The 57099-nt window shown below is 55.4% G+C and carries 55 protein-coding genes and 7 pseudogenes (1 of these 62 only partly in view); 33 read left to right on the top strand and 29 right to left on the bottom strand.

Annotation, left to right across the window (positions count from 1 at the left end):
- Positions 1-278: 278 nt before the first annotated feature.
- Positions 279-641 (bottom strand): annotated as a pseudogene (locus tag SFA35_RS26860) (PAS domain-containing protein); the annotation flags it as partial.
- 364 nt (positions 642-1005) lie between these two features.
- Entirely contained in the window at positions 1006-1248 is a 243-nt protein-coding gene (locus SFA35_RS25030) for a response regulator (protein WP_320579624.1), read from the bottom strand.
- 385 nt (positions 1249-1633) lie between these two features.
- Here SFA35_RS25030 and SFA35_RS25035 point away from each other — a divergent pair, with 385 nt between their 5' ends.
- The 4 genes from SFA35_RS25035 to SFA35_RS25050 all read left to right on the top strand — a co-directional run bounded on the left by SFA35_RS25035 (position 1634) and on the right by SFA35_RS25050 (position 4784).
- On the top strand, positions 1634-2236 hold the full coding sequence (locus SFA35_RS25035; RefSeq protein WP_320579473.1) for a DNA-binding protein: 603 nt from the start codon (positions 1634-1636) through the stop codon (positions 2234-2236).
- Positions 2236-2496, top strand: a complete 261-nt coding sequence (locus SFA35_RS25040; RefSeq protein WP_320579475.1) for a hypothetical protein — start codon at positions 2236-2238, stop codon at positions 2494-2496. Before SFA35_RS25035 ends, SFA35_RS25040 begins: the two co-directional genes overlap by 1 nt.
- Positions 2497-2596: 100 nt before the next feature.
- A complete protein-coding gene (locus SFA35_RS25045) occupies positions 2597-2992 on the top strand; it encodes a hypothetical protein (RefSeq protein ID WP_320579477.1) in 396 nt (131 codons plus the stop codon).
- Between the two features lie 151 nt (positions 2993-3143).
- Positions 3144-4784, top strand: a complete 1641-nt coding sequence (locus SFA35_RS25050) for a methyl-accepting chemotaxis protein (RefSeq protein ID WP_320579479.1) — start codon at positions 3144-3146, stop codon at positions 4782-4784.
- Between the two features lie 268 nt (positions 4785-5052).
- Here SFA35_RS25050 and SFA35_RS25055 read toward each other — a convergent pair whose 3' ends face one another.
- Positions 5053-7176, bottom strand: a complete 2124-nt coding sequence (locus SFA35_RS25055) for a TonB-dependent siderophore receptor (protein WP_320579481.1) — start codon at positions 7174-7176, stop codon at positions 5053-5055.
- Between the two features lie 539 nt (positions 7177-7715).
- Here SFA35_RS25055 and SFA35_RS26865 point away from each other — a divergent pair.
- From SFA35_RS26865 to SFA35_RS25080, 6 genes and pseudogenes are all read left to right on the top strand, one after another.
- A pseudogene (locus SFA35_RS26865) lies at positions 7716-7871 on the top strand (hypothetical protein); the annotation flags it as partial.
- A 17-nt stretch (positions 7872-7888) separates the two neighbouring features.
- Positions 7889-8479: a hypothetical protein gene (locus SFA35_RS25060; RefSeq protein ID WP_320579482.1), complete on the top strand. Its 591-nt coding sequence runs from the start codon at positions 7889-7891 to the stop codon at positions 8477-8479.
- A gap of 293 nt (positions 8480-8772) precedes the next feature.
- Positions 8773-9117: a hypothetical protein gene (locus tag SFA35_RS25065; protein WP_320579484.1), complete on the top strand. Its 345-nt coding sequence runs from the start codon at positions 8773-8775 to the stop codon at positions 9115-9117.
- Positions 9118-9602: 485 nt separating this feature from the next.
- Positions 9603-10064 carry a PA2169 family four-helix-bundle protein gene (locus SFA35_RS25070; protein WP_320579487.1) on the top strand — a complete coding sequence of 154 codons (462 nt, stop codon included), beginning with the start codon at positions 9603-9605 and terminating at the stop codon, positions 10062-10064.
- A 175-nt stretch (positions 10065-10239) separates the two neighbouring features.
- Positions 10240-10476 (top strand): hypothetical protein, encoded by a 237-nt coding sequence (locus SFA35_RS25075; RefSeq protein WP_320579489.1) that lies wholly within the window; start codon positions 10240-10242, stop codon positions 10474-10476.
- Between the two features lie 99 nt (positions 10477-10575).
- Positions 10576-10821 (top strand): hypothetical protein, encoded by a 246-nt coding sequence (locus SFA35_RS25080; RefSeq protein ID WP_320579490.1) that lies wholly within the window; start codon positions 10576-10578, stop codon positions 10819-10821.
- A gap of 185 nt (positions 10822-11006) precedes the next feature.
- Here the strand turns inward: SFA35_RS25080 and SFA35_RS26870 are convergent, their stop codons facing one another.
- The 7 genes and pseudogenes from SFA35_RS26870 to SFA35_RS25110 form a co-directional block, all read right to left on the bottom strand.
- Positions 11007-11201 carry a hypothetical protein gene (locus tag SFA35_RS26870; RefSeq protein ID WP_414058572.1) on the bottom strand — a complete coding sequence of 65 codons (195 nt, stop codon included), beginning with the start codon at positions 11199-11201 and terminating at the stop codon, positions 11007-11009.
- Positions 11202-11599: 398 nt separating this feature from the next.
- Positions 11600-11773, bottom strand: a pseudogene (locus tag SFA35_RS25085) (ATPase domain-containing protein); the annotation flags it as partial.
- 221 nt (positions 11774-11994) lie between these two features.
- A complete protein-coding gene (locus SFA35_RS25090) occupies positions 11995-12342 on the bottom strand; it encodes a type II toxin-antitoxin system ChpB family toxin (protein WP_320579492.1) in 348 nt (115 codons plus the stop codon).
- Entirely contained in the window at positions 12339-12593 is a 255-nt protein-coding gene (locus tag SFA35_RS25095) for an AbrB/MazE/SpoVT family DNA-binding domain-containing protein (protein WP_110946373.1), read from the bottom strand. Before SFA35_RS25095 ends, SFA35_RS25090 begins: the two co-directional genes overlap by 4 nt.
- A gap of 75 nt (positions 12594-12668) precedes the next feature.
- Positions 12669-13345 (bottom strand): annotated as a pseudogene (locus SFA35_RS25100) (tyrosine-type recombinase/integrase).
- A gap of 346 nt (positions 13346-13691) precedes the next feature.
- The gene (locus tag SFA35_RS25105) at positions 13692-14054 is read right to left on the bottom strand and encodes a histone-like nucleoid-structuring protein, MvaT/MvaU family (RefSeq protein ID WP_320579497.1); all 363 of its coding nucleotides are present in this window, start codon (positions 14052-14054) and stop codon (positions 13692-13694) included.
- Between the two features lie 243 nt (positions 14055-14297).
- Positions 14298-14510, bottom strand: coding sequence for a hypothetical protein (locus tag SFA35_RS25110; protein WP_320579499.1), 213 nt, complete (start codon positions 14508-14510; stop codon positions 14298-14300).
- A 135-nt stretch (positions 14511-14645) separates the two neighbouring features.
- On the opposite strand from SFA35_RS25110, the gene SFA35_RS25115 reads away from it, so the two are divergent.
- Positions 14646-14786 carry a hypothetical protein gene (locus tag SFA35_RS25115; RefSeq protein WP_320579500.1) on the top strand — a complete coding sequence of 47 codons (141 nt, stop codon included), beginning with the start codon at positions 14646-14648 and terminating at the stop codon, positions 14784-14786.
- A 573-nt stretch (positions 14787-15359) separates the two neighbouring features.
- Here SFA35_RS25115 and SFA35_RS25120 read toward each other — a convergent pair.
- From SFA35_RS25120 to SFA35_RS26880, 4 genes and pseudogenes are all read right to left on the bottom strand, one after another.
- On the bottom strand, positions 15360-15722 hold the full coding sequence (locus SFA35_RS25120; RefSeq protein WP_320579503.1) for a response regulator: 363 nt from the start codon (positions 15720-15722) through the stop codon (positions 15360-15362).
- Between the two features lie 1335 nt (positions 15723-17057).
- A complete protein-coding gene (locus SFA35_RS25125; RefSeq protein WP_320579505.1) occupies positions 17058-19232 on the bottom strand; it encodes an EAL domain-containing protein in 2175 nt (724 codons plus the stop codon).
- A 21-nt stretch (positions 19233-19253) separates the two neighbouring features.
- Positions 19254-19631, bottom strand: a pseudogene (locus tag SFA35_RS26875) (methyl-accepting chemotaxis protein); the annotation flags it as partial.
- 204 nt (positions 19632-19835) lie between these two features.
- Positions 19836-20564, bottom strand: a pseudogene (locus tag SFA35_RS26880) (PAS domain-containing protein); the annotation flags it as partial.
- 288 nt (positions 20565-20852) lie between these two features.
- Here SFA35_RS26880 and SFA35_RS25135 point away from each other — a divergent pair.
- A complete protein-coding gene (locus SFA35_RS25135; RefSeq protein WP_320579510.1) occupies positions 20853-22424 on the top strand; it encodes a sensor domain-containing diguanylate cyclase in 1572 nt (523 codons plus the stop codon).
- 353 nt (positions 22425-22777) lie between these two features.
- Here SFA35_RS25135 and SFA35_RS25140 read toward each other — a convergent pair whose 3' ends face one another.
- The 4 genes from SFA35_RS25140 to SFA35_RS25155 form a co-directional block, all read right to left on the bottom strand.
- The gene (locus SFA35_RS25140) at positions 22778-25552 is read right to left on the bottom strand and encodes a PAS domain-containing protein (protein ID WP_320579512.1); all 2775 of its coding nucleotides are present in this window, start codon (positions 25550-25552) and stop codon (positions 22778-22780) included.
- 315 nt (positions 25553-25867) lie between these two features.
- Entirely contained in the window at positions 25868-26176 is a 309-nt protein-coding gene (locus tag SFA35_RS25145; RefSeq protein WP_320579514.1) for a hypothetical protein, read from the bottom strand.
- Positions 26177-26210: 34 nt separating this feature from the next.
- Positions 26211-26477: a hypothetical protein gene (locus tag SFA35_RS25150; RefSeq protein ID WP_320579516.1), complete on the bottom strand. Its 267-nt coding sequence runs from the start codon at positions 26475-26477 to the stop codon at positions 26211-26213.
- A gap of 138 nt (positions 26478-26615) precedes the next feature.
- Entirely contained in the window at positions 26616-26984 is a 369-nt protein-coding gene (locus tag SFA35_RS25155) for a response regulator (protein WP_320579518.1), read from the bottom strand.
- A gap of 310 nt (positions 26985-27294) precedes the next feature.
- Here SFA35_RS25155 and SFA35_RS25160 point away from each other — a divergent pair, with 310 nt between their 5' ends.
- The gene (locus SFA35_RS25160; protein WP_320579520.1) at positions 27295-27660 is read left to right on the top strand and encodes a PAS domain S-box protein; all 366 of its coding nucleotides are present in this window, start codon (positions 27295-27297) and stop codon (positions 27658-27660) included.
- Positions 27660-29393, top strand: a complete 1734-nt coding sequence (locus SFA35_RS25165; RefSeq protein ID WP_320579522.1) for a PAS domain-containing protein — start codon at positions 27660-27662, stop codon at positions 29391-29393. The genes SFA35_RS25160 and SFA35_RS25165 overlap by 1 nt, the downstream gene beginning before the upstream one ends.
- A gap of 46 nt (positions 29394-29439) precedes the next feature.
- Here SFA35_RS25165 and SFA35_RS25170 read toward each other — a convergent pair whose 3' ends face one another.
- Entirely contained in the window at positions 29440-29667 is a 228-nt protein-coding gene (locus SFA35_RS25170) for a hypothetical protein (RefSeq protein ID WP_320579524.1), read from the bottom strand.
- A gap of 268 nt (positions 29668-29935) precedes the next feature.
- The gene (locus SFA35_RS25175) at positions 29936-30157 is read right to left on the bottom strand and encodes a hypothetical protein (RefSeq protein WP_320579526.1); all 222 of its coding nucleotides are present in this window, start codon (positions 30155-30157) and stop codon (positions 29936-29938) included.
- A 297-nt stretch (positions 30158-30454) separates the two neighbouring features.
- Here SFA35_RS25175 and SFA35_RS25180 point away from each other — a divergent pair, with 297 nt between their 5' ends.
- The 3 genes from SFA35_RS25180 to SFA35_RS25190 all read left to right on the top strand — a co-directional run bounded on the left by SFA35_RS25180 (position 30455) and on the right by SFA35_RS25190 (position 31585).
- On the top strand, positions 30455-30640 hold the full coding sequence (locus SFA35_RS25180) for a carbon storage regulator (protein ID WP_320579527.1): 186 nt from the start codon (positions 30455-30457) through the stop codon (positions 30638-30640).
- Positions 30641-30782: 142 nt separating this feature from the next.
- Complete coding sequence (locus SFA35_RS25185) at positions 30783-31058, top strand: hypothetical protein (RefSeq protein ID WP_320579529.1); 276 nt, start codon at positions 30783-30785, stop codon at positions 31056-31058.
- A 107-nt stretch (positions 31059-31165) separates the two neighbouring features.
- Positions 31166-31585: a hypothetical protein gene (locus tag SFA35_RS25190; protein WP_320579531.1), complete on the top strand. Its 420-nt coding sequence runs from the start codon at positions 31166-31168 to the stop codon at positions 31583-31585.
- Positions 31586-32155: 570 nt separating this feature from the next.
- Here the strand turns inward: SFA35_RS25190 and SFA35_RS25195 are convergent.
- The 4 genes from SFA35_RS25195 to SFA35_RS25210 form a co-directional block, all read right to left on the bottom strand.
- Positions 32156-32308 (bottom strand): hypothetical protein, encoded by a 153-nt coding sequence (locus SFA35_RS25195; RefSeq protein WP_320579533.1) that lies wholly within the window; start codon positions 32306-32308, stop codon positions 32156-32158.
- 683 nt (positions 32309-32991) lie between these two features.
- Positions 32992-35370: a response regulator gene (locus SFA35_RS25200; protein ID WP_320579534.1), complete on the bottom strand. Its 2379-nt coding sequence runs from the start codon at positions 35368-35370 to the stop codon at positions 32992-32994.
- Positions 35371-35398: 28 nt separating this feature from the next.
- Positions 35399-35860, bottom strand: coding sequence for a response regulator (locus SFA35_RS25205; RefSeq protein ID WP_320579336.1), 462 nt, complete (start codon positions 35858-35860; stop codon positions 35399-35401).
- A complete protein-coding gene (locus SFA35_RS25210; protein WP_320579537.1) occupies positions 35854-38145 on the bottom strand; it encodes an ATP-binding protein in 2292 nt (763 codons plus the stop codon). The genes SFA35_RS25205 and SFA35_RS25210 overlap by 7 nt, the downstream gene beginning before the upstream one ends.
- Positions 38146-38320: 175 nt before the next feature.
- Here SFA35_RS25210 and SFA35_RS25215 point away from each other — a divergent pair, with 175 nt between their 5' ends.
- The 12 genes from SFA35_RS25215 to SFA35_RS25270 all read left to right on the top strand — a co-directional run bounded on the left by SFA35_RS25215 (position 38321) and on the right by SFA35_RS25270 (position 49437).
- Positions 38321-38671 (top strand): hypothetical protein, encoded by a 351-nt coding sequence (locus tag SFA35_RS25215; protein WP_320579333.1) that lies wholly within the window; start codon positions 38321-38323, stop codon positions 38669-38671.
- Between the two features lie 28 nt (positions 38672-38699).
- A complete protein-coding gene (locus SFA35_RS25220; RefSeq protein ID WP_320579331.1) occupies positions 38700-38873 on the top strand; it encodes a hypothetical protein in 174 nt (57 codons plus the stop codon).
- A gap of 353 nt (positions 38874-39226) precedes the next feature.
- Positions 39227-39457 (top strand): two-component system response regulator, encoded by a 231-nt coding sequence (locus tag SFA35_RS25225; RefSeq protein ID WP_320579539.1) that lies wholly within the window; start codon positions 39227-39229, stop codon positions 39455-39457.
- 1729 nt (positions 39458-41186) lie between these two features.
- Positions 41187-41864 carry a methyl-accepting chemotaxis protein gene (locus SFA35_RS26885; RefSeq protein WP_414058573.1) on the top strand — a complete coding sequence of 226 codons (678 nt, stop codon included), beginning with the start codon at positions 41187-41189 and terminating at the stop codon, positions 41862-41864.
- Positions 41865-41874: 10 nt separating this feature from the next.
- On the top strand, positions 41875-42243 hold the full coding sequence (locus SFA35_RS25235) for a response regulator (protein ID WP_320579543.1): 369 nt from the start codon (positions 41875-41877) through the stop codon (positions 42241-42243).
- A gap of 32 nt (positions 42244-42275) precedes the next feature.
- Positions 42276-42581, top strand: coding sequence for an STAS domain-containing protein (locus SFA35_RS25240; protein ID WP_320579544.1), 306 nt, complete (start codon positions 42276-42278; stop codon positions 42579-42581).
- A 33-nt stretch (positions 42582-42614) separates the two neighbouring features.
- Positions 42615-44798 carry a chemotaxis protein CheA gene (locus SFA35_RS25245; protein WP_320579546.1) on the top strand — a complete coding sequence of 728 codons (2184 nt, stop codon included), beginning with the start codon at positions 42615-42617 and terminating at the stop codon, positions 44796-44798.
- A gap of 46 nt (positions 44799-44844) precedes the next feature.
- Positions 44845-46503, top strand: coding sequence for a methyl-accepting chemotaxis protein (locus tag SFA35_RS25250; protein WP_320579548.1), 1659 nt, complete (start codon positions 44845-44847; stop codon positions 46501-46503).
- Positions 46504-46531: 28 nt separating this feature from the next.
- Complete coding sequence (locus SFA35_RS25255; RefSeq protein WP_320579550.1) at positions 46532-47056, top strand: chemotaxis protein CheW; 525 nt, start codon at positions 46532-46534, stop codon at positions 47054-47056.
- A 2-nt stretch (positions 47057-47058) separates the two neighbouring features.
- Positions 47059-47868, top strand: coding sequence for a protein-glutamate O-methyltransferase CheR (locus SFA35_RS25260; protein ID WP_320579552.1), 810 nt, complete (start codon positions 47059-47061; stop codon positions 47866-47868).
- Positions 47869-47891: 23 nt separating this feature from the next.
- Positions 47892-48452 carry a chemotaxis protein CheD gene (locus SFA35_RS25265; protein ID WP_320579554.1) on the top strand — a complete coding sequence of 187 codons (561 nt, stop codon included), beginning with the start codon at positions 47892-47894 and terminating at the stop codon, positions 48450-48452.
- Entirely contained in the window at positions 48364-49437 is a 1074-nt protein-coding gene (locus tag SFA35_RS25270) for a chemotaxis response regulator protein-glutamate methylesterase (RefSeq protein ID WP_320579556.1), read from the top strand. The genes SFA35_RS25265 and SFA35_RS25270 overlap by 89 nt, the downstream gene beginning before the upstream one ends.
- 336 nt (positions 49438-49773) lie before the next feature.
- Here SFA35_RS25270 and SFA35_RS25275 read toward each other — a convergent pair whose 3' ends face one another.
- The 3 genes from SFA35_RS25275 to SFA35_RS25285 are packed head-to-tail and all read right to left on the bottom strand — an operon-like array spanning position 49774 to position 50750.
- Positions 49774-50121, bottom strand: coding sequence for a type II toxin-antitoxin system VapC family toxin (locus tag SFA35_RS25275; RefSeq protein WP_320579558.1), 348 nt, complete (start codon positions 50119-50121; stop codon positions 49774-49776).
- Between the two features lie 23 nt (positions 50122-50144).
- On the bottom strand, positions 50145-50402 hold the full coding sequence (locus SFA35_RS25280; protein ID WP_320579561.1) for a type II toxin-antitoxin system Phd/YefM family antitoxin: 258 nt from the start codon (positions 50400-50402) through the stop codon (positions 50145-50147).
- 42 nt (positions 50403-50444) lie between these two features.
- Complete coding sequence (locus SFA35_RS25285) at positions 50445-50750, bottom strand: hypothetical protein (RefSeq protein WP_320579563.1); 306 nt, start codon at positions 50748-50750, stop codon at positions 50445-50447.
- 573 nt (positions 50751-51323) lie between these two features.
- Here SFA35_RS25285 and SFA35_RS25290 point away from each other — a divergent pair.
- Positions 51324-52964: a methyl-accepting chemotaxis protein gene (locus SFA35_RS25290; protein WP_320579565.1), complete on the top strand. Its 1641-nt coding sequence runs from the start codon at positions 51324-51326 to the stop codon at positions 52962-52964.
- Positions 52965-53160: 196 nt separating this feature from the next.
- Complete coding sequence (locus SFA35_RS25295) at positions 53161-53301, top strand: hypothetical protein (RefSeq protein ID WP_320579567.1); 141 nt, start codon at positions 53161-53163, stop codon at positions 53299-53301.
- Positions 53302-53998: 697 nt separating this feature from the next.
- Here SFA35_RS25295 and SFA35_RS25300 read toward each other — a convergent pair.
- Positions 53999-54289, bottom strand: a complete 291-nt coding sequence (locus tag SFA35_RS25300; RefSeq protein WP_320579569.1) for a hypothetical protein — start codon at positions 54287-54289, stop codon at positions 53999-54001.
- Positions 54290-54732: 443 nt separating this feature from the next.
- Between SFA35_RS25300 and SFA35_RS25305 the strand changes: the two genes are divergently transcribed.
- Both SFA35_RS25305 and SFA35_RS25310 read left to right on the top strand, forming a co-directional pair.
- On the top strand, positions 54733-55005 hold the full coding sequence (locus SFA35_RS25305) for a hypothetical protein (protein WP_320579571.1): 273 nt from the start codon (positions 54733-54735) through the stop codon (positions 55003-55005).
- Entirely contained in the window at positions 54998-55327 is a 330-nt protein-coding gene (locus SFA35_RS25310; protein WP_320579573.1) for an Arc family DNA-binding protein, read from the top strand. Before SFA35_RS25305 ends, SFA35_RS25310 begins: the two co-directional genes overlap by 8 nt.
- A gap of 1483 nt (positions 55328-56810) precedes the next feature.
- On the opposite strand, the pseudogene SFA35_RS25315 reads toward SFA35_RS25310, so the two are convergent.
- Positions 56811-57099, bottom strand: a pseudogene (locus SFA35_RS25315) (histone-like nucleoid-structuring protein, MvaT/MvaU family) (it continues 78 nt past the right edge of the window).

Consider the following 57099-nt stretch of genomic DNA (forward strand, 5'->3'; position numbering starts at 1 on the left):
GTCTGCCAGAACGCCTCGTATCCGGCAGACTGCGCATCAGAGGGCAGGCAGAACATTCGATGATGCTGACCTTCGATCTGAGCCAGGGTGTAACCCATGCCATCCAGAAAGTTCTTGTTGGCTGTTAGCACCACCCCATCAAGGGTGAACTCGATCACGGCGGTGGATCGCATCAGCGCCCCCACGAGCGCCTCGTTCTCGCGGGAGGCTTCAATGGTTCGCGTCAGAACGCTTGAATACAGCACCACGCGCTCGAGAATCCCGCCATCGCCGTTGAACGGGATCACCATGACTCGCAGCCAGACGTGAGAACCCTGGCGACTGGTCAAGCGCAGCGTGCCGCTGTAGTGCGAGCCTTTGGCTATGGCATCCAGGGCGCGACGCTGATGGACGTCGCTGCTCAATTCATGAGGGCTCAGCTCGCGCAGTGGGCGACCCACCAGTTCCACCTGAGTGAACCCCAGCTCCTTTTCGAACAATGCGTTGGCTTGCACAATGACGCCGGCGGCATCGAGCGTCACAGCGACGGTTTGCTGGTCGAGCGTGGTCTTGACGTGTTCCAACGCCGCAAGCCGCTGCTCGAGTTGCTGGATTTTTTTCTTGAGACGGGAATTGAACATGGCGGGCGCTCGCATTGACATGACAAGTCATCGGCTGAAAAAGGATATTCATAAGGCCTAATCTGTAGATATCTACTAACCCAAAAAAGCTTCTAGGCGAAAATGATCGCTAGATAGAGTAGGATTGCCGCTGATGCCGAATTGACCCAGTGGCCAGTGCCAAGCTGACCCAGCATTAATCGGTAAATATCCAGCCATTGACAATGGCGTGCAGCATGGAGCCTGGGTCAGCAAAATTTCGAAAACTGGATCAATTCTGCAATGGCGTTGACACTATTGTGCACAACCGCATGCTGGATCGCGGCGTTGCGTTACTACCCAAGCCGTTTACTCTGCACGAATTAGCATTGAAAATCCGTCAGATCTTGGATCGGTAACGTGTCATTCAGGTGTGCGGGACGAGCAACTGGTACGTCTCGTTCAGCTGCGCGAGCGTGAAAGGTTTGGGCAACCAATACACCCGATCAATATGCAGCACGTCAGAATCGCTGTGATACCCCGAGGCCACGACGATCGGAGCCTTGGGAATTTTTTGGTGAACGCGTGCGACCAGATCGACGCCATCGATTTGACCCGGCATCTTCAGGTCTGTGGTCAGAAGTGTGACGGACTGGGACTGCGTCTGGATGTATTACCAAGCAGCATCCGCGCTGGAAGAAGCCTTCACACGGTAGCCTAACTCCTCCAAGACCTCGACCATCAGGTCAAGAATCTGCAGTTGGGGAGCCCGCAGAAAGCGGACTAAATCGTACGTTAGGCTATTGTTTGCGATCAGTTTTTTAAGCAAACCCACCATATCTTTCAGATACCTACGGTTTTAGGTGTGCCCGTTTGAAGTACACCTAAGACGTGCGTCAGACAGGTTACTCATCCGCGTCAGTGTAGGGCCGCTTTGTCCATTGTCTGACGCTTTGGCACTAGGTTCTATGGCCTCAATCTGACGGGGCGAAGGCTTAGCGTACGATTTTTTTCCGTTTTCTCAATTGACCCCTATTCCCCGAACCCGCGACCTGGTGCGCCATTACGCCGCGCAGCTGCTCGAAGCGGGCGGGGAGGTGTCAATCAGCGCGATCCGCGGGCGGATCCTGGACGACCATGGGGTGAACGCCTCGCCCAATGTGGTGGGGGACGAGGTCAAGCAGTTCTGGGCGCGCACCGGGCCCTTGCTCAGTGCCCGGCTCAAGCGCCCCGGCATCCCGGAGGCGGTGTGCCAGGCCTTGGACAGCGTGTGGGAGGTGGCGCTGAACGAGGCCACCGCGGCGTACGCGATCGAGCGCGCGGGGCATGTGCAGCAGGCGGACCAGGCCACGGCGCGCGCTGCGGCCGCACTGGAACGGGCGGAGCACGCCGAGGGACGGTTCGCCGATCAGGAACGGCAGATCGGGCTGCTGAGCGAGCAGGTGCAGCGGTTGAGCGCGCAGCTGGACAAGGCCCAGGCGCAGCACGAAGAAGTCCGCAGCGAGCTGCGCGAGGTGATGACGCAGCATCAGCAGCAGGCGCAGCGGCAGGCCACCGAGCTTGCGCGTCTGCAGACATCGCACGGGGCCGAGCAGGCGCGCTGCGCGCCGAGGTCAGCCGCCAGGCGGACATCTTTGAAGGCACCACGAACCATCTGATGATGGAGACCAGCCGGGTACGCGATGCGGCGAAGCTCGAGACCGAACGGCTGACCCGGGAACTGGCGCACAGCCGCGAGCTCGTCGACCAGCTGCGCGTGCAGCGCTCGAACGCCCGCGAGGAAAGCGCCGGGCTGCGGGCCCAGGCCGAGAGTGCGGGGCTGCAGCTGCGGCAGCTGAAAACGGCCTATGACGGGCTGGTGGCTCAACAGGTCGCAAGGAAGGTGGCGCGTAAGGGGCTTTTTTGCGCGGCGGGATGAGGCATCATCACGTCTTACCCGCAAGGCGGCTGACCCGGCTGTATCGGCAGGTCGCTTGGCCTACGTATTCATGGCAGTACTGACATCCTCCGAGACACGCATGACCGTTGAACTGACTGAAGAAGACATGCGCCAGGCGTTGTTCGGCGCCGCGCAGGCACCTGCGCCGCAGGTGACGATCCACGATCCGATGGCGCACATCCCCGACGTGGTGATTGTGCCGCCGGCAGTGGCCACAGCAGGTCGGAAAAAGAAACGTGGCGGGGCTTTTACGCTGCGGATGCGGGTAACCCTGCAGGTGGGCAACGTGTTTGAAGGGGCGACGCAGGCCTATGTGCATGAGGCCGATACGATCAGCAGGCTGCTGGCCGAGCAGGAAGCGGTCAAAGTGGCCAGGAAGAAATATCGCTACGTCGAGGTGGTGTCGGTCATGGCCATCGGTGAAGGTCGCCCAGGCAAGATCACCGACGGCCGTGACGGTCCGGTGTACTTTTGAGCTGATGCCTTTAGGTCAGGCCGATGGCAGTTGATCCACTACACTCATACCTTTTAGCGAGTATCGACTATTGATCCTGTCGACTTAAAGTTAACTCCCGCCCAGCCGATGGTCTGGAAGCTCTTTCCCCAAAAACTGCCGAGTATCGCCAATGTCCTCGCTGACCCATTTCAAACTGAAGTCCAAACTGCTGCTTGCCTTCGGTTTGTGCGCACTGATCACCGTCGCCGTCGCGGCGCTTGGCCAGTCCGGCATTGCCAAACTGTACGGGCAAACGCAGGACATCGTTAGTAATAACCTCGTTTCCATTCAAAAAACTGATCAGCTCAAGGCAAACGCCATTGCCACCAACCGTGACTTTTTCAAGACCATAGTGCTGACTGCCGCCCATGCCGGCGCAGATGATATCAATGCGGCTATCCAGTCCTATCGCGATAATCAATCCGAAGCTCAAACTGTGTTCAAGGCCTATCGGACCACGCCACTGGAACCGGATGAGCGAGCTGCTGGCGATGATTTTGAGCGTGACTGGCCTGCGTACATTTCGGCGATGGACTCAGGCTTTGCGGTACTCAAAAATGGTGATGTCGGGCAGGCAAGAATGATCGCCACCGACAGCGTGACGCCGGCGTACAAGAAGGTGGTTGGCGAAATCAAAATCATGACCGAGTCAAATGCTCGCCAGGCTAATGAAACCACCCAAGCTGCGGCGAGCACAAACGTCCAGGTCAGGTGGGTACTGATTATCGGTTGCCTGATTGCCATCGTGTGCGCCGTCGCACTCGGCATGATTGTAACGGCTATGATCACGAGGCCCATTTATAGATCGGTTGAAGGAGCGGGTAGAATTGCGAAGGGCGACCTGACCGGGCATATTGAAGTTCGAGGCACTGATGAAACGGGGCAGCTCCTGAAGTCGCTCTCCGACATGCAAAGCAACCTAAAAGGCACGGTGCAGCAGATCGCCAATGCGTCCGATCAATTGGCATCTGCAGCAGAAGAACTGACCGCCGTCACTGAAAACAGCACGCGTGGTCTGGTGACGCAAAACGATGAAATCCAGCAAGCGGCCACGGCAGTCAATGAGATGACGGCTGCTGTTGAAGAAGTGGCGCGCAATGCAGCCAGCACTTCGCAGATATCCAGCCAGACCGCTGAAGACGCTGCAAAAGGTCAGATACAGGTGAAACAGGCCGTGACCGCCATCAATACTGTGACCGTGGAAATCAATGACTCTACCCAGCGTGTGGAAGCTTTAGCTGGACAGATACATGACATTACTCAGGTTCTGGAGGTCATCCGCGGCATTGCTGAACAGACCAACCTGCTGGCCCTGAATGCTGCGATTGAGGCCGCAAGGGCCGGTGAGCAGGGCCGAGGTTTTGCTGTTGTGGCCGACGAAGTCCGAGCTCTGGCTCATCGCACCCAATCCTCAACGGGCGAAATAGAAGCCATGATCGCTCGAGTGCGTAACGGAGCCGACGAAGCGGTTCAGGCCATGGGTAAAAGCAGAACCCTCGTACAAAGCACCCAGTCGCTGGCTACTGAAGCTGGCCTGGCGCTGGAGCGAATCAGCGAAGGCGTCAACCAGATCAACGAGCGCAACCTGGTGATTGCCAGCGCGGCAGAGGAACAGGCTCAGGTAGCCCGTGAGGTAGACCGTAACCTGGTGAACATTCAGGACCTGTCTACACAGACGGCTGCAGGAGCCAACCAAACCAACGCCTCGAGTCACGAGTTATCGCGACTGGCTATCTCGTTCAATACGCTGGTTGGTCAATTCAAGCTTTAAAATCCAGGAATATCCGGCAAAACGTTTGTAAGTGTTGGCGCTGATGCCGAATTGACCTAATGACCAGTGCCGAGCTGACCCAGCAATAATCGGTAAATATCCAGCATCGATAATAGTGCGCAGGATGGAAGCCTGGGTCAGCAAGATTTTGGAAACTGGGTCCATTCTGCGGTGGCGTTAACAGCCCCGGAGCAGCTGGTGCAAAGCGGTGCGGCGGGACGCAGCCTTGCGACAGCTACTACAGGCCCAGGGCTACTCCGCTACCCCATCAATACTTCCAGGTAACCGAAGCCATCACATTGCGCGGGTCACCGTAGTTGCTCTGCGCATACCGCACGCTTTGCAGGTACTTGCGGTCGGTGACGTTGTTGAGGTTGACCTGGGCGCTCCAGTGGCTGTCGATGTCGTATTTGCCCATCAACCCCAGCAATGCGTAAGCGCCCTGGTTCGACGCTGGCAGATCGTCGGTTGCAATCTTGCTCTGCCAGGTCAGGTTGGCACCCACTTTGACTTTCGGCGCCATGGGCAGCTGGTAGGTCATAGACCCGTTCAGCTGGTGGCGAGGAATGAAGCGGCGGGCGCGGCTGTCGTCGGCGTCGGTGATGTACACGTAGGTATAGCCGCCGCTGACTTGGAGGCTGGGGGCCAACTCGCCGGAGGTTTCCAGTTCCAGACCGTCGCTTTTGTACGATAGGCCGTTGTACAGGTAGCCGCCCAGGCTGGCGTCGTAGCCGGCGTAGGTGGCGACGTTGTCCTGCTTGGTGTGGAACACGGCAGCGGAAACGTCGAGCTTGTCGTCCAGCAGGTGACCTTTTATGCCGGCTTCATAGCTTTTTCCCTGCAGCGGGTCGAGCACTTTGCCCTGCGAGTTGAGCGAGTATTGTGGATTGAAGATTTCGGTGTAGCTGGCGTACAGCGCATATTGCGGGGTCAGGTCGTAGACCACGCCGGCGTACGGGGTGACCTTGCCGTGAATGCGTACATCCCGCGCGGTGTCGTAGTTTTCGCCGTCGCTGTCGGCGTTGAGCATGCGCGCACCGGTGATCAGGTGCAGGTCGTCGGCCAGGCTCCAGCGGGCACCGGCGTAGAGGCTCTTCTGGCGGTCGGTGTAGTTGGAGGTAGCGGCGGCGCTGGCGATATTCCAGTCGGTGGTGCGCGGAATGCTCCCGCTCAGGGCGTCGTCCAGGGACACGGCGGTGTAGTCCGAGGACGTGCCGTACAAGGAGGTTTCCTGGTTGCGCGAGCGCGCCACGTTCGCGCCGAAGGTCAGCTGGTGCTCGCGGCCGCCCAGGGTAATGGGGCCACTGAAGGAAACGTCGCCGTCCACCTCGCGGTTCTTGTCCTTGTACTTGGAGGCAAGGCCGGTGTAGCCGGTGGCCAAGGTGGCATCGCTGTAGATATAGAACATCTCGGTGTCTTCGCGGTGCTCCATGCCGGTCAGGGTGACGGTAGACTTCCAGTCGTTAGCGAATTGATGCTGCCACTCGGCGAACGCGCGGGTAGTGTGCACGTCCCAGTACACCCAGGGCTGTGAGATGTTGCTGGACCGGCCGCTGTAATGAATGGATTTGCCGTTGCCGTCCACCAACGGCAGCGCGCCCCAACTAGAGCCGTTGGCATCGGTCTTCTGGTCTTCGTAGCCCACGGTGAGGATGTCGTTTTCGGTGAGGTCGAAGGCCAGGGTGCCGCTGAAGATGTTCTTTTCCCGGGAATATCGATCCAGGTAAGAATTGCCGGTTTCGTTGGCGTACACCAGGCGGCCACGCACGTTGCCGCTGTCGGTGAGCGGGCCGGACACGTCGATGTCAACGCGGCGCTTGTCCCACGAACCGCCGCCCACGGTCACCGAGGCCTGCGGGTCATAGGTGGGGCGTTTGCGCACGAAGTTGACTGTGGCGGACGGGTTACCGTTGCCGGTCATCAGCCCGTTGGCGCCGTGCAGGATGTCCACCTGCTCGTACAGCGCCATGTCATAGTCACCGACCAGCAGGCCGTTGGTGAGGGGCATGCCCATGCCGTCGTACTGGAAGTTGGTGATGTCGAAACCGCGGGCGGTGAAGTAGGTACGATCGGTCTCAACCTTCTGCACGTTGACGCCCGGGGTATTTGTTAGCACGTCGCGAATGCTGTTGAGCTTGAAGTCGTCCAATTGCTCGCGCTTCACCTCGGTAACGCCCTGCGGGGTCTGCTGGGCGGTGAGGTTGAGGCGCGTAGTGGTGCTGCTGGGTTTGCCTTGGTAACCCGCTGCCGGTGCTTCGTCCTGATCTACGGCGGTGGTGTTGATGCTGGTAGCAGGTAGGCTCAGGGTGTTGTCCTCAGCGTGAGCCTGGTTGAGGATGCTGAGGGTGATCAGCGAAAGAGCTGGCACGGTCAGTGGGAAAGGTTTACGCATGGACGACGAAAGCTCCTACAAATTTACAAGTGATATTGTTTCGCAAGCATGTCACCTATCACGAATAGCAATCAATATCATTTCAGGCCTTTCTAACGAATTTTTCACATTTTTGGTTTGAGGAGCATCGGAACTCAAAACCAGCGTACGCCCGAACCGCGATTCGCTTTTTCCATCTAGAGGTGTGATATAGCTACCTTCGGCTTATGAAACGAGCTTTCGGGGTGTTATTGCCTTCCGTGGTACCCGCTATAGCGGTTCTTAAAACGGTAGTTTTATCGAACTGTCCATACAGTGCGCGGGTTTTTGAGGGCATCCGCAGGGCTTGAGTACATTTTCTGTTCCAAAACGGCCCTTTTGACAAAGCAGCCCTGTCAACACGGGGCCCCGCCGCCAAAAACCGACCCGGCGGACCCACTCTTCGTCACCAAAAAAGGAAAAAAGGCTTGTGACCTTGATCTATCCCACCATGGGCACCCCGAGAACCCGCGACCTGGGTGCGCCATTACGCCGCGCAGCTGCTTGAAGCCGGTGGGGAGGTGTCGATCAGTGCGATCCGCGTGCGGATCCTGGAAGACCGTGGCGTGACGGCGTCGCCGACCGTGATAGCGGACGAGGTCAAGCAGCTCTGGGCGCGAACGGGGCCCTTGCTCAGTGCGCGGCTCAAGCGCCCCGGGATCCCGGAGGCGGTGTGCCAGGCCCTGGACAGCGTGTGGGAGGTGGCCTTGAACGAGGCCACCGCGCGTACGAGATCGAGCGCGCGGGGCATGTGCAACAGGCGGATCAGGCCACGGCGCGCGCCGCCGCCGCGCTGGAGCGGGCGGAGCAAGCCGAGGGGTGTTTCGCCGACCAGGAACGGCAGATCGCGCTGCTGAGCGAGCAGGTGCAGCGGTTGAGCGCGCAGCTGGACAAGGCCCAGGCGGAGCAAGATGAAGTCCGCAGCGAGCTGCGCGAGGTGATGACGCAGCATCAGCAGCAGGCGCAGCGGCAGACGCAGCGGCAGGCCACGGAGCTTGCGCGTCTGCAGACTTCGCACCAGGAGGAGATGGGGCGCTTTGCGCAGACCCACGCGGCCGAGCTCGCCCGCCTGCAGGCGGTGCACCAGGAGGAGAACGGCGCGCTGCGCGCCGAGGTCAGCCGCCAGGCGGCCATCTTTGAGAGCACCACGAACCATCTGATGATGGAGACCAGCCGGGTGCTCGATGCGGCGAAGCTCGAGACCGAACGGCTGACCCGGGAACTGGCGCACAGCCGCGAGCTCGTCGATCAGCTGCGCGTGCAGCGCTCGAACGCCTGCGAGTAAAGCGCCGGGCTGCGGGCCCAAGCTGAGAGTGCGGGGCTGCAGCTGCGGCAGCTGCAAATCGCGTATGACAAGCTGCAGGCGCAGCCGGTGGCGATCCGGGGGCCGAGCGGGGAGGGCGGACACGGTGAGGAGGACGGGGAAGATGGAGAATAGGGGGCTGTTCGGCGGCGGGCCGGAGGATGATTGAGCCATCGCCCCGGCGCCGGTCGATCCCGGTGCCCCCTGCCCGCCGCCGAGCGGACGACCGACTTTTATTGAATCACTGACATAACTGACATCACCCGAGACATGGCATGACCGTTGAACTTACTGAAGAAGATGAAGAAGACATGCGCCAGGCGTTGTTTGGGGCGTCGCACGCGCCTGCGCCGCAGGTGACGATCCACGATCCGATGGCGCACATCCCCGACGTGGTGATCGTGGCGTCGGTGCCGGCCCGGAAAAAGAAACCGAGCAAGGCCTTCACGCCGCGGATGCGGGTGACCCTGCAGGTGGGCAATGTGTTTGAAGGCGCGACGCAGGCCTATGTGCACGAGGCCGATACGATCAGCAGGCTGCTGGCCGAGCAGGAATCGGTTAAAGCGGCCCGGAAGAAATATCGCTACGTCGAGGTGGTGTCGGTCAAGGCTATCGGTTGAGGCCGACGGGCATTTCACTGGAGCATGGTGCTTCAGGCTTCAGGCATTCCTCAATTTGAAAAACAGTCACCCCCGGTCAACAGACATTCGTTAAGCTCTGGGTCGAAGAAAAAAATCTTCTGAAGGGCCGTTTTTCAGTCAGATAACCGCCGCTATCGCGACTTGCATTCGCAGGCTTGCCCCCCGGCGGGCACGATGTGGTCTTCCCAATTGCCTGAGCCTCGTCGCGCGGATCATGAGCCTCTCACCCACCTCAAGCCCGCTGGCGAATTCGCTCAATAAATTCAGTGCCCAAGAGTACCTACTGGTGATCTCTTGGGCCACGGTCGCGAGTTTCCTACTGGAGGGACTGGAGCGATGAACGGTTTGAAAATTTCCTTATCGCCACCCTGCCGCTTGTCCAGCAAACATAAAAGGTGAACTGTGGATGGGTGCCAGCGCCTAACAGCTAGGCCGTAACTAAACTCTGCACAGGAACCTGCAAAATGACCGACGTAGCCGAAGACACCATCAAGGTCCTGAACGACCTGATCGAAACCTGCAAGGACGGCGAGGAGGGTTTCAAGACCTGCGCCGAAGACATCAAGGTTGCCGAACTGAAGGCGCTGTTCGTTAAACGCGCCGCCGGCTGCGCCACCTCCGCTGCCGAGCTGCAGGGCCTGGTCCGCAGCCTGGGAGGCGACCCTGAGACCTCTACCAGCGTCAGCGCCGACCTGCATCGCCGCTGGGTCGACCTCAAGTCGCTGATCACCGGCAAGGATGAAGAGGCGGTCCTCAACGAGGCCGAGCGTGGCGAGGACGTGGCCAAGAAAAGCTATAGCAAAGCGCTGGAAAAAGACTTTCTCCCCGCCAATATCCGCGCCGTGATCGAAGAGCAGTACCAGGGCGTTCTGCGCAATCATGATCAGGTCAAGGCGCTGCGCGACCAGGCTCGCGCTCAGTCCTGATCCATCAGTTGCTGAAAAGGCCCGGCTCCTGCCGGGCTTTTTCGTTGTGGCCCAAGCGTCGGCTTGTTAACCATTTGGTACACGCCTGTCAGAAGTGGTGGCTCAAGGCCTTACGGCGGCTCATCAGTAGCGTGTCCTTGCCCCTTTCCAGGCTTTTCGCACCCAGGTATCTGATTTGCACGCAGCCAACCCGCCATCCGAGCTCGACACGCTGTTCGAGGAGATCGTCCAGCTGAAGCACCAGCTCTATCAGACTCACGCCTATAACCGCGGGGTACTCGACAGCGCGATCGAGTCTGCGGTGATCACCGCAGAGACCTCAGGTCGTGTCACTGACTGGTGCCAGGGCTGGGAAAAGTTGAATGTGCATCGAATTCATTGCGCGACTGGGCTTCTCGAAATCCTTGGCTAAAATCCAAGGTGACGAGGACTGCTGCGAGAAACTGAAAGCGTCACTTCGTCAACAGGCGTGTAATCCATAAACCGCCGTTCACCGATGTGAGGATTTCACATGCCCGATGTGCTCCAGGTGCTGCACAGCCTGAATCCTTCGATCACCCACGAGATGACCAAGGATGGTGATAAAATGGTTTTACGATTGATCGATGTGAACCTGAAAATAGAAGCACGACGAAGTATCGCAGCTCACGAGCTGAATAATCCACAGGTATTCAGGCTGATCGTCATGTATGCGCTTAACGAGCTACGAGCGAAGGGGTCACAGGTGCAATTGTCCGTGCTTCCTCATTGGGACTAGGTTGCACATCTGTCGTAGCATTGGGGACAAGCCTTTATCGGCTTCCAGTGCGGTTTACACCTGTTTTTGCTGGCACTTGCTCGGAAGCGCAAGCTAAACCCGCTATTCGCGAGAACGCACCGAGGTGGTATCGGTGACCTTAGCAGTGTCTAATCGCCGGGCGGATATCACCAATACAGTCTGAGCTACCTCATCGGTGCCAGTTGCTGACACGCGTTATGTAACTGATCGAGCGTGAAGGGCTTGGGCAACCAGTATACCTGATCCACATACAAAGAATCGGACTCGCTGTGATAACCCGAGGCGACGACGATAGGAATCTTAGGAAATTTCTCATGCACTCGATGAACCAACCCGACCCCTTCAATCTCGCCCGGCATTTTTAAATCAGTGATAAGCAGCCTCAAGTCGTGATTGCCGCTCTCGATGTGGTTCCAGCCGCATCAGCGCTTGCAAATGCCCTCACGCGGTAGCCATGCATTTCAAGGATATCGACCATAAGGTCAAGAATTTGTGGTCGTCCTCAACAAAAATGATCGATTCCATCGATATTCCTTGAAATTTTGGACTGAATGGAGCGGCCAGCCGGCTCCGCGATGGATGCTATTGATTCGCCGCTCGTAAAACCTTGGTTTGGAGTCATGGACGGTTCATTGGCCAGAAGCCTCGGCTTCAAGCCGGAGGTTTCGACGACCTGGCAAGCGATTAGGGAGAATGCCATCTGACGCGCTTGTACAAGGACGGCCTACTGGTAACAACGGTTTGTCGCCAATAGGGACAAGACAGGTTCCCCGGCAGCGACACCGGCCAACAAAAACTGAAGGCCCAATGTGGTCTTACCAGCTCCCGGTGTACCTTCCAAAAGGTAGAGCCGACTGCTGGGCAGTCCGCCCTTGAGGATCGAATCGAATCCGATGTTACCTGTCGACACCAAGGGGCGCGGTTGAGCCATCATGTACCTCAAGGGGGTAGCCGGAAAGGTTTTCCTTGATCAGTCGGCGGCCTGATCGGGGGCCAGGTCGACAGCCTCACCGCCGGCAACCAATGGCGTCACCCAGCGACCGAATGCCGGCTCGCCGTTGATATCGGAGACCTTCCACAGCTCGACAGAACCGTCTTCGAACTCTACCTGTCAGCCCATGATTTTCTTTTCGTTTGCCATGGTTCTTTTCCTTACTCAATCAGCACTTGAATGCGGGCTAGTACATCGTCCATCACCACCTCGGGGACCGCCTCTACGCGCTTGCCCCCACGAGCCTCAAGATCAACGGTGCGGAGTTGATTGCACAACACCACGCCTTGGGTCTCGGTGCCGGAACCGCTCAGTGGCACGGCAAAACCGGCATAGCGAGCAAAATCCCCGCCTTGGGTGATGGGCGCGATCAGGACCAAGCCCGACACGTTGAAGGCCGCAGGCGAAATGATCAGCGCAGGACGAAAATCGCCTTGCTGCTCACGGCCAGCGGTGGGATTCAGGTTCAGGCGCACAATATCGCCACGGTTGAATTTGGTCCGCTTCACGCTTCACGCCCAACGGCTGACATGGCATTCCACGCTGCCATGTCGGCAGGTTCCGGCGCGCTCAAGTCACACTGCGCCATCAGCTCGGCCAGCGCGTAATGCGGCTTGGCCTTCGCAGCCTTGAGGGTCATAACCTCGGCGGACACATCGAGTTTCAGCACATCGCCACTGACCAGATTCATTAGCTTAAGCACGGTTGCAGGCAGGCGAATCGCCGCGCTATTGCCCCACTGCTGCACTTTGACTTCCATAACAACCTCCTAAAAGGGATGCACATTGTAGATACTAAGCACGTTAGCCGCAAGCGTTTTGTATAAACATAGTATCTACAATGCTAGCTCAAAAGCACGCCGTATAGTGGCTTGATCCACTGACAGGTACGGCTTCGAATGGTCAAGATCGGAATGCCCAAGAATCATTTGCACCGTCTCAACGTCACCAGTCGCGGCCAGCACCTTTGCTGCAAGTGAGCGTCTGCCACTATGCGACGATCCCTGCTTGATACCGGCCTGCCGGTAGAGCCTGCTGATGTCTGCTGGAGCGAATCACAAGCCCTGTACACCTCCGGCCCGCTCTCCAGCTCGCGATGTTTGAACGCCAGTTCAAAGGCTTGGCCCTTGTGTGTGGTGACCAGCTTTGAACTTGGGCGCAGGCCTCGGTATTCGTCAGTGCCGGAAAGGCCCCAGCGGCGCCGTAAGCTAACCGCGATCCTGCCGTCCAGAGAGGCTAGGCATCGAGCGTGGGTCAGGTACACATTGCGCGGTCGGCAGCCCTTTGTTATGTCTGCGCGTAGATACACCTCGGGCTTGATGGCTCCGCTGGAGTACAGCACGTCTGCGATCTCCACCAAGGCCAGCTCGGTAACACGAATGCCGGTGGTGTGGGTCAGCCATAGCAAAAGCACGTCACGCTCAGGCATACGCCCGGTTATACCGGCAACGCGGATTAGGTGTTTGAGTTGACCAGGGCGAAGGGATGTTGCGCGGCGGACGGGTGTAGTCATAGGGCTCTCTATCAGGATTGGTGACGAATCGCGGACGATCCTGAGAGAGTTGGCAGCGGGCCTCCTGAATAGCTTACAGGCCCGCGTGCCGAGGTGTTCTAGGAAAATTTCACGGGCAGGGGCAGCTGGTACCGGCAGAGCCTTAGCGGACGCACGTATTCGAGCAAAAAAAACCCCGCAAGTGCGGGGCAGAAGGCACACATGACGGTAGCTGCCAGGGTGACAGCCTCAATTAGGGCTACACCACAGGGGCTAAAGTTCATTACTTCGGGTCTAGCACGAATGATCACCCAGTTTGAACCAGGTGCATGGGCACCTGGTTCCACATTGACGCCTTGAGTCCTCGTTACTGCAACCAGGTCTCGACTTCATCGGCACCATGCTCTGCTTTCCACTGTTTTAGAATCGAGTGATTGCCACCCTTGGTCTCTACGGTTTCACCGCTGTGCGGGTTCTTGTAGACCTTCACCTGGCGAGGCCGGCGCGTACGCTTGGGCTGCGGCTGCGGTGCACCTCGGTTCAAAGACTGAGGGTCGATCGCCGCAATGATGTTTTTGAGGCTGAAATTGTACTCAGCCAGCAAGTCGCGCAGCTTGGTTTCGAACTCAACCTCGCGCTTGAGACCTTCATCGTTCTTCATTTCTTCCAGCTGTGCCGTTTGGCGAGCCAGTTCTTGTTCCAGGTGGCGGAATTCAGCAAGACGAGACATGTAACACCTCAGATGATTGAAGCAAGTATTAGGACAATTTAAGAATTCGGACAAATCGTACACGAAGTTTGGTTGCAACCCACCAAAACTGGCTGATCACAGGTCGATGGGCGCGGCAAAGGCCTACCTATAGTCAGTAACACAAGCCGCAAATGGAGACGATCGCCCTAACGTTAGGTCTATTTGATAAGTCCAAATCTTCAGTACCTGGAAGCACCTATGCCAGCTCAGCCTTCCATTCCATCACCCTTCGACCATACCACTGGCTTGCCTGCTAGTTTGCCAGATACCGTTTACGCTTCCTGGGTTGCCGCCATCGTAGCCTTCCGTGACAGCCACACATTCGCCGCCAGTGAGCAGCATTACAACTTTTGCAATGGCTATCTCCTGGCCCTGGAAGACGCCCACATGATCGATGCGCGCCTGTGCCGTTTCATGCGTATCCAGTTGGAGCATGTCTGGGTGCAGAATCGTAGTACGTCTGCGGACCGGCGCAGGTAATACCTTCCCGCACTGGTCTTGATCAATGAACCAGGGTTCATGTCAGCGAGGACGACGATCTGAGCGGCCAAGTTCCAGGCGTGCGGCCCTTTGCACCAGCAGATCTTGGAACTCCTACAACGGAAACTGCGCGGGCAGCTTGGCCAGTTGGCATTGCAGAGCATGGACAAAGGGCTCGGCTATTTGCACCTGATCCTGCCAGGCGTGGCATTGCCGGCAAAAGACGCTTGATCCCGAAAACTGCCATAACCAGTTCCAGCGCACCAGGCCGGGATGGGAAAGAGTCATTGCCGTAGAACCCGCGAGTTGATTCGGGCGATTGTGGCAGTTTCTGGGCATAAAAAAACCCGCACTCCCCAATGTTTTCGAAGGGCCTAGCGGGTTTTTCGTTGTCTGTCCTTCGTTGAATCAGCCCTGTCGTGGCAGGGCGTCATGGTGAACACCAAGGACCAGCGTATGGAGGAGCGCATGCCAGTGAGCGGCTCGTTTCTTCGAAGCGTCACTACAAGCGTCTTACATTGGTTGAGAATGCCAAAGGGCCAGGAAGGTTCCAGGCTTCTACCTGGCAAGACATTAAGCTCAAAAGCATGCCTTCCCTTAAACGGCCTGGCGCGTGGTTAAGGTGTACTGCAATCGGACACAATCCAAAAGGTACGAAGAGCTGTCTTCCGTCGGCAGTGCTTGACGTAGGATTTTTTCCGAGTTCTGGAGGCTCCCCATCAGTGATGGGGTCACACGACCGGCAGTTATCGCGCCAAGGTCGTGCTGCAAATGCTGAGGTTGAGACAACGAACGATATCTCTATCAATGATGCGTTAACGTGTCGCAGATCGCATTTAACTGGTCGAGGCTGAAGGGCTTACGCAGGAAATGTACATGATCGTCGTGCATGCAGGTATCCGCAGCGACGTGGTATCCCGAAACCACTAGGATAGGAATTTCCGGCAGTACCTGGTGCAGCCTGTTGACCAGCTCGACGCCATCGATCTTGCCCGGCATCTTCAAGTCCGTGATCAGTAGGTCAGCATTGAAGCCATGCATCTGGATGTGGTTCCAGGCTGAATCCGCTTCGCCGAAGGCCCTAACCTCATGCCCTTTCATCTCCAGGATATCGGTCATGAGCATCAAGATGGTCTGCTCGTCTTCTACCACGATGATCGAGCTCATATCACTTGTCCGCCGGCTATTAGTCAAAAGTTTCCAAGCACGACGAAAACGATCATGTGCAGGTAACTGAATGGACACGAAAACGCCTAAGGCCTCCGATCGGATCGACCAACGGGGCGTGAGATTTGATGCAGGAGCAAATTCAAGGCAAAAAAAGCCCCTGGGGTTCAGGGGGCTCAAGAGTTTTGAAGCTACCCGTTACCGTGTCGGAGCAAGGGTTATCTACTGACCCGCATATGGGTAGGAATGCTCAAAACAGACGACCCGCAATCAGTCGCTCTCCCAGCCCAGCCTGGCGCCATCTTCCAAGAGCCTTCGTAGGTCGCGATTTGGATACTGATTTTCCGGTATCCAGGTGGGACACTGCAGTGTCGTGCATGGAGGGGCGGCGCACTTGCCACTCTTCCTGGGTAGCTCCGCAGGACCTGCAGCGGGTGGTGCCGTTTTTCACGGACCACAAACCGAATCGGCTTAGCGTACAATTTTTTCCGAATTCTGCTGGCTCCCCTTGTGCGTCATAACCAGCTTTGAACCTGGGCGAAACCCTCGGTATTCATCCGCTCCGGAAAGTCCCCAACGGCGCCGGTGACGCACCTCAAACCACGCATCGAGCGCCGCCAGACATTTGGCATGGGTTCAGATAGAGATTTCGTGGCCTGCAAACCTTCATGATGTCCGCTCGCAACTACACCTCGAGCTTGATGGCTCAACTGGGGTACAGCACGTCTGCGACCTCCACAAAGCCAGCTCGGTGACGCGAATCCTGTGGTATGGGTGAGCTACAACAATGCCACATCGTGCGCTGAGAGAAGGCAAGTGACGGATGCAACGCGAATCAAGTGTTTGAATCGTCCTGGGCGACGCGAAGTAGCGCGGCGGATAGTCATGCAGGCGCTCTCTGTCAGGATTGCACTGGAGACGTGCTGGATCTAGGCAGGGGCCTCCTGACGAGGGTATCAGCAGGCCCTACCTGGTATTTACGGAAAATGACAAAATCGAGGCTGGTCGGTGACAGCTATCGGGCCGAAAACGTCAGCAGTCGCAAGCGGTTGTCGGCTATAAGCAGGCTACCTATGCGTAGGCGTTAGCCGTTGCTAGCCAAGCCTGGAGCTCGCTCCGTTTACCATAAAATCCGTTATTTACAGTCACCAACTGCCAATGGTCTGAGATGGTTTTTGGCAGGCTGTAAGGCAGAAATCCAGCATTGATCGAGCACAAAGCGGGCGATTCCGCGCTTGGATTCAAGCGAAATGGTACAGCCGTTCGGTCATCAAAAAGTTCTAATACCGCGCATTTCGCCTTAATGGGTATCCTACTTTATTAGACCACTACACCTCAGCGATATGCTTGGGTGGCAACAAAAAGTTTTTCGAAATCGTTAGCCGACATAGGGTATCCAAACAGATAACCTTGCCCCTCCGTACATCCCTTGCTCATCAATTGTTGCGCTTCGCTTTCGGTCTCGATGCCCTCCGCGATAACTGAGTAGCCCAACCCCTTGCCCAATTGAATAATCGAGCGAATGATCACCGCATCTGTTTCCGACGATTGCATGCTGGTGACAAACGATCGATCAATCTTGATCTTCGTCAGCGGAAAATTCTTGAGCACGCTAAGCGAGGCAAACCCCGTACCATAATCATCAAAAGCAATACCCACGCCCAACTCGAAAAGGCGCACAAGATTTTTTTGTATGTTCTCGTTATCGACCAGGCAAATGTTCTCGGTCACCTCTATCTCCAAACCCTCGGGAGCGAGCCCATACTTGTCCAGTGCTTCCTTGACTTGAGTAAAAAAGTATATTGAGTCCAACTGCTTCGAAAACACGTTAACCGCTATGCGAAAGCCAGCATTGAATCGCCTCCATAACGAAGCCTGTTGGCAGGCCTGGTCCAGTATCCAAGAAGCAATAATGGCTGCGTCCCGACTGTTTTCCAACTCGTTCAAAAAGTGGACTGGGGACAGGACACCACGGGTAGGGTGATTCCAGCGAATCAACGCCTCGGCCCCTATCAAGGTTCCATCGTGGAGCAGGACTTGGGGCTGGTAGTACATCTCGAACTCTTGACTACGCACTGCATCTGCCAGCTCAGTTCTAAGCTTGCGATGCTCGATAGCTTGGGCACGCAGAACAGGGCTAAATCGATGCCAGCGGTTTTTTCCTTCGATTTTGGCTTGGTACAGGGCCATGTCGGCATTGCTGACAAGCTCATCTGTGGTTGCCGCGTCCAATGGGAAGGTAGCAATACCTATACTACCTCCAAGGTTGAATACCTGATGATTATGGGTGTAGGGCTGCTGCAGAGCTTCGATGATGTAATGGGCACGATCATTGACAGCTCTTTCATCCTTGACGTTGAGAAAGATGATGGCAAATTCATCACCACCCAACCGGCAAACCGTGTCGGTCGCTCGCACCATTGAAAGCAGACGTTGGGCTGCAAGCTTCAGAATCTCGTCACCAGCAGGATGGCCAGACGTATCATTGACTTCCTTGAAATTGTCCAGATCGATCAGCATCAGTCCGAACTGGTCTTTTTTCAAAACATGTTCATCGAGCCTGTTCTTGAGCACCACGCGATTAGGTAGATTTGTCAACGAATCGAGGTGGGCCATCTTGAACAGCTTTTCTTCAGCAGATCGCCGCTCCCTTATGTCCCGTAAAATAGCTCCGAAGGCGATATGACCATTTTCGAACCACATCGATAGCGACAATTCGGCTACCACCTCCGAACCATCCTTGCACAGAGTAATGAGCTCTACTGTCTTACCGACTTGCTGAGGGTTCTGACCGTGCGCAGAGATTGCCAGGTTGATCGCGTGGTGTCCCCGCCGGTGAGGTGGTAGCAGAAATTCGATGCTTTTCCCGATCATATCAGCAGGTGTGTACCCGTAGATTTTTTGGGCGGCCGGGTTCCAGTAAGTCACCAAGCCGTTGCTATCAGCACACAAAATGCAGTCAGGCGAGTTATTGGCAATACCCTCGAAGCGCCGCTGTCCCACCCTTCGGGCAATCTCCAAGCGGTGCATTTCCATCGCATCCATGGCGATCTTGGCAAGCTCGGACAATGTGTTCATGTCCTTGTCCGAAAAGCTGTTTCGCGGCAGTTTGTCGGCCAGACACAGAGTCCCGATGGGATAGCCGTCAGGACTCCTCAAGGGCATCCCAACGTAAAATCGTATGTGCGGCGAATTAACTGTCAGCGGATTGTCGTGAAAGCGGTAGTCGTACAGCGCGTCCAGCACAACCAACAGATCATTGCTCAAAACAGTGTGGCTGCAGAACGATATGTCTCTTGACGTTTTCTCCTCGTGAATCCCGACCTTCGCGTGGAAGACCTGGGTGTCCTCTCGAATCAAGGAGATAAAAGCCATCGGCACATCAAAAAGCTTGGCTGCAAGCTCAACGATGTGGTCGAGCGAAGGCAGATCATCCAGGCTCACATCATTGTATTCGGCCAAGGCCTCGAGCCTGCAAATCTCATCAAATGGATAACTTGCCTTGATCATAGCGGTTCCAATTTCGAGCTATCAGGAGTTTTTGATGAACTGGCTGACGGAGTCGACGACCTGAACGGCCATTCCCTGAATCTTTTCGATAACAACATCCGCATCCTTAGCCAACTCGTAAGCCTGTGTGGCATGCTCCCGGCTGTGACCGATAGTGTCTACCGCTCCTACCGCGAGCGTCTGGTTCTTAACCACGACATCGACAATTTCTTTGGTGGCCTGGGTCGTTCGGGAAGCTAGCTGGCGTACCTCATCCGCGACAACCGCAAACCCCCGTCCTTGCTCACCGGCTCTTGCTGCCTCTATCGCGGCATTCAAAGCCAGCAGATTGGTCTGCTCCGCAATGCCGCCAATCGTTTTAACGATGCTACTGATGATCTGGCTTTGCTCGTCCAGCGCATTGATGCTCTGCGTAGCCGCATCCATCGATTCGTCCAGGTTTTTCAGGACCTCGCGGGTTTGCAGGATGACGTGGCGCCCTTCTTTGGCAGCACTGTCTGTTTCCTTTGAGGCCTCAAATGCCCCCCGTGCGGCATCGGCAATCTCTTTTTCGCGCATTACCTGACTAGTGACGTCGGTAGCCAACTTCGTGATCTTGTAAATTTTACCTTCGGCATTGGCGATCGGATTGTAGGTCGCCTCCAGCCAAACAGACTGACCATAGCTGTCGATACGTTCATACCGATCTGAAAAAAAAACGCCGTTGCGCAATTTTTCCCAGAAACCAGCGTACTGGTCAGTCTGGACAAAGCTACTTTTGCAGAACATCGAGTGGTGCTTCCCGACTACCTGCCCTCGGTCGTAATGCATTGCGCTAAGAAATTGGTCGTTGGCCGAGAGGATGTTGCCTTGCAGATCGAACTCGATAACGGCGGTCGAGCGCATCAGGGCAGCCACGAGGTTTTCATTTTCACGCGATTTTTCGATCGTTCGCGTCAGATTGCTGGCATAAAGGGCAATGTGCGTGAGCTCCTTCGCACTGGAATAGACTGGCATTATCAAGGATCTCAGCCAGACCTGCCGGCCGGCGGCGCTAATTAATCGCAAAGTGCCACTATAGTGCTTTCCCAGCGTTATCGCCGCGCCCCCCTTTTTTTGAAATTCATCGTTTTTTAACTCGGAAGGAAAAAGAGACTCGATGGATTTTCCTATGACCTCGGCAACTGAGAATCCCAGCTCCGTGACGAATTTCTCGTTGACCCACTCTATTTTTTTCTGCGCGTCAACCAGGATGCCTATCGATTCGGCATCCAAACCGGCCTTGACCTGCTCAAGAACGACAAGCTTTTCGTTAAGCACTGCATTTTCTTTCCTGAGACGTCTATTGAACATGAGCTAACCTCCAGTCTTTTGCATGTATCGGCCAAGGGCTGTTCATCTTTACCATGATAGTAACTGGGAAAAACAACGCGTCGCGATGAGTGACTGAGCGCGACCTCGCGTTCTCTATACCTGCTGGAGCTAGGCATGTGGATTTTCGTTCAAGTGTTAGCGCTTGGACTTTGGGCAAGAAAAGCCGACGGCAGAAGGGTTGCCCGATAGGATGTCCATGCTAAGCATTTCGACCAAAGGGTACGGAAACTGCATATCTGGTCGAACCGCCAATTTGATGACGACCTTATGAGCTTTCTCCCCTTTGTCTCGACGAGGCTTGCCCCTTCAACGCTCACCAGGGCAATGATTGGCTTCATCGCCTTGGTCTGCCTATCATTGACTCTGGCAACCATGTGGCAGATGAACCAGTCCAGGAACGAACGGGTCGCCACCGCTAAAATAGCAGTCTCAAATATCGTTCGAGCTGCTGAACAGCAAGCCCAAGATACCGTACGCCAGGCTGATAATACGCTACGTAATCTCGTCGAGCGCGTGGAGCATGATGGAGTAGCCGGTAATCAGCGAGTTCGCTTGGTGAAGTTGATGCTTCAAAATGTGGGGACCGTTGAGGGGATTCAGGGATTATTTATCTACGATATCCATGGAAACTGGGTTGCAAACACTTTTTCTCAAGATATACAGGCAAAAAATAATGGCGATCGCGCCTACTTCATCTACCACCGCGACCATGCCGATGATTCCATTCATGTGGGCTCTATTGTGCAGAGCCGCACTAGCGGCGATATGATCATTCCGATTAGCCGACGTATCAATGCTCCTGACGGAACGTTCGCAGGTGTAGCATTGGCAACCATCCCTGTCGCCTATTTTCAAGCTTTCTTCGAGCGCATGGATGTGGATGACAAGGGAGTTATCTTTCTTGCGCTAAACAACGGCGACTTACTGGCTCGACGACCAACTCTAGGGGCATTGATGACGACAAATGTTGCCAAAGGGGACATTTTCACTCGTTACTTACCACACAGCGATAGCGGCACCGGTATCATCAAATCCATAGTAGATGATGTAGAACGGATTTATGCCTATCGGCGAGTTTCTGGGTTGCCTATCGTCGTGGCCGCTGGCGTGTCCTGCCAGCATGTCTTCGCGCCGTGGTGGGCCTACGCATATCGGTCCATGGCTCTGATCGGAATAATAATTTTGGCGTTGGGTTTGCTCGGGGCCCTGTTGTACCGGCAAATTCAACAGTTGATCGCTGCTGAAAATGAGCTCAAGACGGCAAGAGGCGAGTTGGAAATTATTGCCCAGACTGATAGCCTTACACGTCTAGCCAACCGACGCTGCTTTGACATTGCTTTGGAAAAAGAATGGGGACGAGCCAGCCGGAATAAATCACTTGTAGCTATTATTTTAATGGATATTGACTGGTTCAAGCAATACAACGACCACTACGGCCATATAAAGGGAGATGAGTGTCTGAGGAAAGTTTCCTCGATCATCAGAACCTGCGTGAATAGACCGGGCGATCTTGCCGCACGATATGGAGGTGAAGAGTTCGTAGTCTTATTGCCCGAAACAGATTTAACCGGAGCGTTGAAAGTTGCTGAAAATATAAGGCTATGCATTATTAATACAATAATAGACCACTCAGCAAGCCCAGCAGGAATTGTTACCATTAGTTCGGGGGTTGTGGCGGTGAGCGCACCAATCAAGGATGGCCACACCAAAGCTCTGGATGACGCTGATCAATTTCTTTACTTTGCTAAATCTAAGGGACGTAATCGAGTCGAGAGTCGGCTGACCCAAGTTTCAATTTTGGTCGACAAAACTGAAAAAAATTTTCTAACTGATGATTGAGAAGACAAAATTTGCCCTCAATAACTGCCTTTCCTATAAAATCCAGCTATCACTGCCAAGTTTGACTCTCAGGAGCTATAGGGCATATACAAAGGCGCGTTCTCGGGCGCCCAAGAAGAAACTCTTGACTAATCAGAAATTGCTTATGATGCACTTTCACCCCCTTCTCCGAAAAGGGTGCAGTCACGAGCGACATGCATTCTACACCTGCTTGTGACTATTCGGCAGTTATAGAATAAGGCGTGATAGAGCGATGCACCATATAAGTTAAACCGTTCTCGTGAAGGACTGCTTAATTGACGAGAGCATCAGCAACCAAACTCAGTGGGTTAAAGCGTTTACACTTGTCAATGCTACCTGGCCAGCAGCTCCCGAATCCTGGCCACCATCGTATCGACGGCGAAGGGCTTGGTCATCACGGCCATTCCAGGCTCGAGATGGCCGTCCCCCAGCAAGGCATTTTCGGCGTATCCGGTGATAAACAACACCTTGAGATCAGGACGCAACACTCGCGCGGCCTCCGCCATCTGCCGGCCGTTCAGACCCCCTGGCAGTCCTACATCACTCACCAGCAGATCAACGCGAGCGTTCGACTGCAGCACCCGCAGGCCCCCGGCGCTGTCGGCAGCTTCGACCACAATGTACCCCAGATCCTCGAGCACGTCCGTGACCAACAGGCGAACCGTGGACTCATCCTCCACCACCAGAACGGTTTCGCCCTCGCTGGCAACTGCGCCCAGCATCGGCGTACCGCTTGCCTCGATGGTTTCAACATCCCCTTGGTGTCGAGGCAGATAGATCGACACGGTCGTGCCTTCACCCACGACCGAATGAATGCGGACCTGACCATTGGACTGCTTGGCGAACCCATAGATCATGGACAGCCCAAGCCCCGTGCCCTGGCCGATCGGTTTGGTCGTGAAGAACGGGTCGAACGCCTTTTCAATCAGATCCTGAGACATGCCGGTACCTGTGTCCGACACGCTCAGCGAAAGATATTGCCCCTCGGGCATGTCCTGTCGAAAGCCCGCCTGTTGGTCGATCCAGCGATTCGCGGTTTCGATAACGATTTTCCCGCCCGCAGGCATGGCATCGCGCGCATTGATGCACAGATTGAGCAAGGCATTTTCAAGCTGGGAGGGATCAACCCGTGCGAGTCCCAGATCGGTTGCACCCACGACCTTGATAGCCACACTGGGCCCTACGGTCCGCTGGATCAGCTCGAGCATGCCGTCAACCAGTGCATTGACGTCAGTGTTCTTGGGATCGAGCGTCTGGCGTCGGGAAAAGGCCAGCAAGCGGTGGGTCAGCGCGGCTGCGCGCTTGGCAGCCCCCATTGCAGCATTGGTGTACTTATCGATGTCCTTGACGCGACCTTGTCCGAGGCGAACACCCATCATCTCCAGACTGCCAATGATGCCGGCCAGCAGGTTGTTGAAGTCATGGGCCAGGCCACCCGTGAGCTGCCCCACGGCTTCCATTTTCTGCGATTGACGAAGCTGCTCCTCCGAGCGCATGAGTTCGAGAGAGCGCTCCTCGATGCGTTGCTCCAGGGTCTCGTTCAGCGCCCGTAAAGCGGCAATGGCTCGATCACGTTCAGCTTCGACGCTCAGACGCGCCTCCAAATCGATCAGGACCCCAGGGAAGGTCACGGCAGTGCCATTGGCGTCCCGGGTCACATGCCCATTCGCCTCCAGCCAGCAGTAGCGGTCGTTAGACCGGCGAGTGCGGTATTGATGTATGTAGTGCCCGCCGCGACTGATGGCCTCATCAATGGCCGACATCAGCCCAGGCAGGTCGTCTGGGTGAACTGACTGGGTCACTTGAGCCAGGTTCAGGCTTTCTCGAGCACACTCTGGGTCCAACCCCATGGCCGAGGTAAAAGGCTCATCGACAATGAATCGGTCCGCTTGAATATCCCAGAACCACGTACCAATGATGGCCCCGGCTTCCAACGCGAGCTGCACGCGCTCGATGTTCTCGGCAGCGAGCATTTCAGCCTCTTTGCGAGCCGTAATGTCACGAAACAGAATCGACACCTGCCGCCGAGAGGCAGGTTCGACCCTTGAGGCCGAGACTTCGATCATTCGATTCGCTGCAGCGAAATACCGCTCAAAGCGAGCGGGTATCCCGGTGCGCAACACCTCTCCGTACAGATCCACCCAGCCTGCCGCTTCAGCGGGTGCCAGACCCCGAATCGTCTGTCCCACAATACCTGCGATACCCGTTTGCCTCTCGTAGCCAGGGTTGGCCTCGATATGGACGTAGTCGCTCATGGGTCCATGAGGACCGTCCACGAATTCGATGATGCAGAAGCCATCGTCGATGTTATCGAACAGCAGGCGGTAGCGGGCTTCGCTGGCGATCTTGGCATTGATGGCCTCACGGTGGACGGTGACGTCGCGGGCTGTGCCGGAAAATCGTACCGGCTGGCCAGCTTCGTCGTACTCCATTTTACCGGTACGGTTTATCCAGCGCAGTGCACTCGTATCCGCGCGACGAATACGGTATTCAACGTCCGAAAGAAATTTGCCTTGCTGCCGGCGGGACGCGTTGGAGACGAGGTGGGCGTCCTCAGACAAGATCAAGGCTTCCACCTGATCCGCCGGATAGATTTTTGCCGGAGGCAGGCCGTACAGCCGAGAAAACTCAGGGGTGGCGTACAGCTGATTGCTGGCCAGATCCACAGAGAACAAGCCTATTCCCCCGGCTTCCTGAGCACGTCGAAGTCGATCCTCGGTTTCGAGCAGCGTCTGGCCCGCCAGGTGCTCGGCAGTGCGGTCACGGAAAATCTTGACGAACCCCAGATGCTGACCCTCATCATCCCGCAGCGCGATCATCTCCCCTGAAGCCCAAAAGCGCCTGTCACCCTTGGCCAGGTGCCAACGCTCGTCCGTGGCGCGGCCGTCACACAGAGCGACGTTCATTTCGTGGTCCACACGGCCGGCAGCACGATCTTCGGGAGTGAAGAAGCGCGAAGCGTCCTCACCGCACATCTCATCGGCGTTCCAGCCCATGACATGCTGAGCTCCAGCATTCCAGGCGGTGATGATCCCATCAGAGTTGGTCACGACCATCGCAAAATCAGTGGCGCTGTCGAAGATGGCATCCTGGCGTGCCTTGTCCATTTTCGAACTGAAAGAAGGTGTGCGTAGCTGGCGGACCTCTCGCTCCAGCTCCTCGCGAGACAAATGACTCAAATCTCTATCGGGCAATTCGTCAGTTCCCCTTTCACTTGCGGTGGGTCTGCCAAAGGGCGTGTACTCCCACGCCGAGGCGACCAGGCCTTCTCATTTAAGGATGCGCATCGAGCAATCGACTCGCTATGCGACATCTTAGAAAGACAAGACCGCGCGATCACGATTTTATTCAGTGTGGCTGACGCATGGAGATCGCGGCCAGCTCGATCGCTGATGCCTGGAGCAGGCGCCGCAACGACCACTTCAATCAGTGACAGTGGTCAGTGTGAGCTTGGAGATGGATTCCGAAAAGCGCGTCACCTGGGCCGCAGACAAGCAGCCCAAATACCCGAAGTGCTGCAGGTGCTTGATCAACACTTCAAGACTGTCCGGCTGTCCCGCCGCGACTCGTCGACACGACTGCTCGAGGATCAACCGCGCCAATTGCGGATTGTCGGTTTTCGAGGCATCAAACGCCAAGGCCACAGCGCTGACGAGCTCGCCTAGAGCAGGGTGGCTCTGGTGCAAGGCCCGTAACGTGCTCAATTGCCGAGCGGTGAGGGGTAGGGACACTAGCGCTCCTGAAGCATCGAATCACGATGGTGATCTACGGGAGAATATCAAGCAATTCGACCCAGGTATCCTGGAGAAAAACCTTGAGAAAGCAGCTGTAGCGTTCGTCAATTACTCGGGCGTCGTCCAGCGCCTGCACGTACCCGTAGCAGAACTGATAAAGCTGTTCTGCCTGGGTTAGCTTCTTGCTTGTTCTTAGCTCATCGACACAGGCGACCCAGGTGGCGTAGACAAAGTCGGGCAATTCGACCGGCAGCCCGAGGTGATCAAAAGGTGGAGGAATTCTGGAGGGCACGATCAAGATTTTGGGTCAGGACAAGGTAAGCCGAGCTTAATCGGCCGGCCTACAATACATCAGAATGCCTGAAGGGAAAAAGTGCCCGAAGGGCGGCTTCCGGCTGCCCTCCCGTATCAGCTTCAAAAGGCTAGGTAAAAGTTCTTAGGAGTTTAATCGTGACTTGAGAAGCGGGTGTACATGCGCAAAAAGGATATCTAGCGTCCATGGCTTGGCCATGAAGACAGCGTGCTCAGGCAGGACGTCGCTTGGCAGCCGGTTGCCTGACATGACGATAATAGGCAGTTGAGGCCAGCGCTCCGCGACGATGTGCGCAAGCTGGATGCCATCCAGATATCCAGGCATGCGAATGTCTGTCAGTACTAGATTGACCGCAGCGCACCGCTCAAGCTCCACCAATGCCAGATCTGCGTTAGGGCAGGCAATCACTCGCGCTCCAAGCATGGAAAGTGCGTCGGCCACCACCTCACGTAAGGTGCTGTCGTCTTCGACAAGGAGAATGATAGGGGGCACAGATCCGGCCTAATACTGATTCGATATGACCGATAGAACGGTGAGCCTGAGATTTGTTTCATCTTTGCCGACACATTGCCGACGAAGCGCGAGCTTAACATATCGCCACTTGCGTCCAGGCCGTTCACCGCTGTGGCTGTGCTCAATCAAGTAAGGCGAACGACACCGAACAAACCATCCAGGAATCTCTTGATTCAGCCCAATCCATTGGTCGGGACGAGAGCGGCAGGGCTTCTCGGGGAGTTCCTTGACTTCTAGCGCAGTTGTAACCTATTGCGGCTATTTGCCACACTCACTTTAGGTACTTCATTTGTCCTTGCACGATCTTTCAGCTCAAGTCACCAGCCTGCGCAATGAAGTGGCGCAGCTCCAAGAGCAGCTTTCCCGGAGCCAGCAGCACAACCGACTTGTTCTCGACAGCGCCTTCGACTATGCCGTCATCACCGCTGACGCTTCGGGACGGATCACCGACTGGAGTGAGGGCGCCTTTTTGATCTTCGGCTGGAATAAGGAAGAGATGCTCGGCCAGTCCCTGCAGCAGATCTTCACCCCTGAAGACCGCGCCGATGGTGTGCCCGAGCGAGAAATCGGCGGCGCCGTTAGTCGAGGTCGTGCGGACGATGATCGCTGGCACTTGCGCGCCGATGGCCAGCGCTTCTGGGCCAGCGGCGTATGATGCCGATGCTGCAGGACGGCCACCTGATCGGCGTCATCAAGATCTTGCGCGACATCACCGATCGGATCGAAACCGAAAAGCGTACTCTCCGCGCCGTGCAGCAGCTTCATGACCAGTTTCAGGAAATTGCAGACACGATCCCACAACTGGTCTGGATTTCCGATATGCAGGGGCAGGACCTGTATTTCAATCGCCAATGGCTGACGTTCAGCGGGCGCTCGCATGAGCAACTTACCGGCAATGCCTGGCAGACGCTGATTCCCCAGGTGACGCGCGAGCGAGTTGCACGAGAACGCGCTCAAGCCATCCAGAACCTGTCCGCTTGGGAGGATACCTTTCAGATGCACGACGGTAACGGCCAAGAGCACTGGTTTCTGTGCCGCGCCCTGCCGATACGCAATGACGCCGGACAGATTGTTCGCTGGTTTTCCACCTGTACCGATGTGGATGCCATGCATAAGCAATCCAGCCGCTATGAGCAGGATGCCATCGAACTCAGAGACGACGTCCGACTCAGGAATATCGAACTGAGTACCTCGCAGGGTGAGCTGAAAAAGTCTCGCGAAGGGCAGGCTGCGGCTGAAGACCAGGTCCGGCAGCTGCAGAAAATGGAAGCCGTGGGGCAACTTACCGGCGGTATTGCCCACGACTTCAACAACATGCTGACCATCGTGGTGGGTGGTCTGCACCTGCTCAAGACCCGCCTGGCCCGCGGGGAACAGCAGGTCGAGCAATTCATCGAGCTAGCCCTGGATGGGACGACTCGGGCTACCCAGTTGACCCACCGTCTGCTGGCCTTTTCTCGCCAAATGCCGTTGTCGCCGGAGCCGGTTGACCTCAACGGTCTGGTGACCGGCATGTCCGACATGTTGCAACGCACCCTGGGCAGCAACATCAAGCTGGAGTTTGTCCGCCATGCCGGTCTGTGGCCGGTCTTTGCCGATTTCGGCAGTCTGGAACAGGCGCTGCTCAATTTGTGCTTCAATGCGCGAGATGCCATGAGCGACGGCGGCCGCATCACGGTGGAAACCGGGAACGCGTACGTGGACGACAGCTATGCCAGCCAGGAGCAGATCGAGGCGGGCGAATATGCCATGGTGGCGGTCAGCGATACCGGTGACGGAATACCGCCGGAGGTGCTAGCCCGGGTTTTCGAACCTTATTTCACCACCAAAGACGTTGGCAAAGGCACTGGCCTAGGTCTGGCCCAGGTATACGGTTTTGCCAAGCAGTCGCGAGGCCACATCAAGCTTTATTCCGAATTGGGCTTCGGGACTTCCGCCAAGGTCTATCTCCCTCGTTACCTGGGTGACGCGCAACCATCCGAACGCCTGGTCCTCCAGGACGATCATCTCCCGCGGGCAACGGAGCACGAATGCGTGCTGGTGGTGGAAGATGACCTCAAGGTGCGAATGATTACCCTCGAATTGCTGCGTGAGCTGGGTTACCAGCTGCTGGAGGCGGGATCGGGGAAGGCTGCGCTGCAGATCCTGGACGAACACCCCGAGGTCACTGTGCTGTTTACCGATGTGGTCATGCCCGAAATGACGGGCAAACAGCTGGCCGACAAGGTCAACGACTCAAAGCCGCGCTTGCCGGTGCTTTACACGACGGGCTATACCCGCAACGCCATCGTGCACAACGGCATGCTGGATCGAGGCGTGGCTCTATTGCCAAAGCCCTTCACCTTGCGTGAGCTGGCCCTGAAGCTCCGTCAGGTCTTGGATCGGTGAAACACTTATTCATGCCCAGGGATGGGCATGTGAGGTCGGAGAAGGGTCATTCGGACGGCAAGCCAAGTTCATTGATGGCTTGTCGCAAATTCATCAGATCACGTAGCGGATATTGCGTATCCGCCCCTCGAGCGGCGCAGCCCGGATAGTGAATGAACGGTTTACGGGCCTGCCACTCCCGCAACAGTGCTCCGCATTGCCTGCAGCGCAAAAGGCCATTTTCCACAATCCATAATCGTTGCCACCGCTCAAGGGGCAGGTAAGGAATGCTCATGAGGGTACCTGTGGCATTGATAGTCCAAAAACGAAGAGCCAAGAATGGGTAAATGGGGAAAGATTTCTCTCAAATCCTATGGCTAAGCGAATCACGGCAAAGCGAACCAGTTCGCTCCCTCGACACTAATCTGCAGTGTCCTGTCCCGCCCTGTCTCTTCCCGATCTGAACTGCTATCGGATCATGGAGTTCACTGTAGAGTCCGTCGAACCCTGCCCGGGCCCGAGCCACAGGACCTCCTAAGTGCAGGATTTGGTTCTCGCTACCGTCACAGCGAGGACACCGGTTTCACCAAGTGCACAGACAAGTATGCGTGGCCGATCAACGTAAGCGTCAGCGTTGTGCGTTCCTTGATGCTTTCGTTCGACAAAAGCGCCAGGCCTCGTTCATGCAAGACGAGTGAAGCGGCAAAATCAAAAGTATCGACAATACACGGCTTATCTAATTCCAGGGTGCTCAAGAGGGAAAACTCGCAGTAGGTCAACTTCATGGCAAACGGACATTTAAAGGTAAGTGGCCAGTTGACACATATTTGTCGATTTTGTTCAGATCGCACATGCAACTTAAAATTTGCGTTACTTATATTTGAGCGCTAAAAGACGCGTGGCTCCATTTGCCCCTATGACAAACACGCTCTGTGGGTTGCCGAAGGCCTTGGCATCTGCGTGACGCGGTCCAAGCCCGAGCTGTTTATTGAACGGATGATGCCGCCTCAGGTTCTGATGTCTTGTCAGTGCAAGATGATGGGCGCTGCCGGGGAACCGAGCAAACAGCGAGGAAGGAGAATATGCTGATATTGGTTCGAAATGTTGGGGAAAAAATAATGATCGGCGATGAGGTCCTCGTCTCGGTGAGCGGGGTCAAAGGAACCCAGGTGGCAATTGGCGTACAGGCATCTGTCAACATCTCGATTCACCGACAGGAAGTGTTTGATCGCATTGCCAGAAAGCGAAAACTGGCACGAGATTGTTAGGCCTGTCGTATGACATTGGTAGGATTGGACGATGGGGTCCATCGCTGGCGGGCCGGCGAGAAGCCGGCTGACGTCATAGGATGTTTGCAGTGCTTCGTTGGAGCCTCATCTGGGTGTCAATACAGTTCCAGGAAAAATGCAGATGGTGTCCGACTTTATTGAAAGTACGGAAGTGATCAATCGTGTCCGTGAGGCACATCCAACGCTCGATGTTCAAACAGAGCCGTGCAGCGATGCGGTTATCTACCGCTTTTCGCACCCCACCTTGGGTCTATCCTTGAAGTGTACGATTCATTTGATGGTCAGACTCGCCCCCACTTCGGATGAGGCCGTATATCTGCATCTTGAGTCCGATGCCAACAAGGCGATACAGGCTGCCATACAGACATTCAAGAAATGGCAGAGCTTAGGGCGATGACTGCCATACCACCCCTGATCGTCCTCTGGAGTAAAATAACTAAAGAAGAGAAAAACCCTGGAGGAGCTGTTGCCCGGCTATGCAGACAGGACGCAGGGTGGGCACCCGTGCAAAACCTGCCTCTAAAAGTTATTTATTGCGAGCAAAATAAACCTGTGCAATATTTTAGCTCGATACGTCTGATATCTGAACTGAGTGACGCGGAAGAAGGCATAATGCCATCAATCCAACTCGTCTCATTTTTGAACTCCATGAACAACTACGACTCCAGACACCTTCGTCTCCTTGACCTGATCAGCCTCAACCGGTGGGCTGAAATGGATACCGAGGACCTGTATGAGTTGAAGGTACTTGTCGCATGCAAGTATGTGCGCGTGGACATGCGCGTTGGAAAAATACCTTCGATCCATCTTAATCCAGAAGGGCATCATTATCACCACAGGCTTTCAGCCATGGCAGCACGCCGGCGTCCCAATAGTGCAAGTAGCTGTGTCGAAGCAATCGCTCAAGCTTACTCGAGCGGTTGAATTATAGATTGCTGGGCTAGGTCGGCTTTTTTCTTTAACTCACAAAAATCCGCACACGTAGTTTTCGGTCGGTGAAAGCTTTTGCGGTCATTTCGATAAATTTCAGAGTGTGTAGGCCTCAGGCGACTGAGACAGTGCCTGGGTATCCTCAAGCGCGTTGTGCCACTCCAATAATATTTGTGTGCGACGATCTGGAGGTGATTCGGACATTTACATCTCTTGGGAACAGTCCCTACTTAGCAATTGGCCACGCATCAGCAACAGATCTACGGGCTTCTATAGCCCGTAAAAAAAATATTTCATAAATAAAAATGTCTCAGCGGGCTGTTTGTCGGTATTGCAATTCCCGTCTCAGATTTAACCTCCACTCATGTCAATCCGTTTTTGCCTAACGGAAACTCCCACGGAATATATCAATTATAGATCGAGAAAAGCTAAGCCCAAGTGCTAAACCCGCTCATCCCCACCTTCCTACGAAGAGTCCCACATAGGTAATATCTTCAATTCGGCATGGGAGCCTTTGAGGCTCAGCTCATTGACCGCATAAAGCACGATCATGCGAAACTGTGACTAATTGTGGATCTCGCTACCAACCAACCGCCGCTGGGCAAAAGCTGGAATCGAGGGGTCATACAGCAGCAGCGATGCATCATCTCCTGCAAGGTTGAGCTTGTGCTTGATCTGTGGGTCTAGGCTACTGAGGGCTTCTTCCAATGTGGCCATATTTCCTCCTACGTCTAGCGAGTATTAATCCTGCACGTCGCTCGCAAAGCAAGGAAGGATAAATATGAAAAAATGGATGGTGCAAGATAGTATCCAGACGACCTATCCCACACATGATGATGGATCCGAAGCCTTCAAATGATCATAGCCGCCGCTTAGAGACCTGCTCATAAAAGTGCTTAGACAGAAGTCGGAATTACTAGTGATAAAAACCGTTATCGAGCCTTTTCAGCCCGTCGCGTCTGACCTCCAGACGCAGACCCTTGCATTCGATTCCTTCACCGGTCGCCCCACTACGCGTCTTTCCTCGGGACTGCCAGACTCCGTATATGCATCATAGGTTGCCGGTGTCCTAGCCCTGCGCGCGAGCTATCATTCGCAGCCAGCGAGCAGCATTACTAATTCTGCATCGGCTATGTGCAGGCGCTGCAGGATGCCCAAGTGGTCGACAGCCGGCTGTGCCGCTTCATGCTTTTGCAGCCTCAGCACGTCTGGTTGCACATGCGGACGACGTCCGGTAACCGTCGAGAGTAATCTCTGTGGCGGCCAAATGAATAGACGAAAAAAACTCCGCCTAAGCGGGGGCTTGAAGAAGGCAAACAGACGCACCCATTCCCATGACGCAGCAATGGTAAACAGATGACTAGGGGGCAGCTGGAAAAGATCAAATAATTTTCGTTTGCCTAGAACACAACGGCTTGGGACATCAGATTACTAATCTTAGCCTGCAGTTCCTGCTCGCTGAAAGGTTTCTGGATCACGATCGCATCGGCCATGCCCAGCGAAGTGATGTCGGCATACCCCGTGATGAACAGTACCGGCAGGTGGGGGAAAACAGGCTCGAACACCTTGACCATTTCTGTCCCGGACATGCCTGGCATCGCATAGTCAGTAATTACCAGATCGATCTCGAAACTCAGCATCCTGATCGCGTCTGCGCCGCTGCTGGCCTGAATCACCGTGTGGCCCAGCGACTCCAGCGTCAGGGCACTCAACGCCCGAACTGCATCATCATCGTCCACCAAGAGAATGGTCAGATCGCGTGACGGTGCCGGTTGAGCATTTGTGGGAAGCTCATCCGTTAGGCTTTGGTTACTGGTTATGCGAGGCAGATAAACGGTGACCGTTGTGCCTTCGCCGACGGTCGATTCGATAGCCACCCCACCACCTGACTGTTTGGCGAAGCCAAACACCTGAGCCAGTCCCAGGCCTGAGCCCTTGCCCACAGCCTTGGTGGTAAAGAACGGCTCGAAGACCTTTTTGAGAACCTCAGGCGGCATGCCGCTTCCGGTATCAGTGACACTGACCGCCACGTAGCTGCCAGGCTCCGGATTTTCCGTACGTACAGGCGAAGCCTCGACCACTTCGTTACGGGTGGCGACGGTGAGCATTCCCCCCGACCCCATGGCATCGCGGGCATTGATGGCCAGGTTGAGAATGATCATTTCAGTCTGCGTGGGGTCGGCTGATGCGGTCCACAGATCCTCTGCCAGAACCGTCTCAAGCCACACACTGGGTCCCAAGGCCTTGACCAGCAAGCCTTGCATCCCGGTCAGGGTTTGATTGAGGTCCACTGGCACCGGATCAAGGCGCTGTTTGCGAGAAAACGACAACAGCTGTGCTGTGAGTCTGGCACCGCGCTCTCCAGCGCCCTGGATGTTATCCAGGCGAGATGCAACCTTGGCCAGGTCTCCGCGCTCGCAGGCTTTTCTGGCCAGCGTGGTGCCGCTAAGAATCACCGTCAACAAGTTGTTGAAGTCGTGAGCGATGCCGGCAGTCAACTGGCCCACCACCTCCAGTCTCTGCATCTGCTGAAGTGTTGCCTCGATCTGCTCACGCTCGCGAATCTGCTCCAGCAAGCGCTCGTTGAGCGCCTGCATGGCCTGCGAGGCCTGACGCTCTTCGGTGATGTCCCGCACTGCGGCATACATCAACTCGGCCTCGGGAACGATCGTCCAGGAGAGCCAGCGGTATTGTCCATTGACGTGTCGCAGCCGATTCACGAAACGTGTGGAAACGTTGCCCTGGGCAAGACCGTGAGTTTCGCGGATGGTGGCGTCTAGGTCTTCAGGGTGGATCAGCTCCCACAGACGCATGCGTTCCATCTCTGCCCTAGACCAGCCCAAGGTGGCCTTCCAAGCGGGGTTGAACGCCACAGGCGTCATGTCAAAACGCAGGACGGCCAGCAGCTCCTTGGACAACTCCCAGGTACGATCGCGCTCACGGGTTCTTTGCTCGACTCGCTCACCCAAGGCCTCGTTGTGCATTTCCAAGGCCCGACTAGCCTGCTTGCGTTCAGTGACGTCCTGGATAACACCAGAAAAGCGGATACATCGGCCGTCCTTGAACATAGATCGGCCATTGGAGTAAATCCATTTGGTCCGGTCGCCAGGCAGCACGATTCGATATTCAGCGGTAAAGCTGGACTCGGCCTGAAGCGCTCGGTCAACCTTAGCGCTGAGGGCTTTGAGATCATCGGGATGGGTTCGGTCAAGTGCCTGTTCAAGATCCAGCGCAGTGTTCGGGGGCAGTTCGTACAGCGCCTTGCTACGTTCATCCCAGATCACTTGCATCGTTGTCAGGTTGAGCTCCCACACCCCCATGTCGGCCGCTTCGATGGCCAGACGCGCCCGGGCTTCCACCTCTTCCAAAGCCAGTTCAGCTTTGACTCGACGCTCTCGTTCCTGGACTTCAGTTACCGCACGCCTGAGGGTCTTGGGCAGCAGCTTCAGGTTCTGCTTGAGTACGTAGTCACTTGCCCCGCGGCGAAGCGCCTCGGCCGCCGGCTGGTCGCCCAACATACCCGAGAGGAAGATGAAAGGTGTCGCCGGCGCCATTTCCTGGGCGACATCGAAGACCTCCATGCCCGATGAAGACGGCAAGAGGTAATCGCACAAAATGGCATCGAACTTCTGGCGCTCGAGCGCCATTTTTGCCCCGTGATGATCGTGCACCACCACAGGCTTAATCACCAATCCATTAGCTTCCAAGGTCAACAGCGTCAGCTCTACGTCGTTGACGCTGTCCTCGATGAGCAACAATTTGATGGGCGTTTGCAGCATGAAAACCAGGCACTCAGAAGATAGGTGTTTAAACCGGTTTGATCGGCGTACGCCGAATTGACCCTGGAGGAGGCTCGTTCAAAATGGCCCAGAAAACGCCCAAGCCGCTGATGGCTCCAACGAACTCCTTGAATACGACCGGTTTGACCACGTAAGCATTCACTCCTAATTGATAGGCGCGATGAAGATCCGTTTCTTCACGAGAGGTAGTCAGCATCACCACAGGGATGCTGCGCAGCGACTCGTCGCGCTTGAGGGTCTCGAGTACCTCCAGGCCATCGATTCTGGGTAGCTTGAGGTCAAGCAGCAGCACCGCCGGATTGCCCTTTTCCCGTTCGGCATGTTCGCCGCGGCAGTACAGGTAATCCAACGCTTCTACACCATCGCGTACTACCACCACTTCATTGGCCAGCTGGGTGCGCTCCAGGGCAACAAGGGCCAGCTCCAAGTCATGGGGATTGTCTTCCACCAGCAGGATCGGTTTCAGCATGACAAATCCCTGGCCACCGCGGCGACCGGATAGAGTGATTTTTTAGGAAGTGTAAAGAAAAACGTGGCACCCTCATCCAGCGCGCCCTGAGCCCACACCGAGCCGTCATGGCGTTCGATGATGCGACGGACGTTGGCCAACCCTATGCCCGTTCCTTCAAATTCCTCGATGCGGTGCAAGCGCTGGAACACGCCAAACAGCTTGCCCACGTACTTCATGTCGAAGCCGACGCCATTGTCCTTGATGCTGATGACGAAGTCGTCAGCTCGCTCCTCGCTCGCAATGTCAATTGTGGCGATTGCTCGGTTCTGTGAGTATTTCAGCGCATTCGAGATCAAATTGCGCAACGCCAGGTGCAGAAACGCCGGGTCGGCGATGACGGTCGGCAGGTTGGCATAATTCCAGCGCACCTCGCGCTGCTCGAAGTCAGGCTTCAACTCGGTGCGAATCGAGTTTACCAGCGCTGTGAGATTCACCTGCGTGACGTGCATCGCGGAACGACCCATCTGCGAGAAGCTGAGCAGGTTGTCCACCAGGTTGCCGGCGAACTTGGCCGCAGTCTCGATGGTGCCCAGAAACCGCTGCCCGCGTTCGGTCATGGTCGACGACTCCATGTCATTCAGCAGTTCGGCATAGCCCGCGATGTGACGCAGCGGCGCGCGCAGGTCGTGCGACACGCTGTAGGAGAAGGCCTCGAGCTCCTTGTTGGTCTTTTCCAGATCTTCGGACATCTGCGCCATTTCTTCAGCCTTGCGCAGCACGATGCCGAGCACGGCCAGGCGCAGCTCCTGGACCCCTTCAGCCTCGCTGGCACTCCAGGGTGTCGAAAACCCTTCAACCACCTGCTGCCACTGCTCAAAACTCTGCCTTGGGTTGAGCGAGCCGGTATCACTCACTGTCTTGTCTGGCCTGCCTGCCCAGTTGACCACCTGAGTCTGCTCTGGCTTGAACCAGATCAGGTAATGCGAGTGCAGCTCGGAGATGGAGACGGCCAGGACGCCGCTTGCAGCCTCTGCAATCGCCGGCAGGTCTGGGATATCGCGACCTGCGTTGTCGGTCTGGAAAAACTCGGGCTCCTGGCGATGAGATAACCATTCGGCAAGCGCCTGTACCTGAAGCTTGGAGGGTGTGCGCCCATAGATGTCACAGCCTGACCCTGAAACTACGGCCGCGCCGGACGCTCCCGCAAAATCGATGAACGTGTCCTGATCGGCTCTTAGCCCAAGCAGAACACTGTCGTGGTCAGCAATGGTGGACAGCAGATTCACGATCCGTCGGCGGATCTCCAACATTTTTTGGCTTTTCGCATGCGCTTCGCGGGTTTCAACCTGAAGCGACAGCACGCGACCCAACAGCTCGCAGGACGTTCGGGTTTCGAAACTGACCGGGTGCACGGAGGCATGGTGGCAGGAAATCAGCCCCCACAGCTTGCCTTCCACCACGATGGAAATCGACATCGAAGCCAGAGTTTCCATATTGCGCATGTATTGCAGATGCACCGGCGATACGCTGCGCAACGTGGCATAGCTCAGATCCAGCGCCTCACCGGTTTTCGGATTCAGGGAAGGAACCAGCCTGGCCGGCATGTAGTTGGCGTCCTCGATGACGCGGATGCGATTGGTGCAGTACAGCGCCCGGGCCTGGGCCGGAATGTCTGAGGCCGGGAAGCACAGACCATGATAGCTTGGGTAGCCGTCATCCAGTACCTCGGCGTTGACCAGGCCGTTACCCGCCTCATCGAAACGATAGGATTTGACCCGGCCGAAGCCGGTCAGACGTTTGATGATCCGGGCGGCGCGCTCACAGACTTGGTCGACACTTTCGATGTCAGAGGAGCGGCTGATGAACGATCTCACCATAGGATACAGACGGCTGTGAGTGACCACTCGATCATTGGGGCGGTAGAATTCGGCGATCAGCAGCCCATCATGACGGTGCAGCATCATGGCCACTGGCAGATTGCGATGCTGACCGACCAGGAATTTCACATCAGCGACGTGGTAGGGATGGGACTCGTCCTCCTCTAGTTCCTCGAGCCGATCGACCAGGGCCTCGCCGTGCTCGACCAACTGGCTGAGCCTCTGGCCCAGGAGCTCTTCGACGTCGATACCTAGCCACTGAGGCAGGTTTTCACTGACCTGGAGAACGGCCATGCCGGGCTCTTCGATAGCCAACACAAAACCCTGAGGCTGGACACTGCCGGGAGTACGAATGGGCTCCTGGGCGCAATTATCGAGCGCCTGCTGAAGTGAAGGGTGCACACTGGGAATAGGATGTTCGGACAAGGGGCCTCCTGACGGCGATGTGCCCAGGCTTGAGAATCAGCAAAACAGTCTGTCAGGGTACCAAATGAGGGCCTCGAACGCCCAAAGATCAGAGTCATCAATGAATAATGATGGCACTTTGAAACGATCTGCGTGACAGAAGTGTCTACCTTCAAAGAACAGATGGGTTGAAATGATGAGCAGTTGGTTTTGCAGACGGTTGGGGCACGGCGAGCAGGTGTTCAAGGAGCTCAAACGTTTGAGGATCATGCGTTACCAGGCCTGTCTTATCGGACAAGATCCTTACCGTCTGGCTGTGGACACGCTGACCGCCGAAACCATCGTCTATTTCGGGCCTGACGATTCTTCTCTGGCCAACGCTTTTGGCGCAACGCCCTGCAACGAGCCGATGATGGATGGCATCACGCTGCTGGATCTGGACTTCAAACCACTGGCACTGCCTGCCAGTGAATTTGGGTTTCTAAGCAGTCTTCTGGTCTCGGTAGCTGACTACAACCAGCCCGGTTCCAATGCCCCCAGGGCATAACGCGTTTCACAAAGGGATTTGGAAAAAAATGGCCATCGCCGTAAAGAAACTCAAAGGCGAAGAGATTCCAGCCCAATACCGGGAGCCCGGCGTGTCGGAAGTGTTCCGAGTGACGGATGAGGATGGCGTGGAGTATTACTGTGTGGACGACGTCGAGGCGGCCAAACTCGCAGTGGAGCTGAGCGACAAGGGCCATTGCTGAATCAGAAAAAAGCCCTCGGGGGTGGTGAGGGCGTGAAGGCAAGTTCTGCTAGTCAAAATACACCATGAAGGTGTATCTACAGGTGTAGCCGAATCCATCAGGATCGTCCAGCGTCATCAGCTATTCAAGGCTCGCTCGCGCTATTGAGCTTCCAGGATCCTAGCGACATCCCAAGCCGTTGACGCCGACGCGTCCAGTCCCGTTTTCAAACATCTCGTCATAAAGCAGCCCGGAACTCAAACGTTCTCATCCATTCCTAATGGATGGCGGCAGGTCAGTTGTGACCTAAGGTGCTGAAAGCACTCCAATTTGCGCCGCTATCACCTGGGGACAGAGACTGACGGACTAACAGAATGGCTACGCTGCTGATCGTTGACGATGAATACGTCATCACCGAGATTCTGGAATGCATTTTCGAGGACGAAGACTACACCGTAGTCAAGACGGTGAGCGCCGTGAAAGTGCTGGATTGTGTTCGGCCTGACCTGGTCATCACTGACTTCATGATGCCGATGATGAATGGGGTGGAACTGGCCATCGCCATCCGAGCACCCCCGTCTTCCATCAACTGTCAATTGTCTTGATGACGGGCGGAGCGGCCGACCAGGCTCAAGCGACACCAGGGCTGTTCACGAAAATCGTCGCCAAGCCTTTTGATGTCAAGGCCATGATTCAGACCATTCAATCGTTATTGTGAAGCTGGCCAACAGTGGACTCTTGGCAGGCACATCTAAAGTACGTGAGGCTGATTTTAAAGCTCCACGAGCGATCCTTTGCCGCGCAGCTCCTCGACAGCATGCAGAACGCTGACGCGAAACTCCACTGGATTGAGATACTCGTGCACGCTGATGGGCTTGGCCGACTGAATGCCCAGCTTGCTGTCACTCAGCGTAAAGGTAAACAGCCCGCCTTCCTGGTCAAGCCGATTATGACCCCGCAATGGCAGAAGGGAAACGAGGTTTCTAAACTCCTCAGAGCTTGCTCGAAGAAAACATTGTGTATACTGAACGTGTTTGCTGGACGACGATGCAGATCTTCTTGCCAGCGAGTTCTACGCGCTCAGCTTTTTTTTGCAGCGCTACAGCAAATCAGTAGCCACAGCCACTGTTTACCTGGTCGACTGAATTTCAGCTCGATATCCGACCGTCGCAGATTATTTGCTCTGTGAATAGGGCTACCAAATACCAAAGAAATGTGACAGAAAGTCGCCAAGCAGTAATAATCTAATGTTCGCGCGCATGCAACAGTCTCACCCTACCAATCTAAAAATGATAGATAAAGCATTTCAAGGAGTTGAACATAGTATTAGTGATAAAATGTAGGGGTCATACTATAGCATTATAATCGCATCCAACACACCAGCCTGAAGCTTCCATGGTTTAATTATTAAAGTAAATGCAACTATTTATAACGGCAAAATAGTTTTGTTATCTTCAGTTTCTACGTATACACAGTTAACTACAGCAAGATAATTTTAGGTGTTATGTACTCTGTTGACCATATAAAAACATATAGCTCAATAGCTAATAATCTTCCCACTATGTGGTTCTCGAGAAAAATTAAAGATTTATCAGCGGCGATCCGAAAAATTTTCGGCGACGAATAATATGCTTTCACGGCAGCGGCATCCCTTGCATATTGCCACCTACCGTCTATCGTTTATCTAAAGATTTCCTAAAGCTAGCCAATTTTTGGCAGACAAATACTACGAACACTCCCATATGATCCTTTTCGTGGTCACAAGGAAGACGAATGCCTACCTCTGCCCCCCCCTATGCTTCTGTTCCAGCTATCGTATGGGCCGCGCCGGTTATCCTGGCTACGTTGACTGTGGCAGTACTGGGCGACAGCCTGTTGCTATGGCTCATTGGCACTGGGACCACTCAGCTGGCTTTTGCCGTCGGGTTGCTTGTAATTGCCTTGCTTGCTGGCCTTGCTGCCGGCTCAAAGGTGCGTAACGCAATGCTTCGGCATCCGGTCAGACCTAGTCCGGTGGAGGCCAAGACTCAGCGTAAAAAAACTGCTCAATTGGCCGATCACGGGCTGGAGGCTGTCTATTTACTGGCTATTCCAATTTGGACTCGCCAAATAGAAAGTTCTCGTTCACAAACAGAGCAGGCCATCGTTGAGCTCAGCAATCGTTTCTGCGGATTGTCAACCCGCGTTAAAGAGACTGTCAACGCGTCTCAGGCTGCAGCTGGCGATATGGCCGGCAACCATGAAGATGGTGTATCTGCGGCATTGGCGCAAAGCGAAAACGAGCTGATGCAGGTCCTCAATACGTTAAAGTCCAGCCAAATCAGCCGTGTCCAGATGCTCCATCAGGTTCACGAATTGACCGCATATACCAACGACCTGCGGGCCATGGCCGGAGAAGTGAGAGCGATTGCACAGCAGACCAACCTGCTGGCTCTAAATGCGGCTATCGAGGCAGCACGCGCGGGCGAGGCCGGACGTGGCTTTGCCGTTGTTGCCGATGCGGTAAGAACGCTCTCCAGTCAGTCAAGCGAGACCGGGCACAAAATGTCGACCAATGTCGACATTATCAATGCTGCGATCACTCAATTGGTGCAGGCAGCAGGAAGGACAACGGAAAGTGACAACAGTTCGATAAGCAATTCCGAAGCTACGATTCACTGCGTCATTGACCGTTTTAAAACGGTCACTGGCCGTCTATCTGACGCCGCTGGACTACTTCAGTCAGAAAGTATCGGTATAGGCAATGAAGTCGACGAATTGCTGGTGACGTTGCAGTTCCAAGATCGAGTCAGCCAAATTCTCTCGCATGTTCGCGATAACATGACCGCCTTGCACGTGCGCATGGAAAACTCCTGCGGTCCCGACGGGCAGCTTGATGCGGTCGATGCGCAGGCGTGGCTGAAGGATATGGAGCAGACCTACGCCACAAGTGAGCAGCGAGCCAATCATCACTCGAATGGTCAGCCAACACAAACGGCGAGCGCGCCGTCCAACGATATCACTTTTTTCTAGGAGACCTTCTGTGGCGAAGAACATATTAGTGGTGGATGACTCTAGCAGCGTTCGGCAAGTTGTGAGCATCGCACTCAAGAGTGCTGGCTACGATGTGATCGAGGCTAGTGATGGAAAAGATGCTCTGGGCAAGCTCAATGGGCAAAAAATTCATCTGATCATTAGCGACGTGAACATGCCAAATATGGATGGCATAACCTTTGTCAAAGAAGCTAAAAAGTTGGTCAACTACAGGTTCACACCGATCATCATGCTCACAACCGAGTCGCAAGATCATAAAAAACGTGAAGGTCAAGACGCCGGCGCGCGCGCCTGGGTGGTCAAGCCTTTTCAGCCAGCACAAATGCTCGCGGCAGTTGCTAAATTGATCCTGCCCTGAAGTTTCCCCGTCGCCTGCAGAGAGATTCGACCATGACACTTGCCACGCCTGTACTTGTCATCGCCGGTGAAATGACAATTTACACCGCCTCTGATTGGAGCACGCGGCTACTGCCACTACTGAGTTCGGCGGGCGATATTGCGATCGACCTGTCTCAGGTAACCGAGATGGATGCTGCAGGGGTGCAATTGCTGATGCTAGCCAAACGCGAGGCCCTGCGTAACGGGAGTAGGTTGCATTTGAAATGCCATAGCCAGTCCGTACTGGATACCTTCGAATTGTGCGATCTAGCCACTTATTTTGGCGATCCGTTGGTGCTCTTCAGCGCAGACCACTGACCGCTGTACTTTAAAAAGTACAAGGAATTCACTGTGACATTCGATCTGTACCAGGCTCAACAGACATTCATCGTAGAAGCCCGAGAGCTGCTACAAGATATGGAGGCTGCGTTGCTGCGCTTGGAGAACGAATCCGACGAGGGCGATATCCTCGGGACCATCTTTCGCGCGGCCCATACCATCAAAGGGTCGGCGGGACTGTTCGGACTGACACCTATCGTCGGCTTTACCCATATTGTTGAGGACGTTCTCGACCGCTTGCGCGAGGGTGCATTCCCAGTAGAAGCCACACTGGTGGCGCTACTACTGGCGAGCGCCGATCACCTGCTCGAACTTGTTGAAGTGGTCGCCAGCCAAGGAAAAACCCTGGATGCGGCGGCAATGGCGCGCGAGGCCGACCTCACCCAACGCCTGCATCACTACCGGGAAAACTCGGTAGTCACGACTACAGCTCCACTGAACTTCCACACCGAAGCTATCACTGCTTCGGGTGGCGTCGCCTCCGAACTGTGGCACATCTCTCTCCGCTTTGGCCGCGATGTCTATCGTAACGGTATGGATCCGCTTTCGTTCTTGCGCTATCTCAATACTCTAGGCCGCATTGAACACATCATCACCCTCGCAGACGCAATGCCAGGCTTGGACGATGTGGACGCTGAGAGCTGTTACTTAGGGTTCGAGATTGACTTCGCCTCCGACGCCAGCCGCGCGGCCATCGTCGAGGTTTTTGACTTTGTACGGGACGACTGCCAGATCCATGTCCTTGCGCCACACAGCCAGATCTACGAGTACCAGCAACTGATTGAGGCACTACCCGAAGGGCCTGAACGCCTGGGCGACATCTTGACCCGATGCGGCGCGCTAACACCGCTCGAATTGCAAAGCAGCTTGGATATGCAGCGCGACAGAGTTGCCGCAAGCGAAGGTATGGCCCGGCCCCTTGGTGAGATTCTCATTGAGCAACGTTTGGTCGAACCATCGGTGGTGCAGTCCGCACTAGATAAGCAAACTGGCTCGCGCGCAAAAAAACAGAAGGAAAGCCATTTTGTCCGCGTCGAAGCCGACAAGCTTGATGAATTAATCAATCTGGTGGGCGAATTAGTAATCGCTACCGCTGGCACCCAATTACTGGCGCGTGGCGCAGCGAACGCACCGTTGCTGGAGTCGGCGTCTGCCGTCTCCGACCTAGTAGAAGAAATTCTTGACGGAGCGTTAAAGCTTCGCATGGTTCCCATTGGCGAGAGTTTCAACCGTTTTCGCCGAGTCGTGCGCGATGTAAGCCAGGAGCTAGGCAAGGATATCGAGCTGCTGATCAGCGGTGCCGAAACCGAACTCGACAAGACGGTGGTAGAGAAAATCGGCGATCCGCTCATGCATCTGCTGCGCAATGCTATGGACCATGGTATCGAGGCACCCGCAGTACGGGTCGCGACCGGCAAACCACCCAAAGGTACTCTGCGGCTCAATGCCTTTCACGACTCAGGCAGCATCGTACTAGACATCATCGACGACGGTACCGGCCTGAACCGGGAACGCATTCTGCAAAAGGCCGTGGAGCGGGGTTTAATTAGCGCTACGTCCACCCTTAGCGACTCGGAGGTCTACAACCTCATATTCGAGCCGGGCTTCTCTACCGCCGAGGTGGTGACCAACCTCTCAGGCCGAGGGGTGGGCATGGACGTGGTCAAGCGCAACATTACCCTGCTGCGCGGCAGTATCGATATCAACAGCCAGCCCGGGCAGGGCACGCACATTCGCATTCGTCTACCGCTGACCCTGGCGATTATTCATGGTTTTCAGGTAGGCGTCGGCCGATCCAGCTACGTCATTGCGCTGGACATGGTGCAGGAGTGCCTTGAGTTGGATGACAGTGACCATCATCACGCCCGTGACTGCGGCCATTTGGACCTGCGCGGCGAAGTTCTGCCACTAGTGTGGCTGCGTGACTACTTCAGCCACGGTGGTAGCACGGGTGTGCGCGAAAACGTAGTGGTGGTGCGCTACGGCGAGCAGAAGGCCGGCTTAGTTGTCGATGCACTGTATGGCGAACTGCAAACCGTTATTAAACCGTTAGGCCCATTGTTCAACGGCCTGCGTGGCATCAGCGGTTCTACCATTCTGGGCAGTGGTGTGGTCGCCCTGATTCTGGATATACCCGCGCTGTTTGCACAGCTGGGCCAAAACGCCGAGTGTACATTGCCGGCAACTTCGGACTGAGTAACCGCCAAGGCGGCAATCGCAATTCGCATGGAGAAACTACTCAATGAAATGGTTTTACGATCTTAGAATTGCTACCAAGCTGATCACTTCTTTCTTGATTGTGCTAGCCCTGACAACGGCCATGGGAGTATTCGCGATCATCCAGCTGGGGCAGGTGAACCAAAGTTCTACTGACATCCGCGACAACTGGATGCCGTCCTTGCGCGCTGCGTCGGCGCTGCGTTTTTACCTGACCTATTACCGCACCAAGGAGATGCGCCATATACTAGCTAGTACGGCAGCTGAGCAAACAGCGCTGGAGCAAGAAGCGACCGATATCCGGAAAGAGGTGGACATTCGCCGTGAGACGTACCAGAAGCTAATTTCTTCTCCTGAAGAAAAAGCTATCTATGACACGTTTGAGCGGGACTGGGCGGCTTCCCTGGCGATCAGCAAGACTCTGATCGATCTGTCCCGGCAAAACCACACTGATGAGGCCCGCACGCTGATCAAAGGTGAGTCTAAGCAGACATTCGACATTGCCATCGGGGACTTGCAGAAGCTGGTAGAGCTTAACGATGCGGGCGCTGCTGCTGCCAATCAGCGTGGTAACCAGCTGTATATCGATGCGCGTGTATCGATCATTGGGGCATTGATCGCCGCCCTATTGGTGGGCGTGATACTGGCCCTGTTTGTTTCGCGAATCATCTCCCGCCCTTTGCGCCATGCCGCCGGTGTCGCGATGCAGTTGGCCGAAGGCGACTTGAATGTCCATATTCAAGTCGCCTCCAAGGATGAAACCGGCATGGTGCTGAGTGCCATGCAAAACATGGTGGGCAAGTTGTCGCACATTATCGGAGAGGTTCGTAATGCCGCCGATAACCTCGCGAGCGCCTCCGAGCAGGTTAGCGCAACGGCCCAGTCTATGAGCCAAGCCACTAGCGAGCAAGCCGCAAGTGTCGAGGAAACCAGCGCCTCCATCGAGCAGATGAGTGCGAGTATCAACCAGAATACCGACAATGCACGCGTCACTGATGGCATGGCTAGCAAGGCCGCACGGGAGGCTACTGACGGCGGAGAATCAGTGCAACAAACCGTCATTGCAATGAAAAAAATTGCCCAGCGTATCGGCATCATTGACGACATCGCCTATCAGACCAATCTATTGGCGCTCAACGCCGCCATCGAAGCCGCACGGGCCGGTGAACATGGCAAAGGCTTTGCAGTAGTGGCCGCTGAAGTCCGAAAACTGGCTGAACGGAGTCAAGTGGCCGCCCAGGAGATTGGCGAGCTATCTACAAGTAGTGTGGAAATGGCCGAGCGGGCCGGGCGGCTGCTGAATGAAATGGTGCCTTCGATCAATAAGACCTCGGACCTGGTCCAAGAAATCAGTGCAGCGTCTGAAGAGCAGGCATCCGGTGTGGCGCAGATCAATACCGCGATGACCCAACTCAACCAAGTGACCCAGCAGAATGCATCAAGCAGTGAAGAATTAGCGGCTACCGCTGAAGAGATGAGCAGCCAGGCTGAGCAACTGCAGGAGGCTATGAGCTTTTTTACCGTCAATGGCACGACAACTGTCCCACATCAAGCCTCCCCCAAACCACCTACCGGACGTAGCAGTGGCAACTTCGTACCCATACGCCAGACCCCGACAACGCTTGGCTCTGTGCTCCCTCATAAGAACACTGGCCCGGATGAGCGTGATTTTACACGTTTCTAAAACTTGCTCAGCTAAACAGGAGAGCAGTATGGGCTCGATCATAACCACTACCCAAGTAGAATCCTCGGTGCAGCCAGGTCAGTACCTGACATTTTTCTTGGCTGGTGAGATGTTTGCCATTGCTATTCTGGGCATCAAGGAAATCATCGAGCACGGCATTGAAACCGTCGTACCGATGATGCCTTCATTCGTGCGAGGGGTAATTAATCTACGCGGCGCGGTCGTCCCTGTGGTAGACGTATCAGCACGCTTTGGCTGGCCGCCTTCGGTCATTACCCGACGCAGTTGCATAGTGATCATCGAAGCGCGGGACACTGAAGGGCAAGGTCAGGACATCGGTTTGTTGGTTGATTCCGTGTCGGCGGTGATGGACATACCCACAGCTAATATCGAGCCACCTCCCGCTTTCGGCGCACGCGTTCGTACCGATTTCATCGATGGCATGGCTAAAGTCGATGGCAAGTTCATCATCGTTCTGAAGGTGCATCAGGTATTGTCAATCGATGAGATGGCGCAACTCAGCAGTGCCTACGATATTGGAGAGCCAATGTGATAATGGAGCCAGGGAGTGGACTGAAAGAGCGTGAATTCGATCAGTTCCGCGAATGGCTGTACCGAGCGGCCGGTATTAGCCTTTCCACGTCTAAAAAGGCCTTGGTCGCCGGTCGCCTGTTCAAGCGGCTCAAGTATTATCAGATCGAAAGCTACGGAGAGTATTTCAAATGGATCATGGCACCGCACAACACTAATGAGTTGCAGGTAGCGTTGAATCTGTTGACCACCAACGAAACCTATTTCTTTCGCGAACCTAAACACTTCGATTTTCTCACGCGCCAAGTTTTGCCATTGGTGCGGCCGGGGCGCACATTCCGTCTATGGAGTGCCGCCAGCTCTTCAGGCGAAGAAGCTTACAGCTTAGCTATGATTTTGGCCGAAGGGCTTGGCAGCACTCCATGGGAGATCATCGGTTCGGACATTAGCACACAGGTACTGGCTCAGGCTCGCACGGGTCATTATTCAATGGAGCGTGCATCCGGTTTACCGCAATCGCTACTACTCAAATACTGCCTAAAAGGCACGGGTCCTCAAACGGGAACGTTATTGATCGATAGGGGATTGCGAAGCCGTGTCAACTTCATTCAAATAAATCTCAACGAGGCGTTGCCGCAATTGGGCGAGTTTGAAGTAATTTTTCTGCGCAATGTGATGATCTACTTCGATCTTGCTACCAAACGTGAAGTGGTCACGCGCCTGTTGCCTCTGCTCAAACCCGGCGGTTATTTCATAGTAAGCCACTCCGAGAGTCTCAACGGCGTGAGTGACGCCCTTACGTTAGTTGCACCTTCTATTTACCGCAAACCGTGAAAATGCCACCGGGCGCTGTCGAGGTGTTCGTGGAACCGGGCAGGTTCTACTTCTGTGAAGATTTTACCCGACTGCGCACGGTGTTAGGTTCCTGTGTGGCCATGACCTTTTGGCATCCCGAGCTTAAGATTGGCGCAATGAGTCATTGCATGTTACCAACCCGGGCCAAGTGCACTGGTACCCTTGACGGCAAGTATATAGACGACGCGTTTGAGCTATTCCAGCTGCAGGTAAACCGCCATGGTGAGCGCCTTCAGGAATTTCAGTTGAAACTCTTCGGTGGCGGAGAGATGTTTCCTGGCCAGCGGCACGACTTAGCCGGCAGCAATGTGGCGCGCGATAACATCACCGCTGCCTGTGAACACGCGACTCGCCTTAATCTGCAACCTGTTGCCGTTGATTTGGGTGGGGCAGGACATCGCAATGTTTTTTTTGATACCTGGAGCGGCAACGTTTGGGTCCGCTACACTCCATTGAACACTGCTGAAGGCCATTATGAAGAAAATCAAGGTATTGCTAGTCGACGATTCTGCCGTGGTACGTCAGGTATTGCTGGCTATTCTGGAAAAAACCCCCGACATTAAAGTTGTAGCGGTCGCCTCGGACCCAGTGTTTGCAATGGAAAAAATGGCCCGCGAGTGGCCGGACGTAATCGTACTGGACGTAGAAATGCCCCGCATGGACGGCATCACTTTTCTGAAAAAAATCATGGCCGAGCGGCCTACGCCAGTATTGATCTGCTCATCACTCACCGCTAAGGGCGCGGAAACAACCTTGCAAGCGCTGGCGGCCGGGGCAGTTGATATCATTGCCAAACCCAGTGGCGGGGTGAAGAATTTTCTACTGGACATGGCTGCCGAGTTTGCCGCAGCTATTCGTGCAGCGGCCGTAGTCAATGTCGGTAATCTGGGACGACGCGTCGTAAGTGCACGACTTGAGCCGGCACTTAAGAGTGACGCTGACGTCATGCTGGCGCCGGGAGCGGGGTCGGCAATGAGCCAGACCACCGAGCGCATCGTGGCGCTGGGCACATCCACGGGTGGTACCCAAGCACTGGAAGCGGTGCTGACCCTATTGCCGCGAGTATGTCCCGGCATCGTTATCGTCCAGCACATGCCAGAAAAATTCACGGCGTCGTTTGCTGAGCGGCTTAATAGCCTGTCACATATTGAGGTTCGCGAGGCGCGCCACAATGACCGTGTACTGCCTGGATTGGCTTTGATCGCACCGGGCGGCAAGCACATGATGCTGACGCGCAGCGGGGCGTTTTACCATGTGGAGGTGTCAGACGGTCCGCTGGTCAACCGGCATCGTCCCTCAGTGGACGTGCTGTTTCGCTCGGTCGCGAAATTCGCTGGACGTAATGCCAGCGGTATCATCATGACCGGCATGGGCGACGATGGCGCACGAGGCCTAAAAGAAATGTTCAATGCGGGAGCTAATACAGTGGCCCAGGATGAGGCTAGCTGCGTGGTCTTCGGTATGCCTAAGGAAGCGATCAAACTGGGAGCCGCCAAGCGGGTATTGCCGTTGCGTGAACTGCACCTGGCGATTTTAGGAGTGGGATGAAGTCTGGCCGCCAAGCTCAGCGGTGCAGCGCACCATACTATCCGTGTGCGCGATTCAATAGCCGTGGCGCGCACCCTGCCGGCAGTTCACGTCGCCGCAGTCCCAAATGGCTACTTGTCCCAGAATTATCCAGCCCTCCACGCGCGCAAGACAACCTTTCCGGACTGCCAACGTTTGAAACCTCTCTGCGAGGCATGCGATTGAGATGCCGGGAGGCAAGGGCTCAAGGGCTTATGCTGTCGATGACGATGACGATGACGATAGCGCAGCTCACAAAGGCTATGCCTAGCAATTACCCCAACACCCGTCACAAGAATCCATCGATCAAGCAGGCAATCACACTTGTATGATGGTAGCCGCGTATTGCGCAACGGTAGCATCATGGGTAAGCAACGTCATGCCTCCAAGGTAGCTAGCTGCTGCTGCAACGAGTAGCCGGTCGAATGGGTCTCGATGGATAGCAGGTAGATTCGCCACAGCCAAAACATGCACAGCGGTTATTGGAAGCTTTTCATACCCTGCTGCAAGGAGCTCATCTCGCAGCTCTGCCGCGCTTATACCCACCTGTTCCACACGCCCCTTTATCGCCAGCTCCCAGAGGCTAGCCACACTGAAATAGAGAATATTCGTCGGCTCTTGAATGATGGTTCGCGCGCGCGCTGAGAGCTCGGGCGAATCGATCATTGCCCAAGCCAGCAGATGCGTATCTAAAAGGTATTTCGCACCTTACCCTCAAACAGGTCCGCCAACTCGGCACCCATTGAGTCAAACGCGGCGTCATCAAACGTGCGACCTTTCAGCCCACCAATGCGAGGTTTTTTGATGCGGGCATCTCCAATGACCTCCAGACGAATCAAGGGGTGCCCATTACGGGCAATGATGACCTCATGTCCTGCCAGAGCATCCTCGACGAGCTGAGACAGGTGTGTTTTGACAGCACGAATGCCATAGGTGGTTGCAGACATAGCGAACCTCTTAACAAAGTTTAAGCTTAGTCGGATATCTAGCTAATGTGAACAGCCAAGATGCACCACGTTGTCAGCACCAGGTTCTTCAGACCTGCTCGACCTGGCTTCATGGCCCAAGTGATACAGGATCCGCTGCACCCGTTCTGCTTTTGGGTAGCTACGCCGTACCTTAGCAGGCGCTCCGGCCAATAAGATCTTAAGCTCCGGCAGGGCAACCTCGAGAAAGCGGTTGATTTGAATGGCCTCTTTGGGAAGCTTGTTAACATCATCGGTGTACAGGGAGCTGCCTCGAATCACTTCGCCCTTGAACAAGATGATGTTTTTACCTTTCTGCAGCTGCTGCACATCCTCTATACTGACTTTTTAGATTCTTCAGGCTCAGACTGTCCGATTCTTCCCGAGTGGATCCCATCATGTCCGCCTGACGCACCATGCCACACATTTGTGGCAGGTACTCGGGATCGGACATCTATTGCAGGATTTCGAGGGTGTCTTTGGGGTCTATGATCTTTCCGGAGATCCGGGTACCCATGTTCGCGATCAAGGTCCATAGCTTATCACCGGCGGCTGACTTGACTCGCTGCGCCTGCTGGCTAGCTAGCTAGCTAGCAACAAAAAACGCCCAGCGAACGCACCTGAGTGGCCAATTTACCGAACTTTTCGGTGTAATAGGCTCCCACCTCGTCCAAAATCCATAAGAACGGTACATATCCAGCGAAGATAAGAGTGCGCAGGATAGAAGCCTAGGTAAGCAAAATTCGGAAACTGGGTCAATTCTGCGCTGGTGTTAACTGTATATGGGCTAAGGCCAGGGTTCTTCTGCTTCAAAGGAGAGTCTGCGGCACTGCTTCAAGTTCGTCTTCACCACGCCGATAGCCTTGAAGTAATCAATCACTTACCTATTTTCGAGTCCCGCCCATGTCCTGGCTAGCCAATCTCAAACTGAAGTCCAAGCTGCTGCTCGCATTCGGTTTGTGCTCACTGATCACTGTGATTGTGGCAGCCCTAGGGCAGTCGGGTATCGCCAAGCTATATAGCCAGATGGAGGACATCACCAGTAACAATCTCGTCTCGATTCAGAAAACCGATACCATCAAGGCAAATGCCATTGCCACCAACCGCGACCTTTTCAAGGCCATCGTGCTCACTGCAGCACACGCCAGCTCGGATGACATAAACGCTGTGATCCAGTCGTATCGCGACAATCAGTCTGAAGCCGAATCAGCATTCAAGATCTACCGTGCAACTCCATTGGAATCAGACGAGCGAGCTGCGGGTGATGACTTTGAACGCGACTGGCCTGCCTATATCATGACGGCCGACGCTGCTCTTGCTGCGCTGAGAAAAGGTGACATCGAACAAGCCCGAACAATCACCGCCAGCAACGTATTGCCGGCGTATCGCAAGACTGTTGACGAAATCAAGATCATGGTGGCATCCAATGCCCGTCAGGCCAACGAGACTATCCAGGCTGCCGCGAGCACCAAGGTACAGGTCACCTGGGTGCTGATCGTGGGTTGCCTGATCGCCATCCTGTGCGCTGTGGCCTTGGGCATGGTGGTGACCGCCATGATCACGCGTCCGATCTATCGATCGGTGGAAGGGGCTGGTCGAGTCGCCCAGGGCGACCTGACCCAGGACATTGAAGTGCGCGGTACTGATGAGACCGGACAGCTGCTGCGGTCTCTCTCCGACATGCAGCACAACCTCAAAGGCACCGTCCAGCAAATTGCCGACGCTTCGGACCAACTGGCCTCTGCAGCGGAGGAGCTCACCGCCGTCACGGAAAACAGTACGCGCGGCCTGGTCACCCAAAACGATGAGATTCAGCAAGCCGCGACGGCAGTAAACGAGATGACGGCCGCCGTTGAGGAAGTGGCGCGTAACGCGGTCAGCACCTCGCAGATCTCCAGCCAAACTGCTGAAGACGCCCTGAAGGGCCAGCAGCAGGTAAAGCAGGCAGTTGCGGCCATTAACACTGTAACGGTGGAGATCACGGACTCCACCCAGTGCGTGGAATCGTTGGCCGGACAGATCCATGACATCACCAAAGTCCTTGAAGTCATCCGCGGCATTGCCGAGCAGACCAACCTGCTGGCATTGAACGCGGCCATTGAGGCCGCACGAGCAGGCGAACAAGGTCGGGGGTTTGCCGTGGTGGCTGATGAGGTTCGTGCGCTGGCTCACCGCACCCAATCATCGACAGGCGAGATTGAAGCAATGATCACACGGGTGCGTAACGGCGCGGACGAAGCAGTACAAGCAATGGGCAAGAGCCGTACCCTTGTGCAGAGCACCCAAGCACTGGCCACGGAAGCAGGGCTTGCGCTGGAGCGAATCAGCGAAGGCGTCCACCAGATTAACGAGCGTAACCTGGTCATTGCCAGCGCGGCAGAGGAACAGGCGCAGGTCGCCCGGGAAGTGGACCGCAATCTGGTCAATATCCAGGATCTGTCCACTCAGACAGCTGCGGGGGCCCATCAGACCAATGCTTCGAGCCAGGAACTGTCGAGATTGGCGATATCGTTCAATACCTTGGTTGGACGGTTCAAGCTCTAGAGTGCCTAGGCATTCAAACCTGCGGGAGGTGTGGATTGGCCTCGCATAGCAGCATTAGAACGCGGCACGCTGGTCTTTTTCATCTATCCGCAATCAAACCTGTCAGATCGGAAAATAGGGCTCGGCGCTGGAACGTATCTTCGCCTGGCCTCTCTGATGCATCCAGAAGCCATTATGTTGTCCATCGGGGCTAGCCATGAAGACCCTGCTGGTTGTGATTTTCGGCTCGCTGAGCCTGTACGCCATGGCCGCGAGCGGGCTGCATGGCCACACGGGCACCGGCTGCTTCAGTGGCGCAGGCAATGATTCACCAGCGCCTTTTCCCAGTGCGATATGACCGCGAGTACGATTTGGCCCCGCACCGTCTATGTTCCACTTCGACGTCTGCGGCGCTATCGGCGGCCTCGATTCGGTAGGCCTGCGCGGTCAATCATGACAAGGGGCGCAGCGGCGGCCCTAGGTTGGGATGTATAGACCAGAATTAATACCCAGTTATCTTTCCTTGCTTAGCTTACGCCTGTCCTTTTTCTATTGACGATACTTGGCCGCTGCGTAGCCTACGGCAAACAGCCACGAGCATGCCAAGGACCAGCGACGACCCGACTCCCAGGCGCTGATATCTAGGCCACCGTCCAGGCTCCATGGGTGTACAAAATCAAGCCGTATAGTCCGCTGTCACGAAATACCTTGAGCACCATAGTGGCCTTTCTTCGATTTGCAAATGCTGACGCCTCGGCAAGCCTGAATATGGACGTGAACCTTGTATGTGGGAAGACACGGTCGCCGACCGGATTACCGCGGCGATTCTCCTGGAAAAGCTTTGTCTATTCCCCGCCTGACCGTTGATGAACGCCCCAAAAAGCACAATCGACTACCGTGCAGGCAATGTATTCGGTATCAAGCGAGCTGGCTTAGTTCCTAGGCACGTACCTGGCCCCATTTCGACCAGAACGAGACTCCATCCGCTTGAAGTATTTCGGCTGGAGGTGCTGTGAGCTTCCTTATCAGAGATGGCGGACCGAGCACGTACAAGCTCAGTCCCAATGCAGCAATACAGCGAGCTCTACGTGTGAGCCTTTGCTGCGCAGTACATTGACAGCATAAAGCACGATGGTGCGAAATTGCGACTTGTTCAAAAACTCCTGCAAATTGAGATTGCGCACCGCCTCAATGCCAAGCCGCTCATCACACAAACGCAGGGTGAACCGCTCGCTGTGTTGTTCCAGGTGATGTTTTATAGGGGGGCTCAGGTGACTGAGCACATCGTGAATATCTGGCACTTCTACTCCTCGAGGAAGATCGGCGATGCCGATCGCGAGTACCACCTACCGTACCACCAATCTCGCGAAAAAAACGGCTATATGGTTATTTTCTGGCGCCAATTTTCTTTCATTGCTATTTTACGGCAGTAGGGGATTAGCCAATCCTGGGCCGTTGATCGCGCGCTGCAGGCGCATGCCCAGCTGGACGTAGCTCGTCAAAGGAGGCGGCGAAGAGGGCTTCTTTGCCATCGGATCTTGCTTTATACTGTTCATACAGACAGTTCTTTAGCGGATGGTGCGTTCCCTGACACTCGACATCCGATCGGTATCAGTCGATGCCTTCAGTCAGATACTGTAAGCTGGCTAAAGGCCACTTCGGCTTGCCGTTCTGGCTCGCGGCTGTGTTCCACAAGCGCTAGCCGCCAACGTGTGTTGCCCACCCTCGTGTACCTGACACTCGCAACGATCCACTAGCCATGGCCTTCCGGCCTGACGGGACCGAAACGATGAGCTGCGACGATTATACCCCTCCTGCCAACGAAGCCGAAGCCATTCGACACGCGCAGGAATACCTGAACCAAATGAAAGCCTCAACCAGCCGCAATGCGCTCGATCAGGCCCTGCTGGGCGCCTTGGGCTACTTTCAGAGCCTGCTCAATTGCGGGTTGATCAGCGAACAGAGCTGCCACTGGCTTAATCAGAAGGCGATGGCACAGGCTGAAGGACATCAAACGGTGCTTGGCCACGACCAACAGCCTCACGGAGACAGGGATGTTTAAACAACTCGGGATTCTTGCCAGATCGGCGGACAAATTCGTCCTGCGCCTACCGGAAAACATGCGCGAGCGTATCGCCGAGGTGGCGGAAAACGATGGGCACAGCATGAACTGGGCGATCGTCAGCCGGCTGGACCGCAGCATGACTCAGGACGGAGCATCGGGTGATTCACTGATCGCACCTGACAAGGCGGCGCTGTCGCTCAACGAGCTCGAGCTGCTGCAGCAGTTTCGTCAGTTGTCCACGGCGCGCCAAGACGCTTTGATCGCATTGATCGGGCAAAACCAGGAGGACCAGCAAAATAAGGAAGCCGGCCCAGAATAGCCATCGGCACAGGCTTGATCGGAGGTGCGAGTCTTGATCGTAAAAAAAGCCCCTAGGGAAGCAGAGGATGGAGTGAGTTCACTTAAGGGGCTAAGGCTGCAGCGGTTCTAGGTTCCTAGCCCTGGGGCGGGGTCCGCGTGCTGTCCGATGAAGTCAATGGCCGCCTTGCTCATTTCGTAGAGGACGATGCGTGCTAACGTCGCCAGGTCCAGTACGCGATCACGTAGCCGCCCAGCAGCCGTGCGGCAAATCCTCCCCAATAGGCATACGAGCTAGTTCCCACACCGGAACTGGGGTCTACAAGGGAGGCAGCGGCCTGCACCTCGAGTCGACTGCCCAGCATTGCAGCATTGGCCATCCATCGGTCCACAACGTCGGAAGTACCGGGGAATCAACAGGCGATACCCCAGCAGCCCGCCAACACGCTCATTCCAGGCTGCGTACTTAATGATGAAGAGGCTTATGACGATCTCGAGCAGTAATTGGCTTGCCGAAAGAGTCAGTATCGAGCTGGTCTGAGAGGGTCCGAACCAGTGTATAGCCCAGCGCGGCCAAACCGACGGCAGCGATCACTAAAACGACATCCCGTCGTCGTGTTCTGGAATCATTGAAAAGTCCATTTCTGTTAGTACGTCACTGCAATACCTCGCCTGAGGATCGTCTGGCAACTTCACGGGAGCATATTGCGTCCGGCCAAGCCATTAATCAATGTTTGCACCTAACCCTGAAGTCCCAGCGCGACCTTGTCCTGGAAGATGCGTTGCAGGTCCTTCAAAGGGTATTGGTGCACCATGGATCGGGACAGGCAATCGAGAGCATGTACGAAGGGCTTTCTGATTTCGTTGTCGAGCTGGTACATCCTGCAGGTCCGGCACCGGACTCTAGAGTCCTGATATTCCCAGAGCTGGTTCCAGCGCGCCAGAGGAAGATAGGGAACGGTCATGCATCTCACCCATCGGTTTCAGTCTTGGAACTAGCATTGTGCCTCGGCATTCGGGTCAGAAACCACAGCCTGGCTCGAATTTTTCAATGAGGTGGATCAAAGCGGTTAGCAGTGAAGCTGACCGGGTCGAAGGGGCGATTAGTCCCAATGGGGCAGGGCAGAAAACTCCACTACAGAACCTTTGGCTCGCAGCTCATTGATGGCATACAGTACACTGACGCGAAACTGATCCGGATTTGGTATTCCTGCAGAGTGACAGAGCGGACCGCCTGCACACCCAGTTGGTTATCGCTCAATAAAAGGGTGAGTTGATCGCCGTTCTGGTCAAGCTTATAGTGGATCGGCGTCTGGAGTCGGATGAGTGCTGCATAGATGTCAGGCACGAAGATTCCCTCAAGGTGCTCGCGAAGATCAGCGTGAGCTTCAACGTACCACTGCAGGAGCTTCTGAATAGAGCGTTTCATCACTTGGGGGGCAAAAAAAGCCCCCCGGGTGAGCGAGGGCACAAGCCGACCAGCATAGAAGTTCCCAACCTAGGTATTATTGCAGCCAGGACTTGACCTCATCGTGGCCATGCTCGGCCTTCCAGCTGTTCAAGGTGGTGTGATTGCCGCCCTTGGTCTCGACGACTTCACCATTGTGCGGATTCTTGTAGACCTTGACCTGACGAGGGCGACGCGTTCCCTTGACCTTGGTTATGGGTTCTGAAGAACCACGGCTCACCGACGGGGACCGATCGCCGCGATGATGTGCTTGACGCTGAAATTGTACTCGGCCAGCAGATCTCGCAGCTTGGTTTCAAACTCGACCTCACGCAGGAGGCCTTCAT

It is taken from the genome of Pseudomonas sp. HR96, assembly GCF_034059295.1.
Lineage (GTDB): Bacteria > Pseudomonadota > Gammaproteobacteria > Pseudomonadales > Pseudomonadaceae > Aquipseudomonas.

What these genes read in the sequence shown, in the direction of transcription:
- SFA35_RS25040 (WP_320579475.1), top strand. Translation starts at nt 2,236, where the DNA reads ATGATGGAGACCAGCCGGGTACGCGATGCGGCGAAGCTCGAGACCGAA.
- SFA35_RS25045 (WP_320579477.1), top strand. Translation starts at nt 2,597, where the DNA reads ATGACCGTTGAACTGACTGAAGAAGACATGCGCCAGGCGTTGTTCGGC.
- SFA35_RS25050 (WP_320579479.1), top strand. Translation starts at nt 3,144, where the DNA reads ATGTCCTCGCTGACCCATTTCAAACTGAAGTCCAAACTGCTGCTTGCC.
- SFA35_RS25055 (WP_320579481.1), bottom strand. Translation starts at nt 7,176, where the DNA reads ATGCGTAAACCTTTCCCACTGACCGTGCCAGCTCTTTCGCTGATCACC.
- SFA35_RS25065 (WP_320579484.1), top strand. Translation starts at nt 8,773, where the DNA reads ATGACCGTTGAACTTACTGAAGAAGATGAAGAAGACATGCGCCAGGCG.
- SFA35_RS25070 (WP_320579487.1), top strand. Translation starts at nt 9,603, where the DNA reads ATGACCGACGTAGCCGAAGACACCATCAAGGTCCTGAACGACCTGATC.
- SFA35_RS25080 (WP_320579490.1), top strand. Translation starts at nt 10,576, where the DNA reads ATGCCCGATGTGCTCCAGGTGCTGCACAGCCTGAATCCTTCGATCACC.
- SFA35_RS26870 (WP_414058572.1), bottom strand. Translation starts at nt 11,201, where the DNA reads ATGCCGGGCGAGATTGAAGGGGTCGGGTTGGTTCATCGAGTGCATGAG.
- SFA35_RS25095 (WP_110946373.1), bottom strand. Translation starts at nt 12,593, where the DNA reads ATGGAAGTCAAAGTGCAGCAGTGGGGCAATAGCGCGGCGATTCGCCTG.
- SFA35_RS25105 (WP_320579497.1), bottom strand. Translation starts at nt 14,054, where the DNA reads ATGTCTCGTCTTGCTGAATTCCGCCACCTGGAACAAGAACTGGCTCGC.
- SFA35_RS25110 (WP_320579499.1), bottom strand. Translation starts at nt 14,510, where the DNA reads ATGCTCCAACTGGATACGCATGAAACGGCACAGGCGCGCATCGATCAT.
- SFA35_RS25120 (WP_320579503.1), bottom strand. Translation starts at nt 15,722, where the DNA reads ATGAGCTCGATCATCGTGGTAGAAGACGAGCAGACCATCTTGATGCTC.
- SFA35_RS25125 (WP_320579505.1), bottom strand. Translation starts at nt 19,232, where the DNA reads ATGATCAAGGCAAGTTATCCATTTGATGAGATTTGCAGGCTCGAGGCC.
- SFA35_RS25135 (WP_320579510.1), top strand. Translation starts at nt 20,853, where the DNA reads ATGAGCTTTCTCCCCTTTGTCTCGACGAGGCTTGCCCCTTCAACGCTC.
- SFA35_RS25140 (WP_320579512.1), bottom strand. Translation starts at nt 25,552, where the DNA reads ATGGACAAGGCACGCCAGGATGCCATCTTCGACAGCGCCACTGATTTT.
- SFA35_RS25165 (WP_320579522.1), top strand. Translation starts at nt 27,660, where the DNA reads ATGCCGATGCTGCAGGACGGCCACCTGATCGGCGTCATCAAGATCTTG.
- SFA35_RS25170 (WP_320579524.1), bottom strand. Translation starts at nt 29,667, where the DNA reads ATGAGCATTCCTTACCTGCCCCTTGAGCGGTGGCAACGATTATGGATT.
- SFA35_RS25175 (WP_320579526.1), bottom strand. Translation starts at nt 30,157, where the DNA reads ATGAAGTTGACCTACTGCGAGTTTTCCCTCTTGAGCACCCTGGAATTA.
- SFA35_RS25180 (WP_320579527.1), top strand. Translation starts at nt 30,455, where the DNA reads ATGCTGATATTGGTTCGAAATGTTGGGGAAAAAATAATGATCGGCGAT.
- SFA35_RS25185 (WP_320579529.1), top strand. Translation starts at nt 30,783, where the DNA reads ATGGTGTCCGACTTTATTGAAAGTACGGAAGTGATCAATCGTGTCCGT.
- SFA35_RS25195 (WP_320579533.1), bottom strand. Translation starts at nt 32,308, where the DNA reads ATGGCCACATTGGAAGAAGCCCTCAGTAGCCTAGACCCACAGATCAAG.
- SFA35_RS25200 (WP_320579534.1), bottom strand. Translation starts at nt 35,370, where the DNA reads ATGCTGCAAACGCCCATCAAATTGTTGCTCATCGAGGACAGCGTCAAC.
- SFA35_RS25205 (WP_320579336.1), bottom strand. Translation starts at nt 35,860, where the DNA reads ATGCTGAAACCGATCCTGCTGGTGGAAGACAATCCCCATGACTTGGAG.
- SFA35_RS25215 (WP_320579333.1), top strand. Translation starts at nt 38,321, where the DNA reads ATGAGCAGTTGGTTTTGCAGACGGTTGGGGCACGGCGAGCAGGTGTTC.
- SFA35_RS25220 (WP_320579331.1), top strand. Translation starts at nt 38,700, where the DNA reads ATGGCCATCGCCGTAAAGAAACTCAAAGGCGAAGAGATTCCAGCCCAA.
- SFA35_RS25225 (WP_320579539.1), top strand. Translation starts at nt 39,227, where the DNA reads ATGGCTACGCTGCTGATCGTTGACGATGAATACGTCATCACCGAGATT.
- SFA35_RS26885 (WP_414058573.1), top strand. Translation starts at nt 41,187, where the DNA reads ATGCTCCATCAGGTTCACGAATTGACCGCATATACCAACGACCTGCGG.
- SFA35_RS25240 (WP_320579544.1), top strand. Translation starts at nt 42,276, where the DNA reads ATGACACTTGCCACGCCTGTACTTGTCATCGCCGGTGAAATGACAATT.
- SFA35_RS25250 (WP_320579548.1), top strand. Translation starts at nt 44,845, where the DNA reads ATGAAATGGTTTTACGATCTTAGAATTGCTACCAAGCTGATCACTTCT.
- SFA35_RS25255 (WP_320579550.1), top strand. Translation starts at nt 46,532, where the DNA reads ATGGGCTCGATCATAACCACTACCCAAGTAGAATCCTCGGTGCAGCCA.
- SFA35_RS25260 (WP_320579552.1), top strand. Translation starts at nt 47,059, where the DNA reads ATGGAGCCAGGGAGTGGACTGAAAGAGCGTGAATTCGATCAGTTCCGC.
- SFA35_RS25270 (WP_320579556.1), top strand. Translation starts at nt 48,364, where the DNA reads ATGAAGAAAATCAAGGTATTGCTAGTCGACGATTCTGCCGTGGTACGT.
- SFA35_RS25275 (WP_320579558.1), bottom strand. Translation starts at nt 50,121, where the DNA reads ATGATCGATTCGCCCGAGCTCTCAGCGCGCGCGCGAACCATCATTCAA.
- SFA35_RS25280 (WP_320579561.1), bottom strand. Translation starts at nt 50,402, where the DNA reads ATGTCTGCAACCACCTATGGCATTCGTGCTGTCAAAACACACCTGTCT.
- SFA35_RS25290 (WP_320579565.1), top strand. Translation starts at nt 51,324, where the DNA reads ATGTCCTGGCTAGCCAATCTCAAACTGAAGTCCAAGCTGCTGCTCGCA.
- SFA35_RS25295 (WP_320579567.1), top strand. Translation starts at nt 53,161, where the DNA reads ATGAAGACCCTGCTGGTTGTGATTTTCGGCTCGCTGAGCCTGTACGCC.
- SFA35_RS25305 (WP_320579571.1), top strand. Translation starts at nt 54,733, where the DNA reads ATGAGCTGCGACGATTATACCCCTCCTGCCAACGAAGCCGAAGCCATT.
- SFA35_RS25310 (WP_320579573.1), top strand. Translation starts at nt 54,998, where the DNA reads ATGTTTAAACAACTCGGGATTCTTGCCAGATCGGCGGACAAATTCGTC.